Origin of the sequence: Streptomyces viridiviolaceus, assembly GCF_014650995.1 — a bacterium.
Taxonomy (GTDB): domain Bacteria; phylum Actinomycetota; class Actinomycetes; order Streptomycetales; family Streptomycetaceae; genus Streptomyces; species Streptomyces viridiviolaceus.
The window spans coordinates 56,529-112,089 of the sequence record NZ_BMWA01000021.1 but is presented as its reverse complement, the minus strand read 5'-3'; the positions used below and the strand labels follow the sequence as shown (position 1 = coordinate 112,089).

55 protein-coding genes and 5 pseudogenes (2 of these 60 only partly in view) are annotated in these 55,561 nt (G+C 73.6%); 24 read left to right on the top strand and 36 right to left on the bottom strand.

Annotated elements, in window-relative coordinates:
- The 4 genes and pseudogenes from IE260_RS28295 to IE260_RS28280 all read right to left on the bottom strand — a co-directional run.
- On the bottom strand, nt 1–231 hold the 5' end (the start) of the coding sequence (locus IE260_RS28295; protein ID WP_189876836.1) for a hemerythrin domain-containing protein. Its footprint begins 333 nt before the window's first position; 231 of the gene's 564 nt are visible here — the first part of the coding sequence; the start codon lies at nt 229–231; its stop codon lies off the left edge, out of view.
- 77 nt (nt 232–308) lie between these two features.
- A complete protein-coding gene (locus IE260_RS28290; protein WP_189876833.1) occupies nt 309–857 on the bottom strand; it encodes a DoxX family membrane protein in 549 nt (182 codons plus the stop codon).
- Between the two features lie 123 nt (nt 858–980).
- Nucleotides 981–1,471 (bottom strand): annotated as a pseudogene (locus tag IE260_RS28285) (hypothetical protein).
- Nucleotides 1,468–2,146, bottom strand: a pseudogene (locus tag IE260_RS28280) (molybdopterin dinucleotide binding domain-containing protein); the annotation flags it as partial. The pseudogenes IE260_RS28285 and IE260_RS28280, both read right to left, overlap by 4 nt.
- A 45-nt stretch (nt 2,147–2,191) precedes the next feature.
- On the opposite strand from IE260_RS28280, the gene IE260_RS28275 reads away from it, so the two are divergent.
- On the top strand, nt 2,192–2,824 hold the full coding sequence (locus tag IE260_RS28275) for a GNAT family N-acetyltransferase (RefSeq protein ID WP_189876830.1): 633 nt from the start codon (nt 2,192–2,194) through the stop codon (nt 2,822–2,824).
- A 25-nt stretch (nt 2,825–2,849) separates the two neighbouring features.
- On the opposite strand, the gene IE260_RS28270 is transcribed toward IE260_RS28275, so the two are convergent.
- The 3 genes and pseudogenes from IE260_RS28270 to IE260_RS28260 all read right to left on the bottom strand — a co-directional run.
- Entirely contained in the window at nt 2,850–3,575 is a 726-nt protein-coding gene (locus IE260_RS28270; protein ID WP_189876828.1) for a metallophosphoesterase family protein, read from the bottom strand.
- Nucleotides 3,575–3,865, bottom strand: coding sequence for a BON domain-containing protein (locus tag IE260_RS28265; protein WP_189876825.1), 291 nt, complete (start codon nt 3,863–3,865; stop codon nt 3,575–3,577). The genes IE260_RS28270 and IE260_RS28265 overlap by 1 nt, the downstream gene beginning before the upstream one ends.
- 134 nt (nt 3,866–3,999) lie before the next feature.
- Nucleotides 4,000–4,704, bottom strand: a pseudogene (locus IE260_RS28260) (nucleotidyltransferase family protein); the annotation flags it as partial.
- 191 nt (nt 4,705–4,895) lie between these two features.
- Between IE260_RS28260 and IE260_RS28255 the strand changes: the two are divergent.
- Nucleotides 4,896–5,204, top strand: a complete 309-nt coding sequence (locus IE260_RS28255) for a hypothetical protein (protein WP_189876819.1) — start codon at nt 4,896–4,898, stop codon at nt 5,202–5,204.
- 33 nt (nt 5,205–5,237) lie between these two features.
- Here IE260_RS28255 and IE260_RS28250 read toward each other — a convergent pair whose 3' ends face one another.
- A complete protein-coding gene (locus tag IE260_RS28250; protein ID WP_189876816.1) occupies nt 5,238–6,416 on the bottom strand; it encodes a PP2C family protein-serine/threonine phosphatase in 1,179 nt (392 codons plus the stop codon).
- Nucleotides 6,417–6,584: 168 nt separating this feature from the next.
- Here IE260_RS28250 and IE260_RS28245 point away from each other — a divergent pair, with 168 nt between their 5' ends.
- The 3 genes from IE260_RS28245 (at nt 6,585) to IE260_RS28235 (ending at nt 9,696) form a co-directional block, all read left to right on the top strand.
- On the top strand, nt 6,585–6,995 hold the full coding sequence (locus IE260_RS28245) for an SRPBCC family protein (RefSeq protein ID WP_189876812.1): 411 nt from the start codon (nt 6,585–6,587) through the stop codon (nt 6,993–6,995).
- 148 nt (nt 6,996–7,143) lie between these two features.
- Complete coding sequence (locus IE260_RS28240) at nt 7,144–7,761, top strand: hypothetical protein (protein WP_189876809.1); 618 nt, start codon at nt 7,144–7,146, stop codon at nt 7,759–7,761.
- Between the two features lie 693 nt (nt 7,762–8,454).
- Nucleotides 8,455–9,696, top strand: coding sequence for a cytochrome P450 (locus IE260_RS28235; protein WP_189876806.1), 1,242 nt, complete (start codon nt 8,455–8,457; stop codon nt 9,694–9,696).
- A gap of 353 nt (nt 9,697–10,049) precedes the next feature.
- On the opposite strand, the gene IE260_RS28230 is transcribed toward IE260_RS28235, so the two are convergent.
- The gene (locus tag IE260_RS28230) at nt 10,050–10,325 is read right to left on the bottom strand and encodes a hypothetical protein (protein ID WP_189876803.1); all 276 of its coding nucleotides are present in this window, start codon (nt 10,323–10,325) and stop codon (nt 10,050–10,052) included.
- Nucleotides 10,326–11,320: 995 nt separating this feature from the next.
- Between IE260_RS28230 and IE260_RS28225 the strand changes: the two genes are divergently transcribed.
- A complete protein-coding gene (locus IE260_RS28225) occupies nt 11,321–12,610 on the top strand; it encodes a cation:proton antiporter (RefSeq protein WP_189876800.1) in 1,290 nt (429 codons plus the stop codon).
- A 205-nt stretch (nt 12,611–12,815) separates the two neighbouring features.
- Here the strand turns inward: IE260_RS28225 and IE260_RS28220 are convergent, their stop codons facing one another.
- On the bottom strand, nt 12,816–13,253 hold the full coding sequence (locus tag IE260_RS28220; RefSeq protein WP_189876798.1) for a hypothetical protein: 438 nt from the start codon (nt 13,251–13,253) through the stop codon (nt 12,816–12,818).
- Nucleotides 13,254–13,441: 188 nt separating this feature from the next.
- On the opposite strand from IE260_RS28220, the gene IE260_RS28215 reads away from it, so the two are divergent.
- The 5 genes from IE260_RS28215 (at nt 13,442) to IE260_RS28195 (ending at nt 17,694) form a co-directional block, all read left to right on the top strand.
- Nucleotides 13,442–13,873: a hypothetical protein gene (locus IE260_RS28215; protein ID WP_189876957.1), complete on the top strand. Its 432-nt coding sequence runs from the start codon at nt 13,442–13,444 to the stop codon at nt 13,871–13,873.
- A gap of 263 nt (nt 13,874–14,136) precedes the next feature.
- Nucleotides 14,137–14,643, top strand: a complete 507-nt coding sequence (locus IE260_RS28210) for an SRPBCC family protein (protein WP_189876795.1) — start codon at nt 14,137–14,139, stop codon at nt 14,641–14,643.
- Entirely contained in the window at nt 14,636–16,267 is a 1,632-nt protein-coding gene (locus IE260_RS28205) for a phytoene desaturase family protein (RefSeq protein WP_189876792.1), read from the top strand. Before IE260_RS28210 ends, IE260_RS28205 begins: the two co-directional genes overlap by 8 nt.
- Nucleotides 16,268–16,310: 43 nt before the next feature.
- Nucleotides 16,311–17,189 (top strand): SDR family oxidoreductase, encoded by an 879-nt coding sequence (locus tag IE260_RS28200; RefSeq protein ID WP_189876789.1) that lies wholly within the window; start codon nt 16,311–16,313, stop codon nt 17,187–17,189.
- Between the two features lie 37 nt (nt 17,190–17,226).
- Nucleotides 17,227–17,694 carry an MSMEG_6728 family protein gene (locus IE260_RS28195; protein WP_189876786.1) on the top strand — a complete coding sequence of 156 codons (468 nt, stop codon included), beginning with the start codon at nt 17,227–17,229 and terminating at the stop codon, nt 17,692–17,694.
- Nucleotides 17,695–17,698: 4 nt separating this feature from the next.
- Here the strand turns inward: IE260_RS28195 and IE260_RS28190 are convergent, their stop codons facing one another.
- Nucleotides 17,699–18,388, bottom strand: coding sequence for a hypothetical protein (locus IE260_RS28190; protein ID WP_373303416.1), 690 nt, complete (start codon nt 18,386–18,388; stop codon nt 17,699–17,701).
- 263 nt (nt 18,389–18,651) lie between these two features.
- Between IE260_RS28190 and IE260_RS28185 the strand changes: the two genes are divergently transcribed.
- Complete coding sequence (locus IE260_RS28185; RefSeq protein WP_229881378.1) at nt 18,652–19,635, top strand: DMT family transporter; 984 nt, start codon at nt 18,652–18,654, stop codon at nt 19,633–19,635.
- Nucleotides 19,636–19,779: 144 nt separating this feature from the next.
- On the opposite strand, the gene IE260_RS28180 is transcribed toward IE260_RS28185, so the two are convergent.
- Nucleotides 19,780–21,105, bottom strand: coding sequence for a lipase family protein (locus IE260_RS28180; RefSeq protein WP_189876779.1), 1,326 nt, complete (start codon nt 21,103–21,105; stop codon nt 19,780–19,782).
- Between the two features lie 222 nt (nt 21,106–21,327).
- Between IE260_RS28180 and IE260_RS28175 the strand changes: the two genes are divergently transcribed.
- Nucleotides 21,328–22,788 carry a subtype B tannase gene (locus tag IE260_RS28175; RefSeq protein WP_189876776.1) on the top strand — a complete coding sequence of 487 codons (1,461 nt, stop codon included), beginning with the start codon at nt 21,328–21,330 and terminating at the stop codon, nt 22,786–22,788.
- 59 nt (nt 22,789–22,847) lie between these two features.
- On the opposite strand, the gene IE260_RS28170 is transcribed toward IE260_RS28175, so the two are convergent.
- The 8 genes and pseudogenes from IE260_RS28170 to IE260_RS43170 form a co-directional block, all read right to left on the bottom strand.
- Nucleotides 22,848–24,914 (bottom strand): iron ABC transporter permease, encoded by a 2,067-nt coding sequence (locus tag IE260_RS28170; RefSeq protein WP_189876773.1) that lies wholly within the window; start codon nt 24,912–24,914, stop codon nt 22,848–22,850.
- Nucleotides 24,915–24,921: 7 nt separating this feature from the next.
- Nucleotides 24,922–25,905 carry an iron-siderophore ABC transporter substrate-binding protein gene (locus tag IE260_RS28165; protein WP_189876770.1) on the bottom strand — a complete coding sequence of 328 codons (984 nt, stop codon included), beginning with the start codon at nt 25,903–25,905 and terminating at the stop codon, nt 24,922–24,924.
- Complete coding sequence (locus IE260_RS28160) at nt 25,902–26,762, bottom strand: ABC transporter ATP-binding protein (protein ID WP_189876767.1); 861 nt, start codon at nt 26,760–26,762, stop codon at nt 25,902–25,904. Before IE260_RS28160 ends, IE260_RS28165 begins: the two co-directional genes overlap by 4 nt.
- 79 nt (nt 26,763–26,841) lie before the next feature.
- A complete protein-coding gene (locus IE260_RS28155) occupies nt 26,842–27,300 on the bottom strand; it encodes an MSMEG_1061 family FMN-dependent PPOX-type flavoprotein (RefSeq protein ID WP_189876764.1) in 459 nt (152 codons plus the stop codon).
- On the bottom strand, nt 27,297–28,007 hold the full coding sequence (locus IE260_RS28150) for a sugar O-acetyltransferase (RefSeq protein WP_189876761.1): 711 nt from the start codon (nt 28,005–28,007) through the stop codon (nt 27,297–27,299). Before IE260_RS28150 ends, IE260_RS28155 begins: the two co-directional genes overlap by 4 nt.
- 125 nt (nt 28,008–28,132) lie before the next feature.
- Nucleotides 28,133–30,178 (bottom strand): beta-galactosidase, encoded by a 2,046-nt coding sequence (locus IE260_RS28145; RefSeq protein WP_189876757.1) that lies wholly within the window; start codon nt 30,176–30,178, stop codon nt 28,133–28,135.
- Nucleotides 30,179–30,255: 77 nt separating this feature from the next.
- A pseudogene (locus tag IE260_RS28140) lies at nt 30,256–30,789 on the bottom strand (type 2 periplasmic-binding domain-containing protein); the annotation flags it as partial.
- A 2-nt stretch (nt 30,790–30,791) separates the two neighbouring features.
- Nucleotides 30,792–31,046, bottom strand: a pseudogene (locus tag IE260_RS43170) (hypothetical protein); the annotation flags it as partial.
- Between the two features lie 80 nt (nt 31,047–31,126).
- Between IE260_RS43170 and IE260_RS28130 the strand changes: the two are divergent.
- Both IE260_RS28130 and IE260_RS28125 read left to right on the top strand, forming a co-directional pair.
- On the top strand, nt 31,127–32,215 hold the full coding sequence (locus IE260_RS28130) for a LacI family DNA-binding transcriptional regulator (protein ID WP_189876753.1): 1,089 nt from the start codon (nt 31,127–31,129) through the stop codon (nt 32,213–32,215).
- A 175-nt stretch (nt 32,216–32,390) separates the two neighbouring features.
- Nucleotides 32,391–33,548 (top strand): SDR family oxidoreductase, encoded by a 1,158-nt coding sequence (locus tag IE260_RS28125; RefSeq protein WP_189876750.1) that lies wholly within the window; start codon nt 32,391–32,393, stop codon nt 33,546–33,548.
- On the opposite strand, the gene IE260_RS28120 is transcribed toward IE260_RS28125, so the two are convergent.
- A complete protein-coding gene (locus tag IE260_RS28120) occupies nt 33,479–34,273 on the bottom strand; it encodes a YhjD/YihY/BrkB family envelope integrity protein (RefSeq protein WP_189876748.1) in 795 nt (264 codons plus the stop codon). The two genes, IE260_RS28125 and IE260_RS28120, sit on opposite strands and share 70 nt — an antisense overlap.
- 192 nt (nt 34,274–34,465) lie before the next feature.
- Between IE260_RS28120 and IE260_RS28115 the strand changes: the two genes are divergently transcribed.
- On the top strand, nt 34,466–35,620 hold the full coding sequence (locus IE260_RS28115; protein WP_189876746.1) for an enolase C-terminal domain-like protein: 1,155 nt from the start codon (nt 34,466–34,468) through the stop codon (nt 35,618–35,620).
- A gap of 27 nt (nt 35,621–35,647) precedes the next feature.
- Here IE260_RS28115 and IE260_RS28110 read toward each other — a convergent pair whose 3' ends face one another.
- The 11 genes from IE260_RS28110 to IE260_RS28060 all read right to left on the bottom strand — a co-directional run bounded on the left by IE260_RS28110 (nt 35,648) and on the right by IE260_RS28060 (nt 45,942).
- The gene (locus IE260_RS28110) at nt 35,648–36,049 is read right to left on the bottom strand and encodes a hypothetical protein (RefSeq protein WP_189876744.1); all 402 of its coding nucleotides are present in this window, start codon (nt 36,047–36,049) and stop codon (nt 35,648–35,650) included.
- Between the two features lie 166 nt (nt 36,050–36,215).
- Nucleotides 36,216–37,463 (bottom strand): cytochrome P450 family protein, encoded by a 1,248-nt coding sequence (locus IE260_RS28105; protein ID WP_189876742.1) that lies wholly within the window; start codon nt 37,461–37,463, stop codon nt 36,216–36,218.
- Nucleotides 37,460–38,692 (bottom strand): cytochrome P450, encoded by a 1,233-nt coding sequence (locus IE260_RS28100; protein WP_189876739.1) that lies wholly within the window; start codon nt 38,690–38,692, stop codon nt 37,460–37,462. The genes IE260_RS28105 and IE260_RS28100 overlap by 4 nt, the downstream gene beginning before the upstream one ends.
- Nucleotides 38,689–39,306: a GTP-binding protein gene (locus tag IE260_RS28095; RefSeq protein WP_229881375.1), complete on the bottom strand. Its 618-nt coding sequence runs from the start codon at nt 39,304–39,306 to the stop codon at nt 38,689–38,691. Before IE260_RS28095 ends, IE260_RS28100 begins: the two co-directional genes overlap by 4 nt.
- Complete coding sequence (locus IE260_RS28090) at nt 39,287–39,634, bottom strand: DUF742 domain-containing protein (RefSeq protein ID WP_189876736.1); 348 nt, start codon at nt 39,632–39,634, stop codon at nt 39,287–39,289. Before IE260_RS28090 ends, IE260_RS28095 begins: the two co-directional genes overlap by 20 nt.
- The gene (locus IE260_RS28085; protein ID WP_189876733.1) at nt 39,631–40,041 is read right to left on the bottom strand and encodes a roadblock/LC7 domain-containing protein; all 411 of its coding nucleotides are present in this window, start codon (nt 40,039–40,041) and stop codon (nt 39,631–39,633) included. The genes IE260_RS28090 and IE260_RS28085 overlap by 4 nt, the downstream gene beginning before the upstream one ends.
- Nucleotides 40,038–41,690 (bottom strand): ATP-binding protein, encoded by a 1,653-nt coding sequence (locus IE260_RS28080; protein WP_189876729.1) that lies wholly within the window; start codon nt 41,688–41,690, stop codon nt 40,038–40,040. Before IE260_RS28080 ends, IE260_RS28085 begins: the two co-directional genes overlap by 4 nt.
- A gap of 211 nt (nt 41,691–41,901) precedes the next feature.
- Nucleotides 41,902–43,215 carry a cation:proton antiporter gene (locus tag IE260_RS28075; RefSeq protein WP_189876726.1) on the bottom strand — a complete coding sequence of 438 codons (1,314 nt, stop codon included), beginning with the start codon at nt 43,213–43,215 and terminating at the stop codon, nt 41,902–41,904.
- Between the two features lie 70 nt (nt 43,216–43,285).
- The gene (locus IE260_RS28070) at nt 43,286–43,975 is read right to left on the bottom strand and encodes a GAF and ANTAR domain-containing protein (RefSeq protein ID WP_189876723.1); all 690 of its coding nucleotides are present in this window, start codon (nt 43,973–43,975) and stop codon (nt 43,286–43,288) included.
- Nucleotides 43,976–44,104: 129 nt separating this feature from the next.
- Nucleotides 44,105–44,749: a response regulator gene (locus tag IE260_RS28065; RefSeq protein WP_189876720.1), complete on the bottom strand. Its 645-nt coding sequence runs from the start codon at nt 44,747–44,749 to the stop codon at nt 44,105–44,107.
- The gene (locus tag IE260_RS28060) at nt 44,746–45,942 is read right to left on the bottom strand and encodes a sensor histidine kinase (RefSeq protein WP_189876718.1); all 1,197 of its coding nucleotides are present in this window, start codon (nt 45,940–45,942) and stop codon (nt 44,746–44,748) included. The genes IE260_RS28065 and IE260_RS28060 overlap by 4 nt, the downstream gene beginning before the upstream one ends.
- Before the next feature lie 198 nt (nt 45,943–46,140).
- On the opposite strand from IE260_RS28060, the gene IE260_RS28055 reads away from it, so the two are divergent.
- Complete coding sequence (locus IE260_RS28055; RefSeq protein ID WP_189876716.1) at nt 46,141–47,229, top strand: ABC transporter permease; 1,089 nt, start codon at nt 46,141–46,143, stop codon at nt 47,227–47,229.
- A complete protein-coding gene (locus IE260_RS28050; protein ID WP_189876714.1) occupies nt 47,226–47,939 on the top strand; it encodes an ABC transporter ATP-binding protein in 714 nt (237 codons plus the stop codon). The genes IE260_RS28055 and IE260_RS28050 overlap by 4 nt, the downstream gene beginning before the upstream one ends.
- Nucleotides 47,940–47,983: 44 nt before the next feature.
- Here IE260_RS28050 and IE260_RS28045 read toward each other — a convergent pair whose 3' ends face one another.
- Entirely contained in the window at nt 47,984–48,403 is a 420-nt protein-coding gene (locus IE260_RS28045; protein ID WP_189876711.1) for a hypothetical protein, read from the bottom strand.
- Nucleotides 48,404–48,553: 150 nt separating this feature from the next.
- Between IE260_RS28045 and nsrR the strand changes: the two genes are divergently transcribed.
- Nucleotides 48,554–49,000, top strand: coding sequence for a nitric oxide-sensing transcriptional repressor NsrR (gene nsrR, locus IE260_RS28040; RefSeq protein WP_189876708.1), 447 nt, complete (start codon nt 48,554–48,556; stop codon nt 48,998–49,000).
- Nucleotides 49,001–49,076: 76 nt separating this feature from the next.
- Nucleotides 49,077–50,273 (top strand): globin domain-containing protein, encoded by a 1,197-nt coding sequence (locus IE260_RS28035; RefSeq protein WP_189876705.1) that lies wholly within the window; start codon nt 49,077–49,079, stop codon nt 50,271–50,273.
- A gap of 42 nt (nt 50,274–50,315) precedes the next feature.
- On the opposite strand, the gene IE260_RS28030 is transcribed toward IE260_RS28035, so the two are convergent.
- Nucleotides 50,316–50,666 (bottom strand): hypothetical protein, encoded by a 351-nt coding sequence (locus tag IE260_RS28030; RefSeq protein ID WP_189876703.1) that lies wholly within the window; start codon nt 50,664–50,666, stop codon nt 50,316–50,318.
- Nucleotides 50,667–50,800: 134 nt separating this feature from the next.
- Between IE260_RS28030 and IE260_RS28025 the strand changes: the two genes are divergently transcribed.
- A complete protein-coding gene (locus tag IE260_RS28025) occupies nt 50,801–51,490 on the top strand; it encodes an adenosylcobinamide amidohydrolase (protein WP_189876700.1) in 690 nt (229 codons plus the stop codon).
- Between the two features lie 78 nt (nt 51,491–51,568).
- Entirely contained in the window at nt 51,569–52,306 is a 738-nt protein-coding gene (locus IE260_RS28020; protein WP_189876697.1) for a sporulation protein, read from the top strand.
- A 102-nt stretch (nt 52,307–52,408) separates the two neighbouring features.
- Here IE260_RS28020 and snpA read toward each other — a convergent pair whose 3' ends face one another.
- Nucleotides 52,409–53,083, bottom strand: coding sequence for a snapalysin (snpA, locus tag IE260_RS28015; protein WP_189876688.1), 675 nt, complete (start codon nt 53,081–53,083; stop codon nt 52,409–52,411).
- A 224-nt stretch (nt 53,084–53,307) separates the two neighbouring features.
- On the opposite strand from snpA, the gene IE260_RS28010 reads away from it, so the two are divergent.
- Both IE260_RS28010 and IE260_RS28005 read left to right on the top strand, forming a co-directional pair.
- Nucleotides 53,308–54,297: a LysR family transcriptional regulator gene (locus tag IE260_RS28010; protein ID WP_229881372.1), complete on the top strand. Its 990-nt coding sequence runs from the start codon at nt 53,308–53,310 to the stop codon at nt 54,295–54,297.
- Nucleotides 54,298–54,410: 113 nt separating this feature from the next.
- Nucleotides 54,411–55,115: a PepSY domain-containing protein gene (locus IE260_RS28005; RefSeq protein ID WP_229881371.1), complete on the top strand. Its 705-nt coding sequence runs from the start codon at nt 54,411–54,413 to the stop codon at nt 55,113–55,115.
- A 99-nt stretch (nt 55,116–55,214) separates the two neighbouring features.
- Here the strand turns inward: IE260_RS28005 and IE260_RS28000 are convergent, their stop codons facing one another.
- On the bottom strand, nt 55,215–55,561 hold the end of the coding sequence (locus IE260_RS28000; protein WP_189876682.1) for an MFS transporter. Its footprint extends 907 nt past the window's final position; only the last 347 of its 1,254 coding nucleotides appear in the window; its start codon lies off the right edge, out of view — the gene reads right to left on this strand; the stop codon is at nt 55,215–55,217.

Genomic DNA, 55,561 nt, shown 5'->3' with positions numbered 1-55,561 from the left:
CTCCAGCTCCTTGTCCGCCAGAGCGCCCCCGTTCGCCACGTGCTCGCGAACGGCCGGGTAGAGATACTCCTCCTCCGCCACCGAGTGCCGGACCAGCTCGATCGTGACCTGATCGGCGTACACCTTGCGGTCCTTGTGACCGGACGGCAGCGCGTCGATCTTCCCGAAGAGCTCCTCGACCTCACGGTGGTCGGTCGTCAGCTCGTCGATGACGTTCCCTCCGTGTCCCATGCTCCACCTCCAGCTCCAAGTCGTGGCGGTCCGGGACCGGTCCGCCACGAACGTCGGGTCCCCCTGCCCCGCGTGGGCTAACGCCCGCTCCTGCAGGCGCCCAGCCGGGCCTTGAGTCCGCCCGCCGCTGCCGCGGGGCGGGCCGTCGCACGGACGGAGCGGCGCACCAGTCCGGCGTCGCGGCGCACGCCCCGCGCGGCGTGGCGGCCGCGCCACAGCAGCGAGGGGGCGGCGCCCGTGTCGTCGGCCGCGATCAGCAGGCCGCCGAGCATCGAGACGTTCTTCAGGAAGTGGATGGCCTGCTGGGTGCGGTCGGCCCCCTCCCGCGCCTCCCAGAAGCGGTGCCCGGCCAGGGTGGTCGGTACCAGCGTCGCCGCGAGGGCCAGTGCGGACAGCCGCGGGAAGCGGCCGAGCCCGAGCAGGACGCCGCCCACCACCTGCGCGGCACCGTTGAGCCGTACGAGCTGCTCGGTGCTGTCCGGCAGCACGGACACGCGGTCGGCCAGCGGCCGCACGACCGGCTCGGCCAGCGGGGCCACGTCCCCGGGGCTGCGCAGGGAGTTCAGGCCGCCGACGACGAACATCGAGGCGAGCATCGGGCGTCCGGCCACACGCAAAAGACTCATGGCACTCTCTCCAGGGGTGTCGTGTCTACGGCGATCATCAGGTTCCCCACCCGCTCGGCGCCATTCGGCGCCCGGTGCGGCCCCGACGGTCGTCGGCATCGCGTCGTGTGCCGTCCGCGCAGGTCAGAGGCTGGTCAGAAGCTGCGGTGACAGGTTCTTGATCATGGTGTTGGTCCAGCGCATCTGGCGCAGTGTCTGCGGGTGGCAGGCGGAGGCCAGCTCCAGCAGTTCGCCGTCCCCCGATGCCTGGGCGACCTGGCGAGCATCTCCCGGTGCAGCGAGTTCTCGGTGGCGGCGACGTGCGGCTCACGCAGATCGCGCAGGAGCAGCAGCCCGGTCGCAGGCCGGCGTCCCATCGCCTCGGACGCCTTCTTCCGCAGCGTCGCGAACACGCCGTCCGCGTCGTGGTCCGGCGCGGCGGAGAGATCGAGGCCGCGGCCGGCGGCGGTCTCGGCCAGACGCCGGACGTGTGCGCGGGACCAGACGGCGAGGTCGGTCGCGACGTGGTGCACCTCGTGCTCGACGCGGTGGCGTTCCGCCACGGTCACCAGCTCCTGCGCCAGGTGCCGTTCACCGCGGTGCAGGACGCGCAGGGTGAGGGTGATGCCGTTCACCGGGCGCCTCCCTCCCGGCCGTGCGGGAACTCCGCCCGCGACTGGGCGGCGACCGCGGCGGGTCCGCCCGGGGTGGCCGGCACGGTGGTCGCGCCGGCCGGTGCCGACGCCGTGGTGGTCGGCGCCGGTGCCGGGCCGCCCCGGCCCCGTTCGACCAGGGTGAGCGCGGCGGCGGCCGTCTTGAACAGCGGCTGCTTGGAGACCGGGTCCCAGTCGGTGACGGTCGTCTCGTGGGCGGCCCGGCCAGGGACGTCCGGGCCGGGCCCCGCCCCCTGCTCGGTGTCCCAGTAGCCGTAGTGGAAGGGCACGAACAGCAGTCCGGGCCGGATGCCGGTCACGCGCAGCCGTCCCCGCAGGGCGCCGCGCCGGGTGGCGACGTCGACCAGGTCGCCCTCGCCGAGGCCGAGCCGGTCCGCGTCCGCGATGGAGATCTCCACCCATACGTCCGGGGCGGCCTCGTCGAGCCGGCGGGCGCGTCCGGTCTTGGTCCGGGTGTGGAAGTGGTAGATCGTCCGGCCCGTGGTGAGCTGGAACGGGCGGTCCTCGTCCGGCTCCTCCCTCGTGCGGCGGCAGACAGGCGGCGGCCTTGAGGACGGCCTTGCCGTCGGGGTTGAGGGACCGGTACTCCACGGCGTCGTTCGGCGCCCCGGTCTGCAGGTCCTTGCCGTAGCTCTCCCCTGACCCTTGTGGGAGCGCTCCCAAGACGGGCAGGGTGCTGCGGTGACTCCGACAGCCGCCATACGCCCGTACCGCCCCGGGGACGCCCCGGCCCTCGACGACATCTGCGTCCGCACCGCGCACAACGGCCAGGACAGCCGGCCCTTCTACGCGGACCCCGGCATCCTGCCGGTCATCTTCGCCGCCCCGTACGTCCACCTGGACCCGTCCCTGGCCTTCGTGCTGGACGACGGGCACGGCCGGGCCGTCGGCTACATCCTCGGCACGGCCGACACCCCGCGCTTCGCCGAGGAGTTCCGCAGCACATGGCTGCCGCGCGTCGCGGATCGCCACCCGGCGCCGGAGGGCCCGCCCCGCACCCCGGACGAGGTGATGGCCGGCCTCCTGCACCGCCCCGAACGCATGATCGTCCCCGAACTGGCCGCCTACCCGGCCCACCTGCACATCGACCTGCTGCCCGGGTGGCAGGGCCGTGGTCACGGCCGCGCGCTGATGCGGACGTTCCTGCGCGCGCTGCGCGGGCGCGGGGTACCGGCCGTCCACCTGGTCATGGCGACGGCCAACACCCGGGCCAGAGCCTTCTACGACCGTATGGGCTTCCACGAGATCGAGGTGCCGGACCCCGGGGAGGTCACCTGCCTCGGGCGCACGACGGACGAGCCCGACCGGCCCTGACGGGGCACGAGGAACGGGCAGGCGGTCAGGCCCCCTGCAGCTGGTAGACGTTGAAGGCCCGGCGGATCACCGGCTGGGCCACGTTGCGCACCCGCACCCCGCCGGCCGTCATGCCGTGCTCCGAGCCCAGATGCGCGTGCCCGTGGACGGCGAGGTCCGCGCCGGCCGTGTCGATCGCCTCGGCCAGCAGGTAGCTGCCGAGGAACGGGTAGATCTCCAGCGGCTCACCGGCGAGCGTGTCGGCGACGGGGGAGAAGTGGGTCAGGGCGACCCGCGCCGCGCAGCCCTGGCCGGCCAGCTCCTCCAGCGCGGTGCGCAGACTGTCCGCCGAGTGCCGGGTGGCACGGACGAACTCCTTCATCAGCGGCTCGCCGAACTCCCCGGCGCTGCGGCCGACGAACCCGCCGCCGAAGCCCTTGGTCCCCGCGATCCCGACGCGGGTCCCGGCGCACTCCACGACCGTGCCCTGACCCTCCAGGACCGTCACACCGGCGTCCTGGAGCAGTGCGGTGACCTTCTCGGGCTGCTCGTCGTGGTGGTCGTGGTTGCCGAGGACGGCCACCACGGGCACCGGCAGATCACGCACTTCCTGGGCCACCACCCGGGCCTCCTCCGGGGTGCCGTGCCGGGTGAGGTCCCCGGCGAGCAGCAGCAGGTCGGCACAGTCGGGCAGGGTCTCGAAGGCGGGCCGCAGCAGTCCCTGGCTGTCGGGCCCCATGTGGATGTCTCCGACGGCGGCGACGCGGATCATCACAGCTCCTCCGCATGGTCGGGGCGGGCGTTGTCCGCCACCACGATGTCCGTGTGCACGGTGAGTCCGGCCAGCTCCTCGTGGGCGATCCGCAGCAGGGTCTCGCGGCACTGGGTGGAGGGGACCGTGCCGGTGACCACGATCGCCCCGGCCCGGATCTCGGCCCGCACGCCCAGCTCACCGAGTTCCTCGGCGGCGAGCCGGTCCTGCAGGTGGGCGACGCGGTACTCGACGTTCTCGGCGGCGGCTCCGGACGCCGTGGGCTCCTGGGGTGCGGCGGGGTCGCTCATCGGTGATCCTCCTTCGGGGGAGCGGCCGGGGAACCGACCGGGGATCCGGCCCGAGGGCTGCCCGGGGATCCGGCGCGAGGGCTGCCCGGGGACCCGGCCCGGCGGCCGCCCGGGGCATCGGCTGCGGCAGCGTCCGGGGAACCTGCTGCGGGAGCGTCCGAGGAGCCGGCTGCGGGGATGATCTCCAGCCGTTCCAGGATGAAGAAGAACGCGGCCGGCATCGGGGCGTCCCCGCAGTCGCGCCGCAGCTCCTCCCAGTCGATCTTCTCCCGCAGGGTGCGGGCGATCGGCAGTACGGCCCCGAAGTCGCAGTGGTGTTCGGAGAAGGCGGCCAGCAGTCCGCGCAGCAGATCGGTCGGGGACAGCACCGGCATGAGCACCGAGTCCACCGACAGCTCCTCGGCCCGCTCCAGCAGCTCCGCCGTGACGGGCCGGTGCGCCAGTTCGAAGATGAGGTCGACGTGCTGCCCCAGGCAGTTGGCCTTCAGCAGCCAGTCCTCCGGAGGCGTGTAGACGGCCAGCCCGGCCGCCCGCAGTGTCTCGGCGACGGCCTCCGCGTCCTCGGGCCGGATGCAGAAGTCGACGTCGTGCTGGAGGTTCTGGGTGCCGCCGTGGGCGTACACGGCGACGCTGCCCGCCAGCGCGAACGGGTGCTCCTTCTTCTTCAGGATCGCGCCCACCTGCTTGGCGGCCTGAAGGATCGCCTGGTTGCGGTCGAGCGGAAGATCGTCCCGCAGGACCTGGTTCTGGGGCACGAGCCCCGGGTCCCCCGCCGCCAGACGGAGTTCGGACACGCCGGCGCGCTGGTCGAGAGCGTGGTCGTCGGCGGGCTGCGTCATCACTGTCCCCTTTCAGGGCTTTCCCCTCTTTTCCGGACCCGGACCGTCCCCCGGCCGGCGCCGGGGGGACCGGTTCCGGAGGAGGCTGTGACGGTGCCCTTCGGGTACCCGGCGCGGCACCGCCGACACGAGGGGCGATCCAGGCACCGCAACCGGGAGCGTCCCGGGCGGAATCAGGGCACTCGGTCGGCATGAACAGCAAGCGCGAGCAGCAGACCCGGCCCGAGGACCGTGCGACCGTCGAGCGGCTGGTGGCCGCCTGGCTGGAGGAGACCGAACGGCACGACCGGACCGCGGCCCACGAGGCCCGAGCCGGCTGGGAGCGGGGCGGCCTGTCCGAGCGTGCCGCCCAGGACCTGGCCACCTGGGTCACCGCCAGGGTCACCGACACCGGATTCACCGAGGACGAAGGCCCCTACGTCGCCGGCCCCGTGCGGATCACCCCGTCGGACAAGGAAACGGTGCACGGCTGGCTGCGGAACCAGGGGCACCGGGTGTGACATGAGGGCCGCACCCGGTGCTGCGCGCCGGGGTCAGGCGGACGGTGGCCGCCACTCGAACATCAGGAGCGTCGCGTCGTCCCGCAGCCGGCCCTCCTGCGTGTCGAGGATCGAGTGGATCAGCCGGCGCATCGACTCCGGCGCCAGTTCCCCGCCGGCCGTGGCCCGGATGACGTAGTCGGCGAACCGTTCGAGACCCAGAAGCTTCGCCTCCCGGGTCCGTGCTTCGACGACTCCGTCGGTGTACAGCAGGACGCGGTCCCCGGGCTCCAGGGCGATCTCGTGCGTCTGGCGCGGGCGGGAGGTCAGCAGCGACGGCGAGCCCATGGGCGGGTCGGCCTCGCGCTCCATGGCGTCGGTGATCAACTGCCCGCCGCGGATGAGGATGGGCGAGGGATGACCGCAGTTGCTCCACCGCAGCACGCCGGTGGCCAGGTCCAGCTGGGCGATGACGGCCGTGCAGAACTTGTCGGGGAGCCAGCGGGCGAGCGCTTCGTCGACCGACTCCACCAGCTCGGGAAGATCGGCACCGGTGCGCCGGGCATTGCGGCACGCCGCCAGCGAGACCGCGCTGGTCAGCCCCGAGGCGAGATCGTGCCCCATGGCGTCCAGGACGGCGACGTGCAGGGTCGTCTCGGTGAGCGAGTGGTCGAAGGCGTCGCCGCCGATCTCGTAGGCGGGTTCCAGGACGGCCGTCGACACCACCTGGGCGTTGCCGATCGTGCGGGGCGGCAGGAACGCGCGGAGCATCTCGGAGGGCAGCTGCATCCGTTCGGTCCGGGTGCGCCGCACGAAGGAGTCCTCGTAGGCCCGTTTCGAGGTGATCATCATGGCCAGCAGCGACGCGAGGGCCCGTCCACGGGCCAGCGAGGCCGGGGTGAGCGCCGGCTGGTTCACGGCCAGCACGCCGAGCCGCTCCGCGCCGTCGAGCAGGGGGAACCAGGTGGTGATGCCGCCGGCGTCCGACTCCTCGACCCGCAGTGCCTGCGTACGGTAGGCCCAGCCCGCCAGCGAGCCGTCGACGGGGATCGCGGAGGCCACGTCGGTCTGCGGCACGAGATGCCGTTGCTGCAGGTCGACGAGGTAGACCACGGCGTGCTGCAGCCCCAGGGCCTTGGCGCAGCGGGCCACGGCGGTGACCAGGTCCAGCGTCAGATGGGCCGGATCGGCGAGGAAGTCCAGCAGTCCGTCGCTCGCCTCTGACGTCGGCACCTCGTCTCCCCTCGCCGGCGGTCCCGCCGTGACGGGGCACGTTGTCCAGCAGTCTGACACCGCGCGACGCGCCCCGCCCGCCGACGGGTTCTCCGGCGGGGCGCTTCGGTCCCGTCGGACAGGGCACGCGGTGCGTCGTAGGCCCCGACAGCCGAGGAGTGGTGCCCCATGACCGAGTACGAGCGTTCCCGCACCATGCGCGCGCAGCCCGAGCAGGTCTTCGACCAGGCCGCCGACGTCGGCCGGCTGGACGCCTGGCTGCCCCGGGCCCTGCACGTGCACGCCGAGGACCTGCCCGCCGTCACCGTCCACGAGGACCGCACCGATCAGGACACCGCCGCGCTGCTGAGCGCCCGGCGGGAACAGATGCGGCTCGAATGGGGCACGCGCGAGCAGGGCGCCTACGCCGGCTGGCTCCAGGTGGCCGGCCTGGACAGCGGCGCCAGCGAGGTGACGGTGCACCTGTCGTTCTTCGACGCCAGTCACGACCCGGGTCAGCGCGCGGTGGCCGAGGCCCTCGACGACAGCCTGCGGCGGCTGGAGGAGCAGGTGCGGGGAGGGGGAGGGGAGCGGAGCTGACCCTGCGGTCACCGGCCCCGGGAGAGGGGATCGATCGGGACGAAACCGTGACAGTGCCGGAGGGCAACGCATCGCGGTCATGACGGGTCGTACAGGGAAACCTCGGTTCGACACCGGCCGAGAGCCACGAAACCGACATGGGGGAAACATGTACGACCGTGCCCGACGACTCCGACTCGCCGTGGCCGCGCTGACCGCCGGCGCCGCACTCGCCCTGGCCGGGGTCCCGGCCGCCGCCGGTACCCCGCGCTCCGCCGCGCCCGGCTTCCTGGAGCCGTCCGAACTGCCGCCGCACCCGTCGTCCGACTGGTACGCCGGACCGGTGACCGCCGGACAGCCCGACCCGCTCCCGATCTGCGTGGGCGACGCGCTGCCGTCCATCGCCTCCCACCGCAGTTACTGGACCGAGTACGACACCGGCGCGCTGCAGGTCACGGTCGTCGAGCGCAGCACACGACGGGCCAAGGAGTTCGCGGCCCTGCTGCGGCGGGACCTCGCCGACTGCGCCCGAAAGCTGATGAAGCAGTACCCGGACATCACCGCCGCGCAGAAGTACTACGGCCGGCTGGACGTCGAGGAGGGCGCCCACGTCTACGGCATCCACACGGCCTCCACCTGGGGCGCCTCGGACATCGGCCTGTTCGCCGTCGGACGCGACGGCAGGACCGTGACCGTCGTGCAGTGGGGCCAGATGGGCACCTTCGAGCACGCGCAGGTGGCCGACTTCAGGGCGACGACGGTCACGGCCGTCGACAAGCTGAACTGACACGGCCCGGCGCTGACGGAGTGCCGCCGCGCCCACCCGTGCCGCCCCTGGGGGTACCTCCCAGGCCGTTCAGGCACTGGGGGAGGCACGACTGCCCGCGGTCACGGCGGCGCGAGCCCCGGCGGCCAAGGCCGCGCGGGCGCCGCGGTCGGGGCGGGCCGGCCGCCCGGCCCGCCCCCCACGCACCCTCCCGGCGCCTCGTCAGGTCGGGAGCCCCGGCGATCTTCTCGCCGCCCCGCAGGCACAGGATGCCGCTCCCGGAGGACTCCTGCACCGCCGTCCACCAGCCGTTGCCGCCGACGGCGGATCGTGGACGTACCGGCCCTGCTTCCGGCACACGGCGTCCAGCCACTACGTCGAAGGGACCGCGAGCACGTCGGATTCCTCGGTCGGGGGCCGGCGCAGGCTGACGTCGGTGGCCAGATGCAGACGTCGGTGAGCGTCGGATCGCCGCCGCTCGGAGCGGCCGGGGCCGCCTGCGCCGTGGCGGCGAGGCCCCGGCGGTGAGCGCGGCCGACCGGCAGCGACGGGGCACCGGCGTGCCGCCGTGCGGTACCTGACCGGCACTCAGCACTGCGAGGAGCCGGGGAACCCTGGTGTCCCTGCCGAATGCGGGGACCTCCGTCCTGCCGGGGCGCCGCGGCAGGGCGCGCGGGCGCGTGTCCGCGCGCGGACGCGGGGCACTCGCCGGCCATGAACGCACACCGACGCCCGCTCATGGACCGCACACTGCCCCTGCTCGCCGAGGGGTACGCGTGGCTGCCCAACCGCATGCGCGACAGCCCCGACTCCGTGGTGCGCACCCGGCTGCTCGGACGGCCCGCACTGGCCGTGCGCGGGCCGGAGGCCGTGCGGTTCTTCTACGACGAGGCCCATGTCCGCCGCCACGGCGCCATCCCCGAGCCCGTGCTGGACACCTTGTTCGGGCAGGGCGCGGTCCACACCCTCGACGGGAAGTCCCACCGCGCCCGCAAGGAGTTCTTCCTGCCGTTGCTGGCCCCGGACGGCGTCGCCGGCCTCACCGAACACGTCACCGCGGCCTGGGACGACGCCGTGCGCACCTGGAGCGAGCGTCCGCGCGTCGTGCTGTTCGACGAGGCGGGGCTGGTGCTCACCCGAGGCGTCTGCCGCTGGGCGGGGCTCCCGTCGGCCGACGCCGACGCGGAGCCGCTCGCCCGGGACCTGATCGCGATGGTGGACGGGTTCGCCACCGCGGGACCGCGCCATTGGCGCGGCCGGCGTGCCCGCGGCCGGCAGGAGGCCCGGCTGGCCCGCCTGATCGAGGAGGTCCGCTCCGGGACCGTCGCCGCTCCCGCGGACTCGGTCCTCGACCGCGTCTCCCGGCACGGCGACACCGCACGGGAGCCGCTGGACGCGCGGACGGCGGCGGTGGAACTGCTGAACGTGCTGCGTCCCACGGCCGCCGTGAGCTGGTTCGTCGCCTTCGCCGCCCACGCGCTGCACCGGTGGCCGGCGCACCGGGAGCGGCTGCGGTCCGGCGACGACGCGTTCGCCACGGCGTTCGCGCACGAGGTCCGCCGCTTCTACCCCTTCGCCCCGTTCCTCGGCGGCCGGACCGTCACGGACCTGACGTGGCACGGTGAATCCGTCCCCGCCGGAGGGATCCTGCTGCTCGACGTCTACGGCCAGAACCACGACGAGAAGCTGTGGGGCGATCCGTATGCCTTCCGGCCGCAGCGGTTCCTGGACCGGCCGCCCGACCCGGACGAGCTGATCCCGCAGGGCGGCGGCGACCCCCGGACCGGCCACCGCTGTCCGGGCGAACGCATCACCGTCGGCCTGCTGGAGGCCCTGGCGATCAGGCTGGCCCGCCTCGACCACGAGGTCCCCGAGCAGGACCTGACCATCCCGCTGGGCCGCGTCCCGACCCGGCCGCGCAGCGGCTTCGAGATCACCGGCGTACGGGCCCCGTGACGCGGCCCGAGGGTCCGTGCGCTCCGGCTCCGCCGACACCATGTCAGCGGACCGCCGAATGCGGCCGATCGGCTGACCGTTTCTATCCGTCCGGGTGGGCCGACCGGCCCGGTGGGAGCAGTGGCCGTCACCCGAATGGCCCTCGCGCACCTGTGGTGGGAGCCGATCCGGTGTCTCCTTGAGAGTGTCAGCGGCGTCCAGGCTGGGAGGCCGATCATGTACGAGATGTGCGTGGGCCCGGAGAAGGCGGGCGGAGCTTTGGTGTGGCACGTCATGGCGAAACAGGCAGCGGCCACCCTGTGCGGACAGAAGCTCCGCGATCGTATGGAGGCATCCGACGGTGAACGGGCGCGTCACTGCCCGGACTGCATGGCTTCGTTCGAGAAGTTGATGGCGTCCACGCCGTGCTGACGAACCGTCCGCGACGACGTCCGCCCCGCCGCATCCTGCGGCGGGGCGGACGCCGTTGGGCGGGCCGTGGAGGCCGCACGCACGGCGCGGTCAGGAGCGCCGTGACCGTCGTGCGCCGGCTCCTCCGACAGCCGGCGCACGGCCTTCGGGCCGACGCCGTGCGGGGCGAGGAGTCCGCTCCGCGCGCGCAGCGCCACCTGCTCCAGCGCGCTGGTCACCGTGCCGGGCAGCGCCCGGGTGGCGGGTCTGCCGAGGCCGGCGGGCAGATCACGGTCGGGCCGTCGTGCCCGGCCCCCCGGCGGCTCGGGACGCCGCGGGGCGTGGTGGGGCCGCGTTGCCCGGACCCGGGCGCTGAGATCCCCACCGATTCCGGCCGGCCCCTCCGCGCGCGCCAGGCGCTCACCCGTCGGACGGGCGCCAACGGCCGCCTCCATAACGTCCCGTGCGCTTCGAAGTCCGCACCGGACCGTGCCCCGCACGGAGTAGGCGACCATGCCGAAGTCCGTTTCTCCTCCACGTCCGGAAGGGTGAGCGGGGCCTTGACCGGTTGGGCCGTAGTGGTCATGGTCCGAGCCCCGCAGGCGTTGCTGCGGAGGCGCGACGCGACGACCACTCGAACGGCGGAGAATCAGGCCGTCGAGCCCGGGCAGCCGTTAGTTGCCCTGGGCGCGTAATCCTCTCCCGTGTCCGGGATGGCAGGGTGTGCCGCGGCAAGGGCTCCGAACCGGCCGCGGCACACCCTCATGTGTGCGGGCTCGCCGAGGGGCACGGCGTACAGGGCGCGCCGGCGATGGGTGTCGGCCACCGGAAGATCTGGGTGTCGTCCCCGATGGTCGCGCCGTGACACGGCGTGCGACCGTGGAGCGACGCCGCGCCCCGGGACCTCAGGGGGGCCGGGGACGTCACGGGGGAAGCCCGGTTCCGCCCGTCCGCGGGCCATGCCGCGTGGCCGTGTCCGGGTGTGCTGTCGCACCCCGAGTGCCGAGGCGGCCGGTGGTCGTCGTCCGGTACCGCCCCGGCGCGCCCGGATTTCGGGGCGCGCCGTCCGTGCCCCTCGCCGCCCGCGCCCCTGGCTCCCGCCCGTCCGGGAGCGGTGTCCCCGGCACACCGCCGGTCAACGGCGGCCGACCGCACCACAGATGAAGGAGAACCCGCATCCATCCCCGTCAAGTGAAGCCCACCCGACCCTCCGCGCGTCCGAAGGCGGTGACCCATGGGACACGCTGACACCCTGCTCGCCATGGGCGGAGCCTTCCTGGCCGCGGCGTTCCTCGCCCGCCTCGGCGGCAGGATCGGACTTCCGACGATCCCCCTGTTCATGCTCGCCGGCATCCTGCTCGGCCCCCACACGCCCGGCTTCGTCCTGGTCGAGGACGCGCACGACTTCGAGATGCTCTCCGCGCTCGGTCTGGTGCTGCTGCTGTTCTATCTGGGCCTGGAGTTCCACCTCGACGACCTCAAGAGCGGCGGCCGTCGGCTGTTGACCGCGGGCGGCATCTACCTGCTGCTCAACGTCGGCGCCGGCCTGGGATTCGGGTTCGCCCTCGGGTGGGGAGTGCGGGAAGCGCTGGTGCTCGCCGGCGTGCTCGGCATCTCCTCCTCCGCGATCGTCACCAAGATCCTCATCGACCTCGGACGCATCGGCCGCCCGGAGACCCGGCTGATCCTCGGCGTGATCGTGGTGGAGGACATCTTCCTCGCGCTGTATCTGGCCGCCCTCCAGCCGGTCATCGCCGGCGCCCACGGCGTCGCGGACATGGCGCTGCAGGCCGGCAAGGCGTTCGGGTTCCTGCTGGTGCTGGCGGCCGCCGCCCGTTACGGCACCCGGCTGGTCGGGCGCCTGATCGCCACCCGGGACGACGAACTGCTCGTCATCAGCTTCCTCGGCGCCGCGGTGCTCGTCGCCGGCGTCTCCGAGGTCCTCGGCGTCGCGGACGCCATCGGCGCCTTCATGGTCGGTCTGATCCTCGCCGGCACCCCTTCCGGGCCGCGGATCCGCGAACTGGTGCACCCGCTCCGTGACGCCTTCGCGGCGATCTTCTTCTTCGCCTTCGGTCTCGCCATCGACCCCGGCGACATCGCGTCCGTCGCCGGGCCGGTCGCCGCGGCGGCGGCACTGACCGTCGTCATGAACGTCGTCGCCGGGCTGTGCGTCGCCCGCGTGTACCGCTACGGTTCCGAGCCCGCCGCCGAGATCGCCACCACCCTCGTGGCGCGCGGGGAGTTCGCGCTCATCCTGGCGGCCATGGCCGCGGGCGCGGGACTCGACGGACGGCTCGCTCCCTTCATCGCCGGTTACGTCCTCGTCCTCGCCGTACTCGGGCCCATCGTCGCGGGCCGCGCGCACGTCCTCGCCGGCGCCCTGCGCGGGGCCCGCAAACTGGTGCCCGGCGCCCGGACGCCGGACGACACACCGCGCAGGCCGGACGCCGTCGACGATGCGGCAGGGGAGGTCGTCGAGTCGGTGGCCGCCTCGCCGTCCCGTGCGGAGGCCGAACGCTAAGGCCGGCCGTCGCCTCCCGGCGTCCGACCGGAGGGCGGGTCCGGCGGCGCCCGGTGCGCGCGGCCGCCGGGCGCCGCTGCGGCCTCGACGGAAAGGCGCCGTGCGGGCGACTCGGCGAGGCGGTGGGGAGCCCTGCAGGGCGTAGCCGGGCAGCCGGAACGTGACGGCGGAGACCTGGCCGCGCCACCATGGGCGGACCGGTGGCTCAGGCGGCGGCCAGGGCCGTCGCACCCAGTGCGACCAGGGCCGCCGCCTTGAGCAACTCCAGTGCGATGTAGAGGTGATGGGCGGCGGAGCGTGGGGCGTCCTCGCCGGCGAGGATCCGGTCGCTGCGGCGGTTGAGGACCGGCCGCACCACCCCGAGCTGGACGGCCAGCAGCGCCGCGACCACGCCCGTCAGCGCGGCGACCGGGGCCGTGGGAGAACCGGCCGCCACCGCCACCGCCACCACGACGACGAGCGCGAGAACCGCCTCCGCGATGTTCAGCGCGCGGAAGACGAGCCGGCCGATTCCGAGGCCGAGGGGGACGGTCACGCCGGGGGCCCGGAACTTCAGCGGCGCCTCCAGGAAGGAGATCGCCAGCACCATGCCGAGCCAGGTGAAGGCGGCCGCGCCCGCCACGGCTGCCGGGGTCGTGTCCATACGGGTGCCTTCCGGTGTCGGGGTCACGTGCCTCACGGCTGTCGCGGTCGTCCAGTCTGCACCGGCCGCCCGGCACGTCCGGCGGCGGGATCCACGGGACGCCGTACGCGTCGGTGGGACAATCTGACCGCAGGATCGGTGTCCGATGCCGTGGTCGGGACCGTCCGGGACCGGGAGGAGCCGTGAGCATGATCGAGTGGGTGCCCCTGGGCAGCGGCGCGAGGCCCGTCCCCCGGCCCGTCGCCGCCCCGCTGGTGTGGGCGGCGGCCTTCGGCGGCGCGCTGGCCCTGGTGGCGCTCCTCAACAGTGTCGTGGGCTCCGGGCGTCCGGGACTCGCCCTGGCCGCGCTCTCCGTGCTGGCGGCCCTGCTCGGGCTCTGCGCCCGGTTCACGGCGGCTCCCGGAACGGCCCTCCTGTGCTGGCTGTCCCTCAACGGCTTCGCCATCCCGCCCGCCGGCACCCTCACCTGGGCCGGGCGGCGGGACACGCTCTGGCTGTCCTGCCTGCTCGCCGCGGCCCTCGTCGGCACGGCACTCGCCCGCCTGGTCCACGCCCGCGCCGCCTACCGCCGGCTCACCACGGGATCCGGCCCCGAGTCGCCGGATCCGGACGACCTCTGACGGCAGTGCGCCGCCGGCCCGGGGACCGCCCGGCCCGCGTCGGCGCCCCGAGCGATCGACGACGGCTCATGGGACCTCTGCGCCTGCGTCGGCGGTGAGCTGGGCGGCGACGACGGGCCGCCGCCACTTCGGAACGCCAGGGGACACGAGGGGGCCCGAACCTCGGAGATCTCAGGGCCGGGCAGCCACCCTGGTTGGCCCCTCGCGGAAGGGGCACTCAGTGCTGAGTCCTGGCAGTGGCCCCTGGAACGGAGGAGGCGCGCGTGGCGGTTCGGCATCGGTTGATCCAGGCGAGCCCGCAGGCGGTGTGGGAAGTCCTCGCGGACGGCAACCAGTACGTGGAATGGGTCGTGGGACCATCGGCCGTCAGCCCCACGCGCGGCCAGTGGCCGCAGGTCGGCGCGGCGATCGCCTACGAGGTGTGCCTCGGTCCCGTCCGGCTGAGCAACGAGACGGTCGTCCGGCACTGCGTGGAGGGTTCCGAGCTGGAACTGGAGGCCCACGCGGGGAGCCTCGGCACGGCGCGGATCGCCATCGAACTGCGGCCCTGGGGCGAGAACTGCCTGGTGATCGTGGACGAGCACCCCCTGCGCGGAGCGGGCGGCCTGCTGCACAACGCGGGCGTGGAAGTGCTGATCCAGCTGCGGCACCGAGCCATGCTCGCCAGGCTGGCGAAGCTGTGCGAGGCCGAAGCCGACGGCGACCGGTGCGGACGGGGGCCGGCACAGGAGGGCGCGGCGGGGCCCGCTCCGGGAGCCGGCCGTGCCTGACGCCGTCGTGATCGGGGCGGGCCCCAACGGACTGGTCGCCGCGAACCTGCTGGCGGACGCCGGCTGGAGCGTGACGGTGCTGGAGGAGCAGCCCGAGCCGGGCGGAGCGGTCCGCCACGACAGCGAGGTCGCCCCCGGCTTCGTGAGCGACCTCTTCAGCTCCTTCTACCCGCTCGCCGCCGCCTCGGACGTCCTGGCCGGCCTGCGCCTCACCGACCACGGGCTGCGCTGGAGCCACGCACCCCACGTCGTGGCCCATCCGCTGACCGACGGCGGGTGCGCGGTCCTCGACCGGGACGTCGACACCACCGCCGCCTCCCTCGACGCCTTCGCGCCCGGCGACGGACAGGCCTGGCGACGCCTGCACGACGTGTGGGAACGCTACCGGGCCGACATCCTGGAGGCCCTGTTCACCCCCTTCCCACCGGTCCGGGCCACCGTCCGGCTCGCCGCCCGCCTGCGCGGCGGCGGCGGTCTGCGGCTGGCGCGGACCCTGGTGCTGCCGGTGCGGCGCATGGGGGAGGAGGAGTTCCGCGGCGAGGGCGGCCGGCTGCTGCTGGCCGGCAACGCGCTCCACGCCGACCTCGCGCCCGAGGCCGCCGGGAGCGGGGGCTTCGGCTGGCTGATGTCGATGCTCGGCCAGACCTACGGCTTCCCGGTGCCCGTCGGCGGCTCCGGCGCGCTCACCGCGGCCCTGGTCCACCGGCTGCTGGCACGTGGCGGCACCCTGCACTGCGGGCGGCGGGTCAGCCACGTCGTGGTCCGCGACCGGCGGGCCGTCGGGGTGCGCACCGCCGACGGCGAGGCGGTCGCCGCCCGGCGCGCCGTGCTCGCGGACGTGTCCGTTCCCGCCCTGTACGGCGAACTCGTGGACCCCGGTGACCTGCCCGCACAGGTCCTCGCCGACCTGCGGCGCTTCCAGTGGGACTTCGCCACCTTCAAGGTGGACTGGGCGCTCGACGGCCCGGTGCCCTGGCAGTGCGAGGACGCGGCACGGGCCGGGACCGTCCACCTGTCCGACGGCGTCGACGAGCTGACCCGGTTCGCGGCACAGATCGCGATGCGCCAGGTCCCCGACCGCCCCTTCGCGCTGTTCGGCCAGATGACGACCTCCGACCCGACCCGCTCGCCGCCCGGCACGGAATCGGCGTGGGCCTACACCCACGTGCCCCACGACATCGCCGGCGACGCCGGGGACGCGGGGATCACCGGCAGCTGGGACGACCGGGAACAGCAGGTCATGGCCGACCGGGTCGAACGCCAGGTGGAGCGCTTCGCCCCCGGCTTCCGCTCACTGATCCGGGCCCGGCGCGTCCTCGCCCCGCCGACGCTCCAGTCGCTGGACGCCAACCTGCACGGCGGTGCGCTCAACGGCGGCACCACCGCGATGCACCAGCAGCTCGTGTTCCGCCCCGTGCCGGGCACCGGCCGGCCGGAGACACCGGTGGCCGGCCTGTTCCTGGCGTCCGCGGGCGCCCACCCGGGAGGCGGCGTGCACGGAGCACCCGGCGCCAACGCCGCCCGGGCGGCGCTGCGCCAGCACCGGCTCGCGGGCCTGGCCCGGCTGCAGCGCTCCCTGACCCGCCGTGACCGCACCGGCGCGAAGCGGAAGCCCCTCGCGTGACGCGCGGGCAGCGGGCCAGGAAACCGGCAGGAAGGAGTGACCGGTGGCAGACAGTCCCCTGAGGGGCCGCACCGTCGTGGTGACGGGGGCCGCCCGCGGCGTCGGAGCGGCGGTGGCGCGCGAGTGCGCCCGGCGCGGCGCCCGGCTCGCGCTGCTCGGCCACGAGAAGGCCGCACTGGACGCGGTGGCGGAACTGCTGCCGGGTCCGGCGCTCACGCTGAAGGTCGACGTCACCGACGCCGCCGCCCTGGACGACGCGGCCGCGCGGGTGCGCGGGGCGCTGGGCCCGCCCTCGGTCGTGGTGGCGAACGCCGGGATCGCCGAAGGCGGCCCGTTCGCCACGTCGGACCCGGCCCTGTGGCGCAGGGTGATCGACGTCAACCTGACGGGCAGCGCCCACACGGCACGGGCCTTCCTGCCGGACCTGCGCCGGACCGCGGGGTACCACCTCCAGATCGCCTCGCTGGCATCGTTCGGCGCCGCCCCGCTGATGAGCGCCTACTGCGCCTCCAAGGCGGGCGTGGAGGCGTTCGCGCACTCGCTGCGCGCCGAGGAGGCACATCGCGGGGTCGCCGTGGGCATCGCCTATATCAACTGGACCGACACGGACATGATCCGCGATGCCGACCGGTACGTGGTCCTGCACGAGCTGCGCACCCACATGCCCGGTCCGGCCCGGCGCGTCCACCCGGTCGATGCGGTCGCGGTCCGGCTGGCGCGTGCGGTCGAGCACCGTCGTACCGCCGTCTACGTGCCTTCCTGGCTGCGTCTGGCCCAGGTGGCGCGAGCCGCCCTGCCACCGATGGTGCTGCGCGTCTCCCGCCGCGACCTGCCGCGCCTGGAGGCCGAGGGCGGCCTGCGCGCCACCGGGCCGCTCGGCGCCGGCGGACGGGCCGACCGGGCGGCGGATCCGCGGAGCTGATCCGCAACGGCCCGGACGAGGACGACGAGGACCACGCATGCAGACGTTCCTGCCCCATCCCGGCTTCAGGGAGTCGGCGCTCGCCCTGGACCGCCGTCGGCTGGGCAAGCAGCGGGTCGAGGCACTCCAGGTGCTGCGCGGCCTGACCGTGCCCGGGTACGGCTGGCGCCGGCACCCCGCCGTGCGGATGTGGACCGGTTACGAGGAGGCACTCGTCCGCTACGGCCTGGAGATCTGCCGGGTCTGGCGGGAGCGCGGGCACCAGGACAGCTGCGCGGCCTCCCTGGTCGCCGGGTTCGCCGCCCGGCGCCCGGGCGCGCCGGTGCGCGACCAGACGGAGCTGGCGGCGGCCGGGGAACTGCCGCCGTGGCTCGGTGACGAGGCCTTCCACCTCAGTCACCGGTCCGCCCTGGTGCGCAAGGATCCCGGCGTGTACACCGAGTCCTTCCCCGGGGTGCCGGACGACCTGCCCTACGTGTGGCCGGCCTCCGACCGCGAGGGCTAGCGGGTCAGGCCCCCTGCCCGCCGGAGAGTTCCTGCAGGTCGACGGTCTCGTCGGCCGGCGGCTGCTCGGGCCGCACCGGCTCGTTGTAGTCGCTGAACGTGACGCTGCTCGGGTTCTTGCCGCCCTCGGACGTCGACTTCAGGATGTACGGCTCGTCCTCCGTGGCCACGTACAGGCCGAGCGACTCGTCGCCCGAGGTCTTCTTCGTCAGCTGCAGGGCCTCCTCGCCGTCCACCTCGGTGGTGGAGCCGCGCTTCATGCCCTTGCGCTCGGACTTGTCCTCGTCCATCGCGGAGATGAACCCCTGCTTGTCGCAGACACCCGCCAGCGCGGCGTCGCTCGCAGGCATCTTCACCCACTTGCCCTGCAGCTTCGGCACCACCTGCCGGGCCGCCCCGGGCCGGCCCTTCAGGGAGTTCTGCCAGTACTGCTCGTCACCGCGCAGATACAGCGTCGCGCCGGTGTGGCGTACCTCCGCCTTGCCCTGGCCGGTGTCGATGGTGCCCTGGCAGTTCTTCTCCTGGTCGACCGAGACGTCGATGGCGACCGTGCTGCCGTCCTCCAGCCGGGCGTCCCCCTGCATGTGCACGGACTTCGCCTGCTTGGTGGCCTCCACCGCCTTCGCGGCGATGGCATCGGCGCTCTGGTCCCCGAAGGGCTTGTCGTCGCCGGAGTCGTCACCGCAGCCGGCCAATAAGGCGACGGAGACACTCGCGGTCGCCACAGCGGTCGCCACTTTGCTCGTGCGCACTATCGGTCCCTTCTCGATACGGCGTCAGTTCGCTTGCGTCCGGGGCCTGTTGGCGCCGGGACGTTCCGATTACCCCGATTCCCGAGACATGCACGTGATGGAGGATTCATGACCCTCGTGTGACGGCCGCCCGCGCGCATTGGTCCCCGAGCACGCCCGCCGAGTGGACCTCATGCCGGACCGCCGCGCTTCCTAGCGTCGTTGCCATGAACGCCACCACCACGCGCGGAGCCCTGCTCGCCGCGCTCGCCTGTGTCCTCGTCGGAGGGTCCTTCACCGCCAACAGCGTCCTCGGGGACTACCCGTACGCGGGCGGCCAGTTCCTGCGCTACGCCCTGGCCTTCCTGCTCCTCGTCCCCCTGGCGGGCCCCGGGGCGACGGCCCGGCTGCGCGCCCTCGGGGCGGGCCGGTGGCTGCGCCTCGCGCTGCTCGCGGCGGTCGGCATGGTCGGGTTCAACCTGGCCGTCCTCGCCGCGGAACGCACGGCGGAACCGGCGGTCCCCGGCGTCTTCGTGGGCTGCGCGCCCGTGGTGGTCGCCGTCGTCGTGCCCCTCATGGACGGACGCCGGCCGCAACGGGTCGTGCTGTACGGGGCGTTGCTCGTGGCCGTCGGGGCGTTCACGGTCCAGGGCTGGGGCCGGACCGACGCGGCGGGCATCGCCTTCTCCGTGTGCGCCCTGGCAGGCGAGGTCGGGTTCGCCGTCCTCGCCGTACCCGTGCTGCGTCCCCTGGGCCCCCGGCTGCTGTCCGCCACGGTGTGCGGGGTCGCCGCGGTGGAGTCGGCGGCGGTCGGGGTCCTGGCCGACGGGGACGCGTGGCTGCCGCGTCCGGACGCCGTCGAGGCCGGGGCGCTGCTGTGGCAGGCGGCGGTGGTCACCGTCGTCGGGTTCGTGTGCTGGTACATGGGCATGCAGCGGATCGGCGCCGAGCGCGCCACCCTGTTCTCCGGCCTGATCCCCGTCGCCGCCGCCTGCTCGGCACCGCTCGTCGGAACGGGTGAGTACGGCGCCGCCCAGGCGGTGGGGAGTGCCCTGGTCTGCGCAGGGGTCGCCGCGGGATCCGGAGCCTCGCTCCGCCTCCGGCGCCGGACGGCGGGCGCCGTGCCCCCGGGACACGGCACCGGGGCGGGCGGGAGCAAGACTTCCTCAAGGCGCCAGGTCGCCCTGGATCCTTCCTCGGAGAGGCGGTAGAGCTCCTTCGCGGCGGTGATCGGTTCCGCTGCCCCTGGAAGCCGTTCACCGACTGCGGCGACACCGGGCCGATCACCACCTGAACCACGGGGACGCCCGGCGGAACCCGGCCCGCCGGGGCGCCCGCGCAGGGCGGCGAACGGCTCAGGGCCGTGCGGGCAGGGTCCAGCAGTCGGAACCGGCCGGCTTGCCGGAGAGCCGGTCGGTCAGCCAGGAGATGGCGTCGCCCTGGTCGGCGAGGAGCGGCCCGAAGTGGTTGAGCAGGCCACTGCCCACGTTCGGCAGCATCACGGGGTCGTAGGTGACCTTCGCGCCCTTCCTGCACCAGTCGACGGCCAGTCGGCGGGACTGCGCGTGCGGAACCAGGTTGTCGTTGACGCCGGTCGCGACACGGACCGGGCTGCCCGGCTTGAGCGTGCCGATGCGCTGGTCGGCCAGGAAGGCCTGCAGCGCGGGCTCGGCCCGGACGATGTCGCTGACGGACTGCCCGGTCGTCGTCCAGGCCGTGCTGCGGGCGGAGCCGTAGGCGAACAGGGCGTCGCCGACGCACATGGTCGAGAGGTCCTCCAGCGCGGCCTCGCCCGCCGCGTTGAGGTACCGGTCGGCGATGGGCCGCAGGGCCGGCTCGGTCTGGAGGAAGCCGTTCAGCGACCAGCCCAGGGCACCCGCCAGATCGCTGCCGTCGATCGCCTCGGTGACCTCGGTCAGGTCGGCCGGCGGCGCGCCGGAATAGGTGCCCGCCAGTGGGACGTCCGGGGCGTAGGACGGCTGCAGTTCGGCCGCGGCGGCCGTCGCTCCGCCGCCCTGGCTGTAGCCGAACAGCCCCACCCTGGAGCCGGAGGTGATCGACGCCGAGCCGAGGGAGCGTGCCGCGCGTACGGCGTCCAGTACGGCGTGCGCGCCGTCGACGCGGTTGACGTACGTGTGCAGCCGGTCGGTGGCGCCGAGGCCGGCGTAGTCGGTCACCACGACCGCGACGCCCCGGGCGAGCAGCCGGTAGACCGACAGGTCCTCGTAACCCACCGAGACCGTCCGGCCGTTGAGCAGCAGGGGGCGCTCCAGGGCCATCGAGGCGGCGCACTGGTCGCCCTGGCCCATGGTGCCCGGGGCGACGGCGACCAGGGGGCGCGGTCCCTCGCCGCGCCAGGCCGCGGTCGGTTCGATGTAGGCGCCGGTCACGGCGACCGGCTCGCCGTTGGCGTCCGTGGACTTGTACATCAGGCGGGTCGCCCGCCCCGGCAGGGGCCCGCCGAGGCCGGGCAGGCTGAGCGCGAGGCGGAGCGGTTCGCTGCGGATCAGCGTGCCGTCGGCCTCGGGCAGGGTGGTCGGCGGGGTGTAGAAGGCGGGGATCTCGACGCCGCGGGACACCACCGCGGCCGGTCCGTCGGCCGCGGCGGCCGGAAGGGTCTGGGCGCCGAGGGCCAGCGCGGCACCGATCGCCGCCGCGAGCAGGCGAGGACGTGGGGGCATGGCGAACCTCCTGGGGACGAAGGGCCGAACCGGGTGGTGGGGGTGGCCGGACCGTATCCGCACAGGGGTTACCCGCGGTAGCGTCGCGCTTATTACGGTTCAGTAACTTGACGTTCCGTCCAACAAGGACCGCTCAAGGAAAGTTGACGAAATTGTTGACGATCCATCGGGTCGGGTCGTACGTTCGCCTGCGCCGGGAACGTTCCGCAGACGGGAGACGTGATGAAGCGCAGGCAGATGGTGAAGGCGATGGCCGCGACCGCCGCCGTACCGGCGGTGACCGCCGCGACCGGACCCGCCTCGGCCACCGCGCGGCCGAAGGGCCGCGATCCGCTGGCGTTCGACCCCGACGCCCACACCACGCTCACCGCGTCAGTCGTCACGGACGAGGGCGAGAAGACGGTGACCTACCGCTTCTTCAAGGCGATCCCGTACGTCGCCGAGCCGGTGGACCTCACCTACCAGACCCTCAACGTGAGCGTGCCCGTGGCCGTCGACGGGCACCCGGTCGACGCCACCCGCGCACCGATCCTGCTCAGCAACGCGGTGGGCGGCTACATGCCCTCCTCGACGGCCGGCGCCACCGGCATCTCGCTGAACCGCCCCAATCCGCCGCTGGCCCTCGCCGCCGGCTACGTGGTGGTGGAACCCGGCGCCCGCGGCCGGACCCTGGTGGACGCGGACGGCACGTACTACGGCGTCGCACCGGCGGCCGTCGTGGACCTGAAGGCCGCCGTCCGCTACCTGCGGCACAACGAGGGCCGCATACCGGGGAACACCGACCGCATCGTCGCCACCGGCGTCAGCGCGGGCGGCGCCCTCACCTCGCTGCTCGGCGCCACGGGCGACAGCCGGAGCTACGAGCCGTACCTGCGCGCACTGGGCGCCGCCGACGCGAGCGACGCGATCTTCGCCGCCGCTCCCTACTGCCCGATCACCGACCTCGAACACGCCGACATGGCCTACGAATGGAACTGGGGCGGCAACCCGCTGGCCGGCGGCTCGCCGGTCGACCAGTCCCTCTCCCGGGAGCTGCGCGGGCAGTTCGCCGAGTACCAGGCGTCGCTGCGGCTCGACGGCCGGGGCGGATTCGGCCGCCTCACCGCGCGCAACTACGACACCTACCTGGTGAGCACGTACCTGGAACCGTCGGCCTCCCGGTACCTCGCCGCGCTGGCGGACGACGACCGGGCGCGCTACCTGGCCGCCAACCCGTGGATCGACTGGAACGGCCACCGGGCGTCCTTCGCGTGGGCCGACTTCCTCACCCACGTGGGCGCGCGGAGGAAGAACGTGCCGTCATTCGACGCCTTCGACCTGTCCACCCCCGAGAACAACCTCTTCGGCCGGGGCACCACCAGGGCCCGCCACTTCACCCCGTGGAGCCTGCGCAAGGCCACCGGCGACGACCGTGCCCGGCTCGACGCCGACCTGCGGGAGCAGCTCGGCCTGATGAACCCGATGCCCTCCCTGGCCCGCCGCAACCCGCACCGGGCGCGGCACTGGTTCATCCGTGTGGGCACCAAGGACAGCGACACCTCGCTGACCGTGGTCGGCAACCTCGCCGCGGCCCTGGAGAACCTGGGTGACGACGTCGACGCCTTCATGTACTGGGACGGCGGACACGGGGTGAACCTGGACGCGCCCGACTTCATCGACTGGGTCGGCAGGGTCTGCCGCTAGCCGGACGGCGGCCGGCCGGGCACCCCGGCCGGCCGTCCCGTCCCGTCCCGGCAGGTGGCCTAGCGCCGGCTCCGTACGAGGAGGTACAGGAAGTAGGGCGTACCGATGACGGCGGTCATGAGTCCGGCGCCGAGCTGGGCCGGGGCGATCACCGTGCGCCCGAGCAGGTCGGCCGCGCAGACCAGGGAGGCGCCGAGGAGGATCGCGACGGGGACGGCCCGCACGTGCCGCCGGCCCACGAGGGCGCGTGCCGCGTGCGGTGCCACGAGCCCGACGAATCCGATGGTGCCCGCGCAGGCCACGGCGGTCGCGCTCAGTACGACGCTCAGCACCAGGAAGCCCAGGCGGCCCCGCGCCGGCCGCAGGCCGAGCAGCCGCGGCGTGTCCTCGTCCAGCGAGACCAGGTCCAGTTCGGTGCGCCGGGCGACCGTCACGGCGATGCCGACGAGCAGCGCCAGGGCGACCGGCACGATGTCCGGCATGGTCCGCCCGTAGGTGGAACCCGACAGCCAGGTCAGCGCCTTCGTGGCGTTGAACGGGTCGGTGAGCACGATCAGCAGGCTGATCAGCGCCGTCGTCGCGGATGCGACGCCGATGCCGACGAGGACCAGCCGGTTCTGCTGGAAGCCGCCCCGTGCGGCGAGCCCGAAGACGACGACCGCGGTGACCCCGGCCCCCGCGAACGCGGCACCGGCGACCGCCCACGTCCCGGTGACCGGCGCGCCGGTCACCAGGACCACGGCGCCCAGCGCGGCGCCGCCGGACACGCCCAGGACGCTGGGCTCCGCGAGGGGGTTGCGGGTCACGGCCTGCACCAGCGTGCCCGCCAGGGCGAGCGCCGCACCGGCGCAGAGCGCGGCGAGCACCCGGGGCACCCGCGTGTCCAGGACGAAGGAGACGGTCCGGCCGGCCCGCCCCTGCGCCCAGTTGACGACGTCGCCGAGCAGCAGCTTGGTGTCGCCCACGAGTACGGCGGCGACCACCAGACCGACGAGGACGGCCACCAGGACGGCCACCGTGGCCACGAACACGCTACGGCTCGGGATGCGCAGCCGGTCCGGCGCACCGGCCCCGGCGGTGTCCCGCAGCCGCAACGCCATCACGACCAGGAACACGGCACCGACCAGGCTGGTGACGACACCCGTGGGCACGGCCACCGCGAGGTCGTCCGCCACCAGCGCCCGCAGCAGCACGTCCGAACCGAGGACCAGGGCCGCGCCGGTGAGCGCGGCCGCCGGCATGGTCGTACGGGATCGCGCGAATCCGCGGAACCGGCGGGAGAGCGGGCGGACGAGGGCGGGTGCGCACAGGCCGACGAACCCGATGGGCCCGGCGAGGGTGACCGCGGCGGCGGACAGCAGCGCGGCCAGGACGACGACCGTGACCCGGGTGGCCCGCACCGGGACGCCCAGCCCGCGTGCGGCGTCGTCGCCGAGGGCGAGCGCGTCCACCCGTCGAGCCGTCAGCAGCAGCCCGGCCAGGCCGATCAGGGCGATGGGCAGCATCTGCAGGACGCCGTCGAAGCCGTTCTGGCCGATGCTGCCCTGGTTCCACTGGTAGAGGCCCTCCGTCTGCTCGGGGAACAGCAGGAGCAGTCCCTCCGTCATGGAGTTCAGGCCGAGCATCAGCGCCGTGCCGGCGAGGACGAGCCGGACCGTGCCGGTGCCCAGGCCGGACAGGCCGAGCACGACGGCTGCGGCCGTCAGGCCCCCGGCGAAGGCGACACCGGAGGAGGCGAACAGCGGGAGGGAGGTGCCCGTGGCGCCGACCAGCCCGAGGGCCAGGTAGGAACCCGCGTTCACCGCGAGGGTGTCGGGGGAGGCGAGCACATTGCGGCTGACCGCCTGCAGTACGGCGCCGGCCGTGCCGAGCACGGCGCCGACCAGGATGCCGGCGGTCATCCGCGGCAGCCTGGAGGCGATGACGACGGAGGCGTCGTCGGGATCGGCCTGCCCGGTCAGGGCCTTGAACACCTCGGCGGGTCCGACGGCGGAGGTGCCCTGCGCGATGTCGACGACCGCGAGGACGGCGACCAGCAGGACGAGCGCGGCCGTCACCGCGGCCGTGCCCGTCCGGGACGTGGCCGTCGACGGACGTGCGGCGGGTTTCGTTGCGGTGACGGCCATGACCTCGCTACTTCGTCAGCGCGCCGACGACGGCGTCGACGTACGCCTGCATGGACGCGGGACCGCCGAACATCCAGATGCCGTCGTCCAGCCGGTGCACGTTGCCGGCCTTCACGAACGGCAGGGACTTCCACACGGAGTTCTCGGCCAGGGCGCCGGTGAACGGCGTGCTGTTCTTGTCGCCGTCGCTGCCGATGTAGGCGAACCGGACGTCGTCCGGGAGCTCGGTCAGGCCCTCGACGTCGGTGGAGCCGAGGCCGTAGCTCTCGTCGCCCTTCGTCCTCCAGGCGTTCTTCAGACCGATCGCCTCGTTGACCTCACCGATGAGGGAGGTCGCGGTGTAGGGACGGATGGAGACCTGGTTGGAGGTCACGTAGCCGTCGGCGAAGGCGATCTCCTTGCCGGCCATCCGGGCGTCGGCCAGGGCCTTCTTGCCCTCGGCGACCTTGGCCTCGAAGTCCTCGCGCACCGTCTCGGCCCGGTCCGTGGTCCCGGTGGCCTCGGCGATCAGGTCGACGTTCTCCAGCATCTGGTCGATCTGGCCGGTGCCGTCGGCGGACTTCACCTCCAGCACCGGAGCGACGTCGCGCAGCTGCTTCACGGCGGCGGGCGGCAGGTCGGTGGTGGCGACGATGAGGTCGGGCGAGAGCGAGGCGATGGTGTCCATGCTCGGCTCGCCGCGGGTGCCGATGTCCTTCGGCTCGTTCGTCAGCGGGGCGGAGGTGTCCCAGGTCCGGTAGCCCTTGACGTCGGCGACGCCGACCGGGTCGACACCGAGCGAGACGAGGCTCTCGACGACGTTCCACTCGGTGGCGACGACCTTGGTGGCCGGGCCGTCGAGCTTCACCTCGGCGCCCTTGCCGTCCGTGAGGGTGATGGCTTCGGAGGTCTTCTTCTCCGACTTGTCGGCGGCCGGCTCGGTGGTGCCGCAGGCGGCAAGGGTGAGCGCCGCGGCCGTGACGGTGGCCGCGGTGAGGAGGGTGCGTCTCATGAGGTGGTGCCGAGCCTTTCGCGTCGGGTGTGGTGGCGGCCGATCGGGCGGGTGCGCAGCCGGCCGGTGAGGGGATCGGTGTCGACGTCGATCCGGATGCCGTAGACGGCGGTCAGGCGTTCCGGCGTCAGCACGTCCTCGGGCAGGCCGTCGGCGACGATCCGGCCCGCTTCGAGGAGCGTGATCCGGTCGGCGACGGCCGCGGCCTGGTCGAGGTCGTGCAGGACGACACCGACGGCGATCCCGTGGTCGTCCGCCAGGTCGCGGATGAGGTCGAGGAGTTCGATCTGGTAGCGGAGGTCGAGGTAGGTCGTCGGCTCGTCGAGGAGCAGGACGCCGGTCTCCTGGGCGAGACAGCTCGCGAGCCACACCCGCTGCAGCTGCCCGCCGGACAGGTGGTCGGCGCCGCGGTCGGCGAGCCGGTCGACGCCCGTGAGGGCGAGCGCCCGGTCCACCGCGGCCGGACCGTCCGGGTCGGGCCGGCCCCAGCGGCCCCGGTACGGGTAGCGGCCGAACTCGACGACGTCGCGCACGGTCAGCCCGCTGGGGGCGGGCCGGCCCTGGGTCAGCAGGGCGACGTACCGTGAGAAGTCACGGGCCGTCAGCGCCAGGCCGTCGGTGTCGGCGTCGATCCTGAGCGTGGCGCTGCGGGGACGCTGCAGCCGCGCGATGGTCCGCAGCAGCGTCGACTTGCCGCTGCCGTTCGGACCGACCAGGACGGTCACTTCACCGGGCCTGAGTGTGACCGCCGCGTCGTGCACGACGTCCACGCCGTCGTACGACACGGTCACGCCCGTGGCCGACAGCTCATGACCGCGCAGCCGGGAGGTGCCGGCCGCCTCTTCACCAGATCTCACGAAGCGAAGGTTAGCCTAACCTAAGAAGTGCTGGTAGGGCCGGGTCTGCCGGGCCGTCCGCGGCCGGACGGGGGCACGCTCAACTCGCTTGCCCGCAACGGTGGTTCCACAGCCCGGAGCGGCGCAGGGACTGCGGGCAGTGCAGATGGATCTCGTCGATCTCCAGGACGAGGGCCGGCGTGGGGCGCCGGTCCTGCTCCGTCGTGGCGTCGAAGAACGGGGCGTCGGTGAGGATCCGGGCGCGGCCGTTGACCCGCAGGACCTCCTTGCGGCCCGGTATCAGGTACAGCAGGCCGGCGTGCGGGTTGTCGAGGATGTTGTGGAAGCTGTCGCCGCGCCGGTTGCCCGGCCGGTCGGGCAGGGCGAGCGTGCCGCGGCCGAGGACGTGGGTGAAGCCCGGAGCGTCACCGCGCGGGGAGACGTCGCAGTTGCCGTGTGCGTCGGACGTGGCCAGCAGGCAGAAGGGTGAGCGGGCCAGGATGTCCAGGTCCTCGTCGGTGAGCCGGTCGTGGACCTTGCGCCGCACTGCGCGGATCATCGTACTGCCCCGCCGTCGGGGCCATGTGCCGTACGTTCAGGGCGAGTTGAGGTCGACGGGACCTGCTCCGTGCCCGGGATCCGCAGGGTCGGCGGAGGCCGGTGGCGCCACTCGCGGTCCGCGTCGGTGATCTCCCGCACCACGCGCGCCGGTGTCCCGGCGACGACCACCATGGGCGGCACGTGCGCCGTCACCACGCTGCCCGCGCCGACCACCGAGCCCCTTCCGATCGTGACTCCCGGCATGATCATCGCGCCGGTCCCGATCCACACGTCGTCCTCGATGCGCACCGGCGCCGAGAACTGCGTGCCGTCCCGGCGCAGATCCGGGTGGACGGGATGGCCGGTGGTGCTGACGGTCACGTGCGGGGCGAACATCACGCGGTCCCCGACGACGACCTCGACGTCGTCGACGAGCGTGAGACCGAAGTTGACGTACACGTCGTCGCCGAGGTGCACGCGGTTGCCGTAGGCGACGTGGAGCGGCGGCTCGATCCACACACCCGCGCCCACGGCGGCGAACATCCTCTCCAGGAGCGCCCGGCGGCCCTCCTGGTCACGTGGAGCGGTCCGGTTGCAGGCGTCGGCCGGCTCCTTGCCCCTGAGCCGCTCCTCCTCCAGGCCCTCCGGGCCGGGCGCGGCGTCGCAGTAGAGCTCCTGCGCCGCCATCCTGCGGCGGACCTCGCGCTCGCGCGGGTCGACGGTCATGCGGTCTCCCTTCGGTCGATGCGTGCGCGGACGGCCCCGTCCGCACCGCCGGGGAAGGAGGGCGCGGACGGGGCCGTGCGGGGTGCTGCTCAGTCGGTGCCGGTCAGGTCCGTCACCGTCCAGCTTCAGGAGCTCGGCAGCCGCAGGACGGCGACGTCCCTGGGGCCCAGGGCCACGGCGCCGTCGGCGCCGATGGTGCCGAGCAGGGCCTCTCCGGTGACGCCGGGCACGGACACCGCGTCGTCCGTGCGGTTGACCAGGAACAGGAACCGGCCCTCGGGGCCGCGGCGCACGGTCGCCTCGACCAGCCCGCGCACCTCGGCGGGCAGCTCACTGCTCACTCCGGCCGGTTCCAGCAGCCGTGGCAGCAGCGAGGCCAGCCCGTCGACGCCGAGCCGGGTGGAGACGTAGGCGGCGGAACCGGCGCCCGTCGGACGCCGGGTGACGGCGGGGCGGCCGGCGTGCACGCCGGTGCGGTAGCGGGCCAGGACCTCGGTCTCCGGGGAGGTGGCGGTGATCCGGTCGGTCCACAGGCCGCCGGTGGTCGCGTCGTCCAGCTCCACGGTCCGTCCGGCGGGCAGCGGGCCGAACTCCTCGACGCGGATGCCGAGCAGCTCGCGCAGGGCGCCCGGGTAGCCGCCGAGCCAGACGTGGTCGTGTTCGTCCACGACACCGGAGAAGTACGTGGTGACCAGGTGCCCGCCCTGCTCGGCGTACCGCGTGAGGTCCTTGGCGAGCTCGGCGGGGACCAGGTGCAGCACGGGCGCGATCAGCACCTGGTGGCGGCTGAGGTCGGCGCCCGTGGGCACCACGTCGGCGCGGATGCCGAGGGAGAGCAGCGCGGAGTACCACTCCAGCGCCTCCCGGTGGTAGTCGAGCAGCGAGGTGGGGTGCGAGTCCTGCTCGCTCGCCCACCACGACTCCCAGTCGAACAGGATGCCGACCTCGGCGGGCTCCCGTTCGGACCCGGCCACCGGCGCCAGTGCCTTCAGCGTGTCGCCGAGCGCGGTGACCGCGCGGAACAGGTCGCTGTCCGCGCCGGCGTGCGGGACCATCGCCGAGTGGTACTTCTCGGCGCCGGCCGCCGACTGGCGCCACTGGAAGAAGCAGACCGCGTCGGCGCCGTGCGCCACGTGCGTCAGCGAGTCCCGGGCCAGCTCGCCCGGCCGCTTGGCCAGGTTGACGGGCTGCCAGTTCACCGCGCTGGTGGAGTGCTCCATCAGGAACCAGGGCCGGCCGCCGGCGATGCCGCTGGTGAGATTCGCCGAGAAGGACAGCTCGTCCCGTTCCCGGGGGCCGGGCACGACGTAGTGGTCGTTGGCGACGAAGTCCACCTCGGCGGCCCAGTCGGCGTAGTTCATGCCCTTGGTTCCGGGCATCACCATGAAGTTGGTGGTGACCGGCACGTCGGGCGTGAGCTCCCGCAGGATCTCCCGCTCCGCCCGCAGATGCTCCTTCAGTGCGTCGGAGGAGAAGCGCTTGAAGTCCAGCTGCTGGGTGGGGTTGGGGTGGGAGGCGGCCAGCCTCGGCGGCAGGATCTGGTCCCAGTCGCTGTAGCGCTGCGACCAGAACGCCGTGCCCCACGCGTGGTTGAGGGCGTCCAGGGTGGTGTGACGGGTGCGCAGCCAGGCGCGGAAGGCCCGGGCCGCGTCGTCGGAGTAGTCGTAGACGTTGTGGCAGCCCAGCTCGTTGGAGACGTGCCAGGCGACCAGGGCGGGGTGGCCCGCGTAGCGGGTCGCCATCGCGCGGACCAGGCGCAGCGCGTGTTCACGGAAGACCGGCGAGGTGGGGCGCCAGTGCTGGCGCGCTCCCGGCCACACCGCCTCGCCCCGGTCCGTGACCGGCAGGATCTCCGGGTGGGCGGTGGTCAGCCAGGGCGGCGGGGAGGCGGTGGCGGTGGCCAGGTCCACGCCTATGCCGTTCTCGTGCAGCAGGTCCATGACCTCGTCGAGCCACGCGAAGTCCCAGGTGTCGGGGCCCGGCTGGATACGGGCCCAGGAGAAGATGGCCACGGAGACGATGTTCACGCCGGCCTCGCGCATCAGCCGGACGTCCTCCTCCCACACCTCCCGGGGCCACTGCTCGGGGTTGTAGTCGGCGCCGAAGGCCAGGCGGGGGGCGGGTGCGCCGTCCGGTCCGCGCTGCAGGCGGGACAGGAGGGTGGAGATCATGGCGGTCCTTCCGGTGGGGTGCGCGGTGCAGGGCGGCGCGGGGAGCCGCGCCGCCGCGGGGGATGCCGCCGCGCGTGCTACTTCTCGACGGTGAAGCCCTGCTCGTTGCCGTACGCGACCGAGGCGTCCTGCCAGGACTTCAGGCCGTCCGCCAGCTCGGTGCCGGAGACGTACGCCTTGCCGACGGTGTCGTTGAATATCGAGTTGGCGTACACCTGGTAGGGCAGGTACGACCAGTCGTCGGCGACGTTCGCGGCCGACTCGGCGAAGATCTTGTTGGCCTGCTGGCCGCCGAAGTACGGGAACTTCGTGTCCTGGAACTCCTGGGAGGTCAGCTGCGCGGTCGTCGCGGGGAAGGCGCCGGCCTCGACCCGGGTCTGCACGCCCTTGCCGGCGTTGGCGTACTCGACGAAGGCGTAGGCCAGCTCCTGGTTCTTGCCGAGCTCGGGCAGGGCGAGCGCGCTGCCGCCGTTCTCGGCGCCGGCCTTGCCGCCCGCGGTCCACTGGGGCAGCGGGGCGACGCGCCAGTCACCGGCGGCCTCCTTCACCCCGGAGGCGAGGTTGGCGGGCATCCAGGCGCCGATGGCGAGGGTCGCGATGCTGCCGTCGCCGAAGCGATCGGAGCGAGGAAGACCAGGGCGAACACGGCCACGAAGGGACCGAGGAAACCCCACCCCGTCCAGGAGCGGCGGTCCCGTCTCGCCGGGGGTGGTGCCGGCCGGGGCTCGGCGGCCACCGGCGGTTGCAGCGTCGTCATGTCGTTCCTCGCTCGTCCACGTCCTGGAGCACCGCGATGTTTACGTAAACATCGCGCAGCGCGAAAAGGGCACCGGCCTGTAATGTTTACGTAAACATCTGATGGCGGCATGTCTACACTGCCCCGATGACGACGGTCAAGGGTCCCTGTCGAACAGGACCTGACAGCGACAGAGAGGTGGCGGACGGAGAGTGGACACGGCTGAGGGAGTCCCGGCGAGTGCACCCGCGCGGCGCAGGCGCGGCCGGGACCGGACGGCCTCCATGGCCGATGTGGCCCGGCTGGCGGGGGTCTCCTCGCAGACCGTCTCCCGCGTGTCCAACGGCTACGCCGGCGTGACCGAGGAGACCCGGCAGCAGGTGCTGGCGGCCATGAAGGAACTGGGCTACCGGCCCAACAGTGCGGCCAGGGCGCTCAAGAGCGGTGAGTTCCGCACCATCGGCGTGATCACCTTCAGCCTGTCCACCACGGGTAACGTGCGCACCCTGGAGGCCATCGCCACCTCGGCGGCGCGCGAGGGGTACGCGGTGACGCTGCTGCCGGTCGCCGTCCCCACGCAGGACGAGGTGCGGGGCGCGTTCACCCGGCTGGAGGAACTCGCCGTCGACGCGGTGATCGTCATCATGGAGGTGCACCTGCTGGACGCGGCGACCGTCAGACTGCCGCCCCACGTCCAGGTCGTCGTGGTCGACTCCGACGCCGGCGACCTCTACACGGTCGTCGACACCGATCAGGCGGGCGGCACCCGCGCCGCCGTGCGGCACCTCCTCGACCTCGGGCACGAGACGGTCTGGCACCTGGGCGGACCGGAGGGCTCCTTCGCCGCCCAGCGCCGGACCGACGCCTGGCGGGCGACGCTCGCCGAGGCCGGCCGTACCGTGCCACCGCTCGTCAGGGGCGACTGGTCGGCGGAGTCCGGCTACCGGGCCGGCCTCGATCTCGCGGCCCGCGAGGAGTGCACGGCCGTCTTCGCGGCCAACGACCAGATGGCCCTCGGCCTGCTGCGCGCCCTGCACGAGCGGGGGCGGCGGGTGCCCGAGGACGTCAGCGTCATCGGCTTCGACGACATACCCGAGGCCGGCTCCTTCCTGCCGCCGCTGACCACCGTCCACCAGGACTTCGCCGAGGTGGGGAGGCTCTGCGTGGAGGCCGTCCTGCGCAAGATGCGCCAGGACGGCCCGGAGCGGGGCACCACGCTCGTGCCGACCCGGCTGGTGACCCGGGCGAGCACGGCTGCGCCTCCCGCGCCGAGCGCACCCCGGTCCGCACCCGCCCGCTGAGCCCCGCCCCGTTTACGGGCCACCGGGCAGGCAACCCAGAACCCACCGTTCCTCCCGCTGTCCAGGAGTGCCCCATGACCCGAGTCACCGACCACGTCGTCGCGCCCGCCGGCCCACCGCACCCCGAGAAGGAGCGGACCCGGAACGCCGGGCACCTGCCCGGCCGGGAGCGGCGGTGAAGGGCGTACGGCGGACCGGGCGCGGCGCTGCGCACCGCAGGCCGTCCGCCGGCGACGTGGTGGTCGTCACCGGGGCCGGCGCCGGCGTCGGCCGGGCGACCGCCCGGGCCTTCGGCGCGCGCGGCGCCGCCGTGGCCCTGATCGCACGCGGCCGGAACGCCCTGGAACAGGCGGCCGAGGAGGTCCGGAAGGCCGGCGGGCGGGCGCTGCCGCTCGTGGTGGACGTCGCCGACGCGGAGGCGGTGGACGCGGCCGCCGCACGGGTCGAGGAGGAACTGGGCCCCATCGACGTCTGGGTCAACGCCGCCTTCACCACCGTCTTCGCACCGGTGGCGGAGGTCAGGCCGGAGGAGCTGAGACGGGCCACGGAAGTGACGTACTTCGGCTTCGTCCACGGCACCCAGGCGGCCCTGCGGCGCATGCTGCCGCGCGACCGGGGCACCATCGTCCAGGTCGGCTCGGCCCTGGCCCAGCGCAGCGTTCCGCTCCAGGCGGTGTACTGCGGGGCCAAGCACGCCATCCAGGGCTTCACCGAATCCCTGCGGTGCGAACTGCTGCACGACCGCAGCGCAGTGAACGTGACCATGGTCCAGATGCCCGGGCTGAACACGCCCCAGTTCAGCTGGGTCCTCAGCAGGCTGCCCCGGCATCCGCGCCCGGTGGCCCCGGTCTACCAGCCCGAGGTCGCCGCCGAGGGCGTCCTGCACGCGGCGGACCACCCGCGGCGCCGGGAGTACTGGGTCGGCGGCTCCACGGTCGCCACCCTGCTCGGCCAGAAGGCCGCCCCGGGACTGCTGGACCGCTACCTGGCCCGGACCGGCTACGACTCGCAGCAGACGGACGACCCCGTCGAGCCGTCGCGGCCGGTCAACCTCTGGCAGCCGGTGGACGACGCCCGGGCCGACTACGGGGCGCACGGCCTCTTCGACGACGAGGCGCACCCGCGCAGCCTGCAGTTCTGGTTCTCGCGCCACCGCCGGCCGCTTGCGCTGGGCGCCGCCGTGGCCGCCGCGGCGGCCGCCGCCGTGCTGGCCGGCGGTGCCGGCCGGCGAGCGGGGTCCTGCCGCGCCCGGCGGCCGGCAGGTCAGCTGCGATCGCGGCGTGGCCACCAGTGGTGCTCGCAGAACCAGCGGCCGACCATCGCGCCGCCGTAGACGACGAAGCCGACCCCGATGAGCCACGACTCCACCACGAGCACGATGCCGACCGTGCCGTAACTGATCGCGTTGTCGAGGATGAGCGGCGTGAAGACCAGGTAGGAGAAGCCCCGCAGGCCGATCAGTCCCACCATGGTGGCGATCGCCCCCGGCAGCAGAGCCCGCCAGCGGACCTGACTGCCCAGGAGGAAATGCTGTCCCCACCAGAAGAACAGCATGCCGGAGGAGACGGACAGCGCGATCCGCACCGATCCGTGCACGGCGGTCCGCGTCTGCACCTCCTGATACAGGTAGGCGGTCAGCGCGGCCACCCAGGTCAGCTGGCGCCAGACGCGGTGCCACGGACCGGAGGGCAGACCCCAGATGCGCTCGTAGCCGTTCTGCACGCTCCCCGCGAAGGACACGCCGAACACGGCGAGCGCGATACCGCCCCACACGCTCGTGGTACCGACCACCTCGGTCGGCGGACTGATGATGTCGGTCAGCACCCGGGCGGACCGTCCCGACAGCCCCATGCCGTCGGCCAGCCACGACGCGAAACCCCCGCGCCCCAGCGGATCGGCGGCGGCCACCACGATCAGCAGCGGTGCGAGGGTGACCAGGGCGAGCGTGGCGAACCCCATGGCCCGGTGCATCAGTTCCAGTTCCCGGCCGCGCCGGACGAGAGCCGACGCGGCCAGCCACTCCCACGCATGGTGGAGCAGGCTCCGGTACCGGTTCACGGGGTGCTCCTCGGGCGGTCCTCCGATGGCTCGCGGATGCGGACATGAGTGACCCGTGACCGCTCGTGACAAACGTGGCCCGGAGTACGCGGGTGGCAAGCGGGACGGACCGGCATGGCCCGCCCCAAGCGGGGAACCGGCTCGGGGGAGTCCGTGTCCGAAGGAGTGCGTGATGACGCCGGTGGCCGACTGATGGGAAGCGACGCGACGGCCGGAGGCACCGCGTTCGGCGCGTGCCCGGTCGAGGCGGTCGACGTGCACGCCTTCGAGGTCCCCACCGACGGCCCGGACGGCAGGGAGCAGGACGGCACCCTGGAGTGGGACTCCACCACCGTCGTCCTGGTCCGGGTGCACGCCGACGGCAGGACCGGACTGGGGTACACCTACGGCGACGTCTCGGTCGCATCGTTCGTGCGTTCGAAGCTCGCGCCGGTGGTCGTGGGCGGGGACGCCTTCTCGCCGCCCGCCCTGTGGCAGCGGATGGGCGCCCGGATCCGCAACGCCGGGCGGCCCGGTGCCGGAGCCATGGCGCTCTCCGCCGTCGACGTGGCGCTGTGGGACCTCAAGGCGCGGTTGCTGGGACTTCCGCTGGTCCGGCTCCTCCCGGCCTACCACGACCGGGTACCGGTGTACGGCAGCGGCGGCTTCACCAACTACTCCACGGACCGCCTCACCGGCCAGCTCGCCGCCTGGGTGGAACGGGGCATCCCCCGCGTCAAGCTGAAGACCTCGCGGGAACCGGAACGCGACCCGCACCGCCTGACCGCCGTACGCGGGGCGATCGGTACCGAGCCCGAACTGCTCACCGACGCCAACGGCGCCCTCGGCCGCAAGGAGGCCCTTTACTGGGCACGGCGGTTCCACGAGGAGTGGGACGTGCGCTGGTTCGAGGAACCCGTGGCCTCCGCGGACCTGGAAGGACTGCGGCTGCTGCGCGACCGGGGACCCGAGCGCCTCGACGTCGCCGCGGGGGAGTACGCCTTCACCCCGCAGGACTTCGTCAACCTCGTGGACGGACCGGCCGTGGACTGTCTCCAGGCCGACGTCACCCGGTGCGGCGGCATCACCGGCGTACTGGAGGTCGCCGGGCTGTCGGCCGCCCAGCACCTCGACCTGTCCGCGCACTGCGCCCCGGCCGTGTCCGCCCACGCCTTCTGCGCCGTGCGCCGGCTGCGGCACCTGGAGTACTTCCACGACCACGTGCGCGTCGAGCGGCTGCTGTTCGACGGCATCCTGCCACCCGTCGGCGGCGCCCTGCGGCCCGACACCGGCCGGCCCGGGCTGGGGCTGGACGTCAAGTGGGCCGACGCGGAGCCCTACCGCGTCCGGGGGACGCGGCCGGCCTGACCGGGCCCGCGGCGGCCCACGAACGCGTCACGGGTCCATGTCCTGGCTCTGCCGCATCCGCTGGTTGTGCCACGCGATGCCACGGCGTATCTGCGGCTCGTGCAGACCGGTCTCCCAGGCGAGCTGCTGCATGGTGAGAGCCGTCGGGCCCGTGGTCAGGGCCCGGGAGACCTTCGCCGCCCACAGCTCCTCCTGCACGAACGGGCGGTGCCGGTAGCCCTGCGCGATCGTGTCGAAGTGGTCGTTGCCGCACGCGGTGACGAGCCGCAGCCCGTCGTCCCCGTCGTGCTCGGGGTGAGCGGCGGACGAATCCTGCACGTATCCGCGCACCGCCCGGTCCTCCGGGAACACGGCGGCACACAGGTCGCACAGCTCCACGCGTACGGATGTGTCGGCCTGCCGCTCTTTCCTGCGCCTGCGCTTCCACATCGCGACTCCCAAGACCATCGCTCGGCGGGTCGACGCCGTCGTGCCGGGTCGTGATCGGCGTCCGCCATCCGGAGTACCCGGTGGGCGGGGAGCAAACGCGGGTCCCGGGGGGCCGGGGCGGAACGCGGGTGCCGGCGCGGTCGCTCCGCCCGGCACCCGCGGGCGGTCAGCCGCGGTCGAGGCCGGCCGGGCCCGTGAGCGTGACCGGCAGCTCGAAGAGGTCGTTCTGCGTGACCACCGGCTTGTTGCGCAGCTCCGACGCGGGCACCGCCAGATCGAGCCGGGGGAAGCGCGCGTACAGGGCCGGGAGGGCCACTTGGGCCTCCAGACGGGACAGGGCCGCGCCGGGGCACACGTGCGGGCCGTGACCGAAGGAGATGTGCCGGTTCTTCGACGTGCGGGTGATGTCGAACTCGCCCGCCGTCGGCCCGTGCGCCCGTTCGTCGCGGCCGATCGCCCCGTACGACACGATCAGTGCGTCCCCCGCGGGGATCACCTTGTCGCCGACCGGGACGTCCTCGGTCGCGAAGCGGATCAGGACGTGCGAGGTCGGCGTCGACCAGCGCAGGGTCTCCTCGATCACCGCGGACCAGTCGGCCTGACCGGACAGCACCAGGTCCCGCTGGTCGGGGTGGACGGAGAGGTTGACCACCGAGTTGACGATCAGCGAGATCGTCGTCTCGTGGCCGGCGGCGACCATCAGCTGGAGCGTGGAGACGATCTCCTCGTCGGTGAGGTGGTCGCCGTCCTCGGAGGCGAGGATCAGCGCGCTGGTCAGATCGTCGCCGGGCGCGGCGCGCTTCGCCGCGACCGTGTCCGCCATGATCCCGGCCAGCTCGGTGAGGGTCGCGACGACCTCCTGGGGCGGCGTCTGGGTCGAGAAGAACTTCTCGAACAGCATCTTCAGCCGGGGAAGCCGAGCCTCCTCGATGCCCATCAGGTCGGCGACGACGTACATGGGCAGCGGGTAGGCGAAGGCCGCCTTGAGATCGACGACGCCGCCGTCCGCGGGCAGTTCGTCCAGCAGCCGGTCGGTGAGCTCGGTGATCCGCTTGCGCATGTGCTCCACGCGCCGCGGCGTGAGTGCCTGGGCGACCAGCGTGCGCAGCCGCCGGTGCTCGGAGCCGTCCACGGTGAGCATGGAGCGGCCGGGGTTGGCGAGCCCGATCAGCGGCCAGTCCGCGGGGATCTCGCCCCGCTGCCAGGCGCCCCAGACGTTGATGTCCTTGACCAGGCGCGGGTCCGTCAGCAGCGCCTTGGCCTCGGCGTGGTGGGTGACGGCCCAGACCGGGACGCCGCCGGGCAGCTCCACGGCGGCGAGCGGCCCCGCCGCGCGCAGCCGGGCGCTCTCGCCGTCCAGGTCGGTGACGAACGGGTCCAGCGGTATGCGGGCTTCTTCGGTGCCGGTCGTCATGCTGACGTGCCTCCCAGGGCAGGGGTCGGGGTGAACCGCACGGGCAACTCGGTCAGCCCCCGCAGCCAGGGCGAGGGGCGACGGGTGAGGGACTCGGCGGGCACCGCCAGGTCGATGTCCGGCAGCCGGTCGAGGACGACCTCGATGCCCGTCCGCGCGATCACCTCGGCGACCTCCTGCGCGGGGAAGGGGCAGCGGTGCTCGCCGTGGCCGAAGGAGAAGTGCGCGTTGTTGCCGCCGGTGAGCGCGGAGCCGTCGGTGCGGACCTGAGGGTCGGAGTTGGCGCCCTGCAGACCGAGCAGCACCAGGTCGCCGGCGCGGATACGACGCCCGCCGAGGTGGGTGTCGCGGGACGCCCAGCGCCCGGCCACGTTCTGCGTGGGCGTGTCCTCCCACAGCACCTCGTTCATCGCCTCGGCGATGCTGTTGCGCCCGCCGAAGAGGGAGGCGGCGAAGCGGTCGTCGGTCAGCATCAGGCGCAGCGAGTTGCCGATCCAGTCCGCGGTCGGCTGGTGGCCGGCGGCCATCATCACCATCAGGTCCTGCGCGATCTCCTCGTCGCTGAAGCCGCTCTCGTCCGCCAGCATGCGGGAGGCGACGTCGTCGGCCGGCGACTCCTTGCGCTCGGCGATGAGCTGCGCCATCGACGTGGCCAGATGCGTCTGGCCGGCGATGGCCCGCTCCCTGCCGTCGATCATGTCGTTCAGGGCGGTGACCAGCGCGGGACCCTGCTCGTCGGAGAAGCCGTACAGCCGGGTCAGCACCCGCACCGGCAGCAGCATGGCGTAGTCGCCGACGAGGTCGGCCTCGCCGTCGGCGCAGAGCCGGTCGACCAGCTCGTCGGCGAACCGCTCGGCGTGGCGGCGCAGTTCGTGCGGGTCGACCGCCTCGAGCGCGTTGCTCACCATGGCGGCGCGTTCGCGGTGGCGCTCGCCGACGGTGTAGAGGATCGACGGCTGCTTGCGGCCGATCATCGGCAGCAGGGGCCAGTCGTCGGGGATGTTCTCCCACTGGTTCCACAGGTCGGAGTCCCGGCTGAACAGCACCGGGTCGCCGGTCACCTGGTGCAGCTCACGGTAGCCGAGCACCAGCCAGGCGGGCACGTCCCCGTCGAGCAGCACCGGCGTCACCGCGCCGTGCTCGCGACGCATCTGCCGGTACAGCACGGCGGGTTCGGTCTGGAAGCGCGGGCCGCCGAGCGGTACGGCGTCGGGGGCGTCGGTGCTCACACGAACTCCTGTCGGGGCCGGGCCGCCTGGCCGGCGTAGTAGGCCTGGAGGTGCTCCACCAGGGCGATCAGCACCTGCTTGCTGGACTCGCGGGACCGGGCGTCGCAGGAGACCAGCGGCACCTGGGGATCCAGGTCGAGGGCGTCGCGGACGGCCGCGGGGGAGTGCTGGGGCCCGCCGAAGTCGTTGCAGGCCACGATGAACGGCGTGCCGTGGTGCTCCAGGCGGTCGATGGCGTACCAGGAGTCGTCGATGCGGCGGGTGTCGACGAGGACCACCGCGCCGAGCGTGCCGGAGAACAGCCGGTCCCACAGGAACCAGAACCGCTCCTGGCCGGGCGCGCCGAACAGGTACAGCACGTTGCGCGCGTCCAGGCTGATCCGGCCGAAGTCGAAGGCGACGGTGGTCGCGGTCTTGCCGCGCACCTCGCTGATGTCGTCGACCGCCTCGCCGGCCTGCGTCATCGTCTCCTCGGTGTTGAGGGGACGTATCTCGCTCACCGAGCGGACCAAGGTCGTCTTGCCGACGCCGAACCCGCCCACGACCACGATCTTCAGGCCGTTGTCGGCGGACGCACCCAGGGGGGTACGGACGTCAGAGGTTGCGGAGTCCAACGAGCACCTGCTCCAGGATGTCGGGGTCGGGAACGGCTGCCTTGCGCGGGTGGCGTGCGCTCACGCGGCCCGCTGCGTGGAGGTCGGAGAGCAGGATCCGGGTGATGCTCACCGGGAGCCGCAGCTCGGCGGCGATCTCCACCACGGCCGTGGGCGCCTGGGTCATCCTGAGGATCGCCACGTGCTCGGACTGCATGCCGGGCGTCGGCTCGCACTCGGCGACGACCAGGGTGACCAGGTCGAAGGGGCTGTCGGGGCCCGACCGGCTGCGTCCACCGGTGAGGGTGTACAGACGGTCGGGCGCGTCGTCCCTGCCGGGCCGGCTCATGAGGTGCTGCGGGGCTGCGCGGTCAGGTGCTCGCCGAGCTGTTCCACCAGCTCGCTCATGTTGTGGCCCACGAGGCCCGCGTCCGCGTCCTCGCCGGTGACCACGGCGAGGTGCGCGCCCTCGCCGGCCTCGACGATGAACAGGACCCCGCCGTAGAACTCCGTCATGGCCGAGCGCACTCCGCCGCTGCCGTCGCCGAACTCCACGGACGCGCCGTGGGACAGCGACTGGATGCCGGCGGCGATCGCGGCCAGCTGGTCGGCCTGGTCGACGGTGAGCTCCGGGGTGCGGCACAGCTTCAGGCCGTCGCGGGAGAGGACGAGCGCGTGTCGCGCGCCCGGCGTGCGCTCCAGGAGCCCCTCGATGAGCCAGGTGAGCTTCTCGTCGGCGGTGGTCGTGCCGGTCATGGAGTGGTGTCGCCTTCCGGGTGCGCGTGCGAGTGGGACGGGTGGTCGAGGGCCGTCTCGGCCGGTGCGGGTGCGGCGCCGCCGGCCGGTGGCGCCGCACCCGCGTCCGTGGCCGGGTCCTGCGGGTCGTTGGGGCCGGATCCGGTGGCCCGGACGGCCTGGCGGAAGCTGCTGAAGCGGGCCGCGCGCACCTTGGCGTCGTCGGCGGGCGGTGTGGCACGCGGCTCGGCGGGCCGGGCGCCGGCCCGGGCGCGCTCGGCGGCGGCGAGCGTGCGTCCGCGCCGCCGCTTGGGCAGACCCGCGGGCGCCTCGGCCGTCTCGCGGTCGGCGGTCCCGTGGCCCGGCAGCGGGGCGGGGTCCTCGACGGCGGTGGCGTGCGCCGTGGCGGGCGGTTCGGCGGGGCGGGGCGGGTCGGCCGGGGCGGGTCGTGGCGGGCTCGCCACCGGGGCCGGTCCGGTCAGGATGTCCTGGGGGATGAGCATGAGCACCCCCGTGCCGCCGCGCGCGGACGGCCGGAAGGAGACCTTCAGGCCGTACTTGACGGACAGCCGGCCCACCACGGCCAGCCCCAGTCGGGTACCGGTCAGGCCGCCCAGACCGGCGACGTCGCCGGACACCGCCTGCTGCGCCCGGCGCAACTGCACCTCGCCCATCACCAGCCCGCTGTCCTCGACGGACACGATGACGCCGGACGGCACTTCCTCGACGTACACGTGGACCTCGGCGGTGGGCGGCGAGAAGTTCGCGGCGTTGTCGAGGAGTTCGGCCAGCGCGTGCATGACGCCCTCGGCGGCGTGTCCGGCCACGGCGGTGTCGCTGGCCGAGTGCACACGCACCCGCTGGTAGCCGGCGATGCGTCCCATGGCGCCGCGCAGAATGGACTCCATACCGATCGGCCGCGCCCAGCGGCGCCCGGAGCGGGCGCCCGTGAGGACGGCGACGGAGTCGGCGAGCCGGCCCGCCTGCGCGGTGCGGTGGTCGAGGTGGAGCAGGTCGGCGAGGACCTCCTCGTCGCTGTGCCGTTCCTCCATGGCGCGCAGGTCGGCGAGCATGCCCGTGGCCAGGGCCTGCATCCGGCCGGCCGCGTTGGCGGTCGCGGAGACGGCGGCGGCGCGCTCTCTGGTGGCCCGGTCGAGTTGTGCCCGCAGCCGTGCGGCCTCCTCGGTGAGCCGAGCCGTCTCCTGGGCCCGCTGGTCGGCGAGAATCGCCCGGTCGCGGTCGAACTCCTCCGCCAGCCGTGCCCGCTCCCGCTCGAACTCCTCCGTGAGCCGGGCCTGTTCCCGGCCGAGCTCCGCCATGAGCCGGGCCCGTTCCCGGCCGGCGTCCTCCCGCAGGCGCTCCTGCTCCTGACGGGACTGCTCGACCAGCCGCGCACGCTCCTGCGCGAGGTGTCCGGCGCCGGCCTCGGCGGCCTCCAGCCTGCGGCGGGTGAGCCGTGCCGTGCGTACGGCGTGGACGGCCACGGTCACGGCCGCGCACAGCAGGATCGCCGCGGCGCTCGCTCCCAGGCCGAGCGGAGCGCGTACCGAGGACGGCGCCGCCGCGACGGCGCCGCCGACGACGAGTGCCGACACCACTGCGCAGGGCAGGGTCACGGCCGCGAGGGTGCGGAGAGCGGGTCGGTCGCCGGGGCGGGCGGGCGCGGTCATCTATCGGGTCCTCGCCAGGCCGCCGGAGCGGCCCTCGTGTCGTCCATGGGGGGCGGGTGCAGAAGGATACGTTCACGCGACACTCAAGTCGCGATCACTATACGAGAGTTCCTGATCGCTATGAGAAGGGTCTCGCTCAATCATTGCCTTCGTCGTGCCATCCGCCGTGGCCCGCCCGGGACTTCACGGCCCGGTGACCAGACGACGCGGTTCACAGACGCTCGTTCGCCACGTCGTCCTCGTCCGGCGGCCGCCCGGTGCGCAGGCGGCGCCGGGCCTGGAGCAGCCGCAGCCGGTCCAGCCGCGAGATGACGGGGGAGGCGGTCACGCCGTGCAGGACGACGGAGGCGAGGACGGTGAAGGTCACCACGGCCCACAGGTCCTCGGCGGGCACGTGGAAGCCCTCGGCACCGAGTGCGTGGGCGAGGTAGAACAGCGAACCGATGCCGCGGATGCCGAAGAAGGCGGTCACCAGGCGTTCCCGGGGGCCGGCCGCCGTTCGGAACTGGGCGACCCAGCCGGTCAGCGGCCGGGCCACGAGGAGCACCAGCAGGCCCACGGCCGCGCCCTGCCAGGTCAGCGAGGCCAGGGCGCCCTGTGCGACGTGGACGCCCAGCAGGAACAGCAGCCCGGCGGTGAGCAGCCGTTCCACCTGTTCGACGAAGTCGTGCAGCACGGCGTGGTAGCCGTGGTCGCGTTCGGCGGCGCGGATCCGGCAGGCGGTGACGAAGACGGCCAGGAAGCCGTACCCGTGGAGGAGTTCGGTGAGGCCGTAGGACAGGAACGTGGCGCCCAGCGCGACGAAGCCCTCCCGGTGTTCGGACAGCCGCACGGCCTGTCGGCCGGCGCGGAAGAAGAGCCAGCCGAGCAACGTGCCCACCGCCAGACCGGTCAGTACCCCGGCCACGCACCCGTACACCAGGTCGACCAGCAGCCAGCGCCCGACCCAGTCGCCGGACAGGCCGGTGCCCGCCGCCGCGGCCAGCGCGATGGCCGCCATGACGACGGGGAAGGCGAGCCCGTCGTTGAGGCCCGCCTCGCTGGTCAGCGCGAAGCGCACCTCGTCCTCGTCGTGCTCGGAGTCGGTGGGCGCGCCGACCCGCACCTCGGAGGCGAGCACCGGGTCGGTGGGCGCGAGAACGGCCGCGAGCAGCAGCGCGGCGGCCGGCGGCCAGTCCAGCAGCCACCAGGCGAGGGCGCCGGTCGCCGCGATGGTCAGCGGCATGGTGACGCCGATCAGCCGCCAGGGGGCGCGCCAGCGCCGCAGGCCGAAGGGGCGGTTGAGGGCGAGGCCCGCGCCCATCAGCGAGATGACGACGCAGATCTCGGTCAGATGCTCCACCCAGGCCCGGTCGCTCACCGGGTCGATCTCGGGCAGCGGCGCGGGCGTGGACTGCAGGGCGATCCCGCAGACCAGGAAGACGAGCGGCATGGACAACGGTCTGCCGGCCACCAGCCGGGGCAGTACGGCCGCCGCGAGCGCACCGGCCCCGAGCAGGGCGAAGAGGAAATCGGCCGAGGTCACCGGTGACGTGTGCCCGCTGCCCTGCGGCCGTACGCCGCCCGAGTGGCTGAATCCGCCGGCCCACGGCGCGTCAGCTCAGCCCGCCCTGCTCGCAGACCCGGCGGGCGACGTCGCGGAGCTTGACGTTGTGGTCCTGCGAGTAGCGGCGCAGCGCGGCGAACGCCTGGTCCTCGGTGAGGCGGTGGCTGCCCATGAGGATGCCCATGGCCTCGCCGATGGTGTGCCTGGTGCCGATGGCCTCCTGCAACTGGGCGTGTGTCCGGGCGCTGGAGAAGGCGACCGCCGCATGGGAGGCCAGCAGCCAGCCGGCGGTCTCGCTGGCCTCGGTGAACGCACCGGGCCGGCGGGAGTAGAAGTCCAGGGCTCCGAGATCCTCGTCCTCGGTGAACAACAGGATTCCCATCATGCTGCCCAGTCCCAGCCTGCGCGCCTCGGGGACGTACGCGGGCCACCGGTGTGCTTCGTCGGTGAAGTCGGCGATCCGGTACTGCCGCTGCCCCGTCGATCTGCGCGCCGCGTCGAAGCACGGCCCTTCGCCCAGTGACTCCTGGAGCCGGTCGCTGTCGACGACCACCTGGTCCGTCGGGGCGAGGGACTGCACCTTCCTGCCGCGCAGGATGAGGATGCCGGCGGCGTCGCAGCCCTCGACCAGTTCGGTGGCCGAAGCGGTGATCCGCTCCAGGGTGGCGCTCAGCGACTCCTGTGCGAGCAGATCGCGCGCCAACGACGCCATCTGCTCGGCGAACCCACGCCAGTCCATGCCCTGCTCCTCGCCCTGTCGGCCTGACGCGAGCCCGAGAGCGTGGACGCGCCTCCAGGACAGTTTCGGACGCCGGGGCCGAATACGCCATCCTGGCTCGTGTCCGGCGTCCGCGACGGCGGGTCCGGTTCAGCGGCGGATCAGGCCGAGGCCGGTGGCGGTGGCGACCGCCGCGGTGCGGGAGTCGACGCCGAGCTTGGTGTAGACGCGGCCCAGATGGGACTTGACCGTGCCCTCCGTCAGATGGAGCCGTTCGGCGATCTGCTGGTTGGACAGCCCCTCGGCGACCAGGGAGAGGACCTCCGTCTCGCGGCGGGTCAGCGACGTGTGCGGCTCGCGCAGGCGGGTCATGAGCCGGTCCGCGACGGTGGGGGCAAGAGTGGTCCGTCCCGCGGCGGCGGTGCGCACCGCCGCGGCCAGGTCCTCCGGCGGTGCGTCCTTGAGGAGGTATCCGGTGGCGCCGGCCTCGATGGCCGGCAGTGTGTCGGCGTCGGTGTCGTACGTGGTGACGATCAGGACGCGCGGCGCGCCGGAACGCGCCGTGATGGCGGCGGTGGCCTCGGCGCCGGTCATGCCCCTGCCGAACTGCAGGTCCATCAGGACGACGTCGACGTCCCCCCGGTCCGCCCGGGTGACGGCCTCCTCCGCGGTGGCCGCCTCGGCGACCACGGTGAGGTCCTCCTCGGTCTCCAGCACCGCGCGCAGTCCCGCGCGGACGACGGGGTGGTCGTCGGCGAGCAGCAGACGGATCGGGGTGGCGGCGGTCCGGGTCACGTCTGGGCCTCGTGGTCGTCGGGGGCCGGGAGCCGGGCGGTGAGGGTGGTGCCGCGTCCGGGTGCGGACTCGACGGTGAGCGTGCCGCCGACGGCGTGCATGCGGGCCCGCATGGCGGCCAGCCCGAAGCCGCCGCCCTCCGGGCCGGGCGCGGGCACGGCGGCGGGGTCGAAACCGACCCCGTCGTCGGTGACGTCGAGTGCGACGGCGTCGTGGAGAAAGTCCAGCGTGACCTCTGTGGTACGGGCGTGGGCGTGGCGGACCGTGTTGGCCAGGGCGGACTGGGCGATGCGCAGCAGGGCGACCTCCTGCGCGGTGGTCAGCGGACGGGGCCGTCCGGCGAGGCGGAACCGGACGGCCGGCCGGTGCCGGTCGCCGGTGGTGGCGCACAGCCGGTCGAGGGCGTCGGCCAGGGTCGTGCCGTCCAGGGCGGGCGGGGAGAGGGCGGCGACGAACCGGCGGGCCTCGGCGAGGTCGTCCATCGCGGCCTGCCGGGCCTGGCCGACGTACCTGGTGGCGGCCTCGGGCCGGTCGGGCAGGGCCCGCTCGGCCGCCCGCAGCAGCAGTTGGATGCTGGTCAGGCCCTGGGCCAGGGTGTCGTGGATCTCCCGGGCGAGGCGTTCGCGTTCCTCCAGCACACCCGCGGCGCGCTGGGCGTCGGCCAGGTCGGCGCGGGTCGCGGTGAGCTCCTCGATCAGCCGGCGCCGCTGCTCGCTCTCGCGGTACAAGGCCTGGTAGCCCCACACCACCGCCACGGCCACCGCGGCCCCGAGCGCCGGACCGATGGCGGTGGCCGCCGTGAACGTGCCCTGGTGGACGGAGAAGGCCGCGATCGCCGCGACCGCCGTCGCGCTCACCGCCGCCAGATCGGCACGGCGGGGGAGCAGATGGAGCTGGACGAAGTAGAGCGGGAACGCCAGCCACACGCCGTCGGCGGACAGGACCAGCAGCACGAGCCACACCGCCCCGACCCCGGCCAGCCACACCGCGGCCGCCCGGCGGGAGCCGCGGACCGCGGGCAGCACGGGCCCCACGGCGTACACCGCACCGACCACCGCGGCCACCGCGACGACGGCGGGCGCGTGCGGACGGCTCTCCGCGACCGCCCGCACCGCCGTCAGGGCGAGCAGGCCGGCCACGAGCAGGTGCAGGCTCCGGGCCAGGGCCCGGGTGGTGGGAGTCAGCGCGTTCACGATCCTCCCAGCCTACGGACCTCGCCGGGGGCCGGGCATCCGACGAAAGTGAGAACCCGGCACGCACCCTTCGGCCCGCGAAGTCCCGGCCCGGGGCGGATGCCTGCGGGGCTCTCGCCCGGCGAGGGTGGGAGGGCGTCGGCTCGTGGCCGGCGTCCCCTCCGTCCATCCCGCTGTTGCCGAAAGGGCGCGCGAGACGTGTTTGTCGCCTTCAGAGACCTGATGTTCGCCAAGGGCCGGTTCGCCCTGATGGGAACCGTCGTCGTACTGATCACCCTGCTGGTCGGGCTGCTGTCCGGCCTGACCGCCGGCCTGGCCCGGGAGAACGTCTCCGCCGTCACGTCCCTGCCCGCCGACCGGATCGCCTTCGCCGCACCGGGCGGCGACCAGGAGCTGTCGTACGCGGACTCCACCGTCACCGAGGCGCAGTGGCGGCAGTGGGCCGGGGCACCCGGCGTGCGTGGTGCCGAACCGCTGGGGATCGTCACCACCCGGGCCACCGCGGACGACCGCAGCACCGGTGTGTCGGTCTTCGGCGTCGAACCCGGCTCCGGGCTGCCCCCCGACGGCGCCCGCGTCGACGACCGTACGGTCGTGATGTCCACCGGCGCGGCCGATGCGCTCGGCGTGCGTGCGGGCGACACCGTCCTGCTGGCCGGCCGGCGGCTCACCGTCGCCGCCACCGGCGGTGACGCCTCCTTCAGCCACACCCCCGTGGTGTGGACGAGCCTGCGCACCTGGCGGACGATCGCGCCGCCCGCCGGGGCCGCGGACGGGCCCACCGCCACGGTGATCGTCCTCGACACCGCCTCCGGCGCCGACCTCGCGGCGACGGACCGGGCGGCCGGCACGAGGACCGTCACCAAGGCCGACTCGCTCTCCGCGATCGGGTCCTACGCCTCCGAGAACGGCTCGCTGCAGCTGATGCGCGGATTTCTGTTCGCCATCTCGGCCCTGGTCGTCGGCGCCTTCTTCACCGTGTGGACGATCCAGCGCAGCGGTGACATCGCCGTGCTGAAGGCCCTGGGCGCCACCACGGCCGGACTGCTGCGCGACGCCCTCGGCCAGGCCGTCGTCCTGCTGACGGGCGGCACCCTGGCCGGCTCCGCCGCTGCCGCCGCGATCGGCGCCGCCGTGGCCGGCTCGGCCGTCCCCTTCGTCCTCACCCCCGCCACCGTCCTCGTCCCGGCCGCGGTGATGGTCCTGCTCGGCGTGCTCGGGGCCGCCCTCGCCGTCCGCCGCATCACCTCCGTCGACCCGCTGACCGCCCTGGGGAGCGCCCGATGAGCCTGCACCTGACCGACATCACCCTCACCTACCCCGACGGCGACAGCCGGCTGACCGCCCTCGACCGCGTCACCCTGCACGTTCCGCGAGGCTGCCTCACCGCCGTCATCGGCCCCTCCGGATCCGGAAAGTCGAGCCTGCTGGCCGTCGCCGCCACCCTCGTCACGCCGGACTCGGGCACCGTCTCCGTCGCCGGCACCGACACCAGCGGCATGAGCCGCGGCGACCTGGCCGACCTGCGCCGCCACCGGATCGGCATCGTCTTCCAGCAGGCCAACCTCCTGCCGTCGCTCACCGCCGTCGAGCAGTTGCAGGTCATGGCCCACATCGACGGCCGCAGGCCGAGCACCGTCCGGGGCCGGGCGATGGACCTCCTCGACGCGGTCGGCCTCGCCCACCTGGCCGACCGCCGGCCCCAGCAGCTCTCCGGGGGCCAACGCCAGCGCGTCGGCATCGCCCGCGCCCTGATGAACGACCCCGGCGTGCTGCTCGTCGACGAGCCCACCAGCGCCCTCGACCACGAACGGGGCGCCGCCGTACTCGACCTGCTCGCCCGCCTCACCCACGAGCGGGCCACCGCCACGGTGCTCGTCACCCACGACCAGGCCCTTCTCTCCGTGGCCGATCACGTCGCCGAGGTCCACGACGGTCGCCTGGGCCGCTCCGCGCCGGCCCGCTCCGCGCCGGACCGCTCCGCGCCGGCCCGCTGAGCGGGCGGACGCCGGGCCCGGGCCCTGGACCCTGGGCGCTGTCGTCAGGGCCGGAGCCCGGCCGCCGCGCCCGGCGGCTGGATCCGCATGCCGGGACGGCGCCGGTGGACGGTCAGGTACGTCGCCCCGTCGGCGCCGGCGAGAATGCCCCGGGCGGAGCCGTGCGGAAGCCAGGTCAGGATGCCCGCGCGCAGGGGGCGCGGGCCGTCGGGGCAGATCAGGGTCGCCTCGCCGTCGAGGACGAGCAGCAGCACGTCCAGGTCGGGTTCGGTGTGGGTGCCGACCCGGCCCGCCGGAGGGATGCGGACGACGTTGGCGTCGAGCTGCCGCCCCGGTTCGGCGAGCTTCCACAGGGCGCCGGCCGGCACGTCGCCGGACGCCGACAGGCCGGCCGTGTCGCACAGGATCCGGGGGAGCGGGGCGGCTCCGGCCGGATCGGGGGAGCCGTGGTCTTCCGCTGTCATCAGGTGTCACCGTCCGAAGTGCCCAACACTGCCGACCTGCCGCCGGAATGAGCGGCCGATCCCCGGTGCGGCCAGTCCGTGACGCACTGCACAGGGCCGCGGTGGCCGGTAAAGAGGAATTTAACATGCGTATTTGCTAGCGTCCGGGATGTGCGGCTGACGAAGTTCACCGACCTGGCGCTGCGTTCCGTGATGCGCCTGGCGGTCGTGAGAGACGGTGACGACCCGCTGACCACGCGAGAGGTGGCGGAGGTCATGAGCGTGCCGTACACGCATGTGGCCAAGGCCATCACACGCCTGCAGCACCTGGGCGTGGTGGAGGCCCGCCGTGGCCGCGGCGGCGGCCTGGCGCTGACCGAGCTCGGCCGACGGGCCTCGGTGGGCTGGCTGGTGCGGGAGCTGGAAGGCGACGGCGAGGTCGTCGCCTGTGAGGACGATCCGCCGTGTCCGCTGCGAGCGGCCTGCCGGCTGCGGGGTGCGCTGCGGAATGCCCAGGAGGCCTTCTACGCCGCGCTCGACCCGCTCACCGTGGCCGACCTGGTCGCCTCGCCGACGGGTCCGGTTCTGATCGGCCTGACGGACCGCCCTTCCCGGTGACGGCGGGGCGCACCCTCGCCCTGGCGCATCTCTGCGGCGCAAAACACGAATTTGCTCTACCAATTAAGGAGTCGCTGTGCTCTCCGAACAGTCCGTTCCCGTGGTCCGGGCCACCCTTCCGGCCGTCGGAGCCGCCATCGGTGACATCACCGAGCTGTTCTACCGGAAGCTGTTCGACGCCCACCCCGAGCTGCTGCGGGACCTGTTCAACCGGGGGAACCAGGCGAGCGGTGAGCAGCAGCGGGCGCTGGCGGGATCCATCGCCGGGTTCGCCGGCCTGCTGCTGGAGCGACCCGACGTGCGTCCGGACGCGATGCTCTCCCGGATCGCGCACAAGCACGCCTCCCTCGGCATCACCTCGGACCAGTACAAGATCGTCCACCGCCATCTGTTCGCCGCCATCGCGGAGGTGCTCGGCGACGCCGTCACTCCGGAGGTCGCCGCTGCCTGGGACGAGGTCTACTGGCTGATGGCCAACGCGCTGATCGCCATCGAGGCACGTCTCTACCAGGAGGCCGACGCGGCCGAGGGTGACGTGTGGCACCGCATGGAGGTCGTCGAGCGGCGTGAGGAGACGCCCGACGCGGTCTCCTTCGTACTGCGCCCGGCCGACGGCCGCCCCGCCCGGCCGTTCCGCCCCGGCCAGTACGTCAGCGTCCGGTCCGAACTGCCCGACGGCTCCCGGCAGATCCGCCAGTACAGCCTGTCCGCCGCGCCGGGCCGGCCCGACTGGCGCATCACCGTCAAGCGCGTCCAGGGCGACGGGCAGCCGGAGGGAGAGGTCTCCTCCTGGCTCCACGCCCGTGTCCGGGCGGGCGACTTGCTCACCGTGTCCATGCCGTTCGGCGACCTGGAGCTGGCGGACGGCGACGGCCCGTTGCTGCTGGCGTCCGCCGGAATCGGCGTCACGCCCATGCTCGCCATGCTGGACCACCTGGCCGCCACCGGCTCCGCCCGCCCGGTGACCGCCGTGCACGCCGACCGCACCCCGGCCGACCACGCCCACCGGAAGGAGCAGCGGGACCTGATACGCGCGCTCCCGGACGCCCGGCTCCACCTGTGGTACGAGGAGCCCGGCGACCAGGCGCCGCAGGCATCGACGGGCCGCGCCGACATCGGCGCCCTGGACCTGCCCGCCGGCCTCACCGCCTACCTGTGCGGACCGGTGCCCTTCATGCGCGCCGTCCGCGGCGACCTGCTGCGCCGCGGTGTGCCCGCCGAGGCCATCCACTACGAGGTGTTCGGCCCCGACCTCTGGCTCGGGCAGCAGTAGTCAGCGGGCGGACGGGCGGTCGCGCACGCTGCCGGACGGGCGTCAGGCCGCAGCGGTGAACGCCGTGGCGATCGCGGTGTCGACACGCGCGTGGACGACGAGGCGGGGGCCGGAGGTTTCGGCGCCGTTCTCCAGCAGCCGCCGCAGCGGGGCGCTGTGGGCGACGACGCACATCAGGATGCCGAGGCGAGCGCACCACTGATGGGCCCGGAGCACGGCGCTGACCGCGGCGTCGCTCGCGGCCTGATCGCCGATGACGATGACGACGGGTGCCGGCCGATGGGCGTCGACCAGACCGGTGATGTGCGTGGAAAGAGCGGCCCGCCCGTCGATTCCCGGGTCCTGGTCCACCGTGATGACCAGGACCCCGTGCTCCAGGGTGTGGGACAGCATCGCGGCCTCCGATCCGACGCCTGGCGGCGTGAGTGTCTTCAGTGAAAGTGCCCCGGACCGGGTTCGCAATGCGCCGCGTACGATCATGCGGTCCGTACCCCGCCCGACCGATTCCCCGCAAGGAGCCCCGCCCGGTGTCCGCCGTCCTCCCGCCGCCTCGTACCGGGCCCCGTCTGCTGTCCGTGGAGCGCCTGACCCGGGTGGAGGACGGTGAGCGGCTGCACGCCCTGCTGTGGCGCCCCGGTCCGGGCTGGCGGATGGTCAGCAGCGCCGTGCTGGGCGGTGGGATCGCCGAGCGCGCCTGGGTGCTCAACGCCCAGGTGGCCCACGGCTACCGGCGTACCGACCCCGAGCGGCACCTCGCCGCCCTGGCGCGCGACGCGGGCGCCGAGGGACAGGGCGTGGGCCTGATGACGGCCGCCGACGTGTCCGCCCCCGGCCGTGCGTGGGACGGCGGAGCGGAAGCCGTCGCCACCGCGGGCATCGCGGTGCGCGGGTGGGCGGCCTCCGTGCAGGAGGGCGCAGCCGGGCCCGCCGCGCCGGGGACCATCAACGTCGTCGCCGCCCTGCCGGTCGCGCTGACCGACGCCGCATTGGTCAACGCGGTGATCACGGCCACCGAGGCCAAGGTCCAGGCGCTCGTGGAAGCGGGCCACGACTGCTCCGGCACGCCCACGGACGCCGTGTGCGTCGCCGCCCGCGCCCCGCGCGGGGACGCGGAGGTCCACTCCTTCGCCGGCCCGCGCTCCGAGTGGGGAGCCCGGCTGGCCCGCGCCGTCCACCGCGCCGTACTCGCCGCCCTGCCCGCCGTCGCACAACGCTGAACGGCCGTACGCCGTGCGCACGTTCTAGACTCCGGAACCGGGTGGATCATGGTGATCCATCAGGGGAGGGGACATCTCGTGGCATTCCGTACGTTCCTCAGTTCTATGGGCATCAACGCGCCCGCCGTGGACACCGTGCCCGGCCGGACCGCCGTCCGGCCGGGCGACGAGCTGCCGTTCAAGATCCTGGTGCGCGGCGGCGGCGCCGATGTGAAGGTCGACCGCCTCGCCGTCGAACTGGTGATCCGTGTGGAGGAGAGCGAGACGACCGAGACGAACTGGACCGACCCGCACGTCCTGGCCACCAGCGACACCGGGGCGTTCGCCCTGGCGGCCAAGGAGGACAGGGAGTTCGAGGGCAGCCTGGCCATCCCGTGGGAGATGCCGCTCACCCACGCCCTGGGCCGGCGGCTGAAGGGGGCCCGCTGCGCGCTGCGCACCACGATGGAGATCGACAACGCGGTGGACCGGGGTGACTTCGACGAGATCGCCGTGCACGCCCGCCCCGTGCAGGACGCCATGTTCCAGGCGTTCGCGGACCTCGGCTTCCGCTTCGACGAGGCCGAGGTGAAGAAGCACTTCCGCAACTTCCAGCAGACGCAGACGCTGGGGTACTGCCAGGAGCTGGAGTTCTGGTTCCCCGCTTCCTACAACCGGCAGGATCAGCTGGAGATGACCGTCATCACGCCGGACGCGGAGTCCGTGGAGGTGATCCCCGGCTCGACCGGGTCGTTCCTCTTCACCGCGGACGAACTCGACGTGCAGCGGTGGACGAGCTGGCTGGACGAGTTCTGCCGCGAGCGCTGGGACCGCTAGCGGTCGCGCGGGTCGGCGGACGGCACCGCCCGCACCGGCCGTCGTGACCACACGCGTGCGGGGACGGTCCCGCCGGACCGCCCCCGCACCCTGTCTCGGTGCTCAGCGCTGTGCGGCCTTCTGCAGCGCCTTGTCGAGGGCGTTCGCGAAGCCGTAGGCCCACAGCTGGTTCACCCGGGCGCGCTCGGTGGCGTTCGGGTAGGCGTTGGTGCACGACGGGCCGGGGCCGCCGCCCGACATCAACTCGCTGCACGGGCCGGAGTAGTGGTCGGGCAGGCCGAGCACATGGCCGGTCTCGTGCGCGGTGACGCGAGTGGAGTCGTACTGCTGGTTCTGCCGGTAGTCCAGGAAGATGTAGCCGTTGCCGTGTCCGTCGGTGGAGGCGTACGAGCCGCGCGAGTCGTTGCCCTCGTAATACGCGAAGTCGGCGCCGGAACTGGTCTCCTGGAGCCGCACGTTGGACACCGAGCTGTTCCATATCTGGGTGCTGCGGGATATCTGGGTGCGGAAGCTCGGCGCGCCCGCGGCGCTGTAGTAGACGGTGACGGCGGCCGTGGAGTCCGGGGCGGCGGCCCGCTTCTCGGCGACGGACCGGACGACCGCCTCGAAGAACTCCTGGTTGTTCCGGGCGTCTTCGGCCGACGTGGCCGAGGGCCGGTAGCCGGCGTACGCCCCCTGGGGCTGGGACGAGGCCGTCGCGGCCGGCGTGGTGCCGAGCAGGGCCGCCGTCAGGCCGAGGCCGACCGCGGTGGACAGCACGGGCAGGGTCAGTCGCATTCCGATGACTCCTTGTGTGTGGGGGAGAAGTCGTCACCGGTGAGTGTGGGGCGCCCATGTGCCCGCTGTGATGATGGCAACAGGTGATAGGGCCGGGCTATCCCCGCCGCGTCCGGCAGGCGCCGGACCGGTGGAAGGGATTCGGCCGTGAGCGCTGAACTCGCCCTGTTCCGCAGCCATTTGTTCACCTGGCGCAACCAGGTGTTCCGCTCTACTCTCCCTGCATGGAGCTCGAGGTGAGGCACCTACGCGCGCTGTGCGCCATCGCCGACGCCGGCAGCCTGCACCGGGCGGCACGCCAACTGGGTGTCGCCCAGCCCACGTTGAGCACCCAGTTGAGCCGCATCGAACACGCCCTGGGCGGACCGCTGTTCATCCGTGAACGCACCGGCTGCCGCCCCACCCCGCTCGGCCGGACCGTCCTCGGCCGGGCCCGCCCGCTGCTGGCCGACATGCGCGCCCTGGTCCGCGAGGCCCGTGCCGCCGCGGCCGGCGGCGACAGCCGGCTGCGCATCGGCTCCACCGCCAGCCGCGCCCTGGCCGGCTGGCTGCGCCGGCTCAGACGCCCGGGCCTGGAACCGACGCTCCAGATGGACGTCTCCGCCAACGCGCTGCTGCGCAGAGTCGTCGACGGCCAGCTCGACGTCGCCTTCGTGCACGAGGTCGAGGGCTGCCCGCTGCGCGTCCCCGAGGGCCTCAGGACGCGCGTCCTGGTCGAGCGCGAACCGCAGTTCGTCATGCTGCCCGCCGACCACCCGGCCGCCGCACGCCCCGTCGTCCACCTCGCCGACCTGGCCGACGACCGCTGGATGGTCGACCCCACCGTCGACGGCGAGTGGGACGGTGTCCACCGCATGCTGCGCGCCGTCGGCATCGACCCTCGCGTCCTGCACGGCGACTACCACACGGCCGCGTCCCTGGTCGCCACCGGCGAAGTGGTGACCGTCTGCCAGCCCAGCTCGCAGTCACGCCCCGACACGGCGGTACGACGCCTGCACGGCGACCCGCTCGGCGTGCGCCTGCTGCTGGCCGCGCGCACCCGGTCCGAGCTGGACGCGGTCTTTCCCGCCCTGGAGGAGGCGTACTGGGAGGCGGCCCGCCAGTCCTGCGCCTACCGGGAATGGCTGGAGCGTACCGAGCCCCCGCCCCTCGCCCCGTGCTCGCCCGGGACCGCCACGGCGACCGACCGCACGGCGTACGCCCCGGTCCGCTGACGGCCCCCGGGGGCCAATCCGGTGATTTCGGGCGTGTCCCCGTGTGACGGCACGGCGCGGCGGTTACGGAAAACCGCATGAGCCCTGTACGACGCCTTCCGCCCCTCCGATCCATGGCCGTTATCTGCGCCCTGGGCAGCTCCGTTCTGCTGCTGACGGCCTGCGCCAACGCCGACACGGCACGCTCCAGTGTCGCCGAGGCGGCTCAGACCGAGTCGCCCACCGGGTCCCCGACCGGTTCGCCCACGAGTACCGCCTCCCCGCCCCTGACCGAGGACCAGGCCGAGCGCAAGGCCCTGATCCCGATGGCCAAGGTGACCTGGGACAAGGCGGCCGACACCGCCGTCAAGGAGGTCCCCGAGGGCAAGCTCGTCGACCTCGAACTGAAGCGGGTCTCGGACGAAGCCACCGCCTCGCCGGGCACGCCCAGCCCCAACACCCCGGCCCCGGCCCCGAGCGAGGGCGCCGCGGAGTGGGAGGCCAAGGTCGCCGCCGAGGACGGCACCGTCCACCGGATCGACGTCGACGCGGTCACCGGCGAGGTCTTCCGCACCCAGATCGAACCGGACCAGGACGCGGACGACAAGCGTGAGCTCGCCGACCAGTTGCGCGAGGCCACCCAGACGCCGCATCAGGCCGTGAAGGTGGCCACCGACAAGACCAAGGGCACCGTCACCAGCGTCGAACTCGACGAGAACGACGACCAGAAGCTGCTGTGGTCCGTCGACGTCGTCAGCACCGACGACTGGAACAAGACGACCGTCGACGTCGACGCGAAGAACGGCAAGATCCTGCGCGAACACGTCGACCGCGACTGAGTGCCGGCCCGGAAAGCGCCGCGGGAGCAGCAGGGCGGTCACTCCGCCCTGCTGCTCCCGCGGTGTGCTGTGGACCGGACCGCACGGTCCGGCGAGACGTCAGACGGCCGCTTCGGCCCCCTCCGCCTGCTCGTTCTCCGCCCGGCGCGGCAGGGTCAGCACGGCGAGGAAGCCGAGGACCGCCACCGCGGCGAAGAAGTAGAAGCCCCACGGGTGACCGATCCCGGAGGCGACCAGGGCGCCGGTGATCGACGGGCCCACGATCGAGCCGATCCGGCCGATGCCGGAGGCCGAACCGAGGGCGGTGCCCCGGACGGAGGCCGGGTAGTAGTTCGTCACGTAGGCGTAGACGAGCACCTGGGCGGAGAAGACGAACACGCCGGTGAAGAAGACGACGACGTTGAGCAGGAGGTCGCTCTCCATCTTGACGCTGAGGCAGGCCAGCA

Bases quoted from the DNA above. Each gene is read 5' to 3' on its own strand.
- IE260_RS28290 (WP_189876833.1), bottom strand. From the start codon at position 857: ATGAGTCTTTTGCGTGTGGCCGGACGCCCGATGCTCGCCTCGATGTTC.
- IE260_RS28270 (WP_189876828.1), bottom strand. From the start codon at position 3,575: ATGATCCGCGTCGCCGCCGTCGGAGACATCCACATGGGGCCCGACAGC.
- IE260_RS28265 (WP_189876825.1), bottom strand. From the start codon at position 3,865: ATGAGCGACCCCGCCGCACCCCAGGAGCCCACGGCGTCCGGAGCCGCC.
- IE260_RS28255 (WP_189876819.1), top strand. From the start codon at position 4,896: ATGAACAGCAAGCGCGAGCAGCAGACCCGGCCCGAGGACCGTGCGACC.
- IE260_RS28245 (WP_189876812.1), top strand. From the start codon at position 6,585: ATGACCGAGTACGAGCGTTCCCGCACCATGCGCGCGCAGCCCGAGCAG.
- IE260_RS28240 (WP_189876809.1), top strand. From the start codon at position 7,144: ATGTACGACCGTGCCCGACGACTCCGACTCGCCGTGGCCGCGCTGACC.
- IE260_RS28235 (WP_189876806.1), top strand. From the start codon at position 8,455: ATGAACGCACACCGACGCCCGCTCATGGACCGCACACTGCCCCTGCTC.
- IE260_RS28225 (WP_189876800.1), top strand. From the start codon at position 11,321: ATGGGACACGCTGACACCCTGCTCGCCATGGGCGGAGCCTTCCTGGCC.
- IE260_RS28220 (WP_189876798.1), bottom strand. From the start codon at position 13,253: ATGGACACGACCCCGGCAGCCGTGGCGGGCGCGGCCGCCTTCACCTGG.
- IE260_RS28215 (WP_189876957.1), top strand. From the start codon at position 13,442: ATGATCGAGTGGGTGCCCCTGGGCAGCGGCGCGAGGCCCGTCCCCCGG.
- IE260_RS28195 (WP_189876786.1), top strand. From the start codon at position 17,227: ATGCAGACGTTCCTGCCCCATCCCGGCTTCAGGGAGTCGGCGCTCGCC.
- IE260_RS28185 (WP_229881378.1), top strand. From the start codon at position 18,652: ATGAACGCCACCACCACGCGCGGAGCCCTGCTCGCCGCGCTCGCCTGT.
- IE260_RS28180 (WP_189876779.1), bottom strand. From the start codon at position 21,105: ATGCCCCCACGTCCTCGCCTGCTCGCGGCGGCGATCGGTGCCGCGCTG.
- IE260_RS28175 (WP_189876776.1), top strand. From the start codon at position 21,328: ATGAAGCGCAGGCAGATGGTGAAGGCGATGGCCGCGACCGCCGCCGTA.
- IE260_RS28170 (WP_189876773.1), bottom strand. From the start codon at position 24,914: ATGGCCGTCACCGCAACGAAACCCGCCGCACGTCCGTCGACGGCCACG.
- IE260_RS28165 (WP_189876770.1), bottom strand. From the start codon at position 25,905: ATGAGACGCACCCTCCTCACCGCGGCCACCGTCACGGCCGCGGCGCTC.
- IE260_RS28155 (WP_189876764.1), bottom strand. From the start codon at position 27,300: ATGATCCGCGCAGTGCGGCGCAAGGTCCACGACCGGCTCACCGACGAG.
- IE260_RS28150 (WP_189876761.1), bottom strand. From the start codon at position 28,007: ATGACCGTCGACCCGCGCGAGCGCGAGGTCCGCCGCAGGATGGCGGCG.
- IE260_RS28145 (WP_189876757.1), bottom strand. From the start codon at position 30,178: ATGATCTCCACCCTCCTGTCCCGCCTGCAGCGCGGACCGGACGGCGCA.
- IE260_RS28115 (WP_189876746.1), top strand. From the start codon at position 34,466: ATGGGAAGCGACGCGACGGCCGGAGGCACCGCGTTCGGCGCGTGCCCG.
- IE260_RS28110 (WP_189876744.1), bottom strand. From the start codon at position 36,049: ATGTGGAAGCGCAGGCGCAGGAAAGAGCGGCAGGCCGACACATCCGTA.
- IE260_RS28105 (WP_189876742.1), bottom strand. From the start codon at position 37,463: ATGACGACCGGCACCGAAGAAGCCCGCATACCGCTGGACCCGTTCGTC.
- IE260_RS28090 (WP_189876736.1), bottom strand. From the start codon at position 39,634: ATGAGCCGGCCCGGCAGGGACGACGCGCCCGACCGTCTGTACACCCTC.
- IE260_RS28085 (WP_189876733.1), bottom strand. From the start codon at position 40,041: ATGACCGGCACGACCACCGCCGACGAGAAGCTCACCTGGCTCATCGAG.
- IE260_RS28080 (WP_189876729.1), bottom strand. From the start codon at position 41,690: ATGACCGCGCCCGCCCGCCCCGGCGACCGACCCGCTCTCCGCACCCTC.
- IE260_RS28070 (WP_189876723.1), bottom strand. From the start codon at position 43,975: ATGGACTGGCGTGGGTTCGCCGAGCAGATGGCGTCGTTGGCGCGCGAT.
- IE260_RS28050 (WP_189876714.1), top strand. From the start codon at position 47,226: ATGAGCCTGCACCTGACCGACATCACCCTCACCTACCCCGACGGCGAC.
- IE260_RS28045 (WP_189876711.1), bottom strand. From the start codon at position 48,403: ATGACAGCGGAAGACCACGGCTCCCCCGATCCGGCCGGAGCCGCCCCG.
- IE260_RS28030 (WP_189876703.1), bottom strand. From the start codon at position 50,666: ATGCTGTCCCACACCCTGGAGCACGGGGTCCTGGTCATCACGGTGGAC.
- snpA (WP_189876688.1), bottom strand. From the start codon at position 53,083: ATGCGACTGACCCTGCCCGTGCTGTCCACCGCGGTCGGCCTCGGCCTG.
- IE260_RS28010 (WP_229881372.1), top strand. From the start codon at position 53,308: ATGGAGCTCGAGGTGAGGCACCTACGCGCGCTGTGCGCCATCGCCGAC.
- IE260_RS28005 (WP_229881371.1), top strand. From the start codon at position 54,411: ATGGCCGTTATCTGCGCCCTGGGCAGCTCCGTTCTGCTGCTGACGGCC.